This window comes from Levilactobacillus fuyuanensis (assembly GCF_003946395.1).
Taxonomy (GTDB): Bacteria; Bacillota; Bacilli; order Lactobacillales; family Lactobacillaceae; genus Levilactobacillus; species Levilactobacillus fuyuanensis.
On the sequence record NZ_RHNZ01000006.1, the window covers coordinates 115,344 to 173,014 of the forward strand.

A 57,671-nucleotide genomic window follows, 5' to 3' on the forward strand; every position below is an offset into this window, starting at 1 on the left:
CTTACCCCGAATGGAAATGTAATGCGGGTCGTAGTTGTTATCGAAGTCGATTCCCATCGAACTCTTAGGTAAATCTCTGACATGGCCGAGACTTGGAACGACCTTGTAGGTTCGTCCCAAATATTTTTCAATCGTCTTGGCTTTAGCCGGTGATTCAACGATAACTAATTTTTTTTGCGGTTTCCGCCGCTTCTTTGTACTAGCTTTCGCTTTTGACTTAGTCGGCAAATCACATTACTCCCTCGGTTGGTAGGTGGTAAAGCCCCGCTGAACGCGCTTCCTTACCCCTACTTACTTGTTTTTACGACGAACGTGGTGTTCGTAATTTTTTCACTATAATCCCACTCATGGTATTTCAAGTCAGGGTACCTTGTCAACTAAAAGTTCTTCTATTATATGTTCAGAATTCAAGATTGGCTTTGCCCCAGCGAAAATTAATTCGTTGGTGCCAACGGAATTTTTGCCATCAATCGTCCCTGGAACGGCCAGTACATTTCGATTTTCCTGCAGGGCAATATTGGCCGTAATCAGACTACCAGAATGATGGGCCGCCTCGACGACCAATACACTCTGTGCCAGACCGGCAATGATCCGATTCCGTTCGGGAAAGTGGTGCCGGGCGCCATTCGTTCCCCACGGATATTCCGACAGGACCAACTGCTGATGGGCTAACGTTGCCATGAGGTCGCGGTTAGCGGCCGGATAACATTTATCTAGTCCAGTACCAATCACCGCAATCGTCGTTCCTCTGTGTGCGAGTGCCACTTGATGTGTCATGGTATCGACGCCCTGAGCCAGGCCCGAGACCAGACACACCCGTTGTTCCACCACGGCCGGTAAAAGTAGACGCATGGCCCGAACGGCGTAATCAGTCGGCTTGCGTGACCCAACCACCGCCAATTGTGGGGCTTGCAGGCGGCGCAAGTCACCTAGAAAATATAAAGCGAGCGGCGGCGCATACGTTTCCCGTAGTTGTGGCGGATACGCGGCATCGACAATCGTTAGACAGCCACTGTGCGTCAGGTTTTCCGTCACGGTATCGTTCATGTCTCGGCTGAATAATTCGAGTTGTAGCGCATTGGCCACTACGGCGGTCAGGGACAGTTCATCGGCGAATTGAGAAACCACGGTTGGATCAACCTGGCGAATCTCGGGGTGGCCGTCCAGCCACCGCCAACAACTATTAGCAGTCCGTTGGCCGACCCCAGTCACCAAATTCAAGCGCATGAAAAAATCACGAAGTGTCAGTTGCAAGTTAACAACCTCCTAGTCTCTTTAAGACTAACTCCGTGATTGAGCGGCAATTATTTTTTGAACGGGCGAAAAAGTTTTCCGGTGAATCGGAGTCACACCCCGGTCCGCTAGTCCCGCAAGGTGTTCAGCCGTTCCGTAACCGGCATTTTTTTTGAAGCCGTAGCCCGGGTACAGCCGATCATAGGTGTCCATCAGATGATCTCGATAGACTTTGGCGACGATACTGGCCGCGGCCACACTGGCACTCTTGGCATCTCCCTTGATCAGTCGCGTTTGCGGTAAATCAACCGGAATCTGCATGGCGTCAACAATCAGGTGCTGCGGCGCGACGCCTAGGCCTAAAACGGCACGCTGCATGGCGACCCGCGTTGCCTGATAAATATTGATCTGATCGATTAAGTCACTGCTGCCAATACCAATGCTAACGGCGGTGGCCTGTGCGAGAATCAGCGGATACAGACGTTCACGTTCCTTGGGTGTCAACTGTTTGGAGTCGTTGACCAATGAAATATCGAAGCTTTGCGGCAGAATCACCGCACTCGTGACGACAGGCCCGGCCAATGGGCCCCGGCCAACTTCATCGATACCGGCGACCAGCTTGCCCATCGCCCACAGGTCGCGTTCATAGTGTAAGCGCTCTTGAAAGGCTGCCTCAGCCTCTGCTTGCTTGTTTAAGCGACGTTTGATCTGCGTCAGGAGTAATTGGGCCCCTTTGCGTGAGTCGGCCGCCAGCACGTCAAGACGGGGGTCTGTGAGACTGATAACATCTGCCAGATCCTGTTTGAGACTGGTAAGACTGGGTTGCTTAGTCATTGTGGCTGTCGCCTACCTCTGGTGCACGGTCCAGCGTGAAGCCACCAAGTTTCTTGTGGCGCGCATCCAGAATCAACCGGTCACTGGCCCGCAGGTAGTCATCACGCATACCCACTTTTTCTGTGATCTTCAAGAGCAAGTCCACGTCGCTCAGGTCGAGATCGGCCTCAGCCAGATGGTAACGGTCGATCAGGGCAGCCCGGTGGTACTTGCGGAAAAAGTTGAGGGCAAACAGAGCAACATCATCTTTAGCGTAGAGCTTTTCCTTGATAGCGCCAGTCACTGCTAACTTTTGCGCGGTCTCTTGATCCTTGAACTTGGGCCAGAGAATACCGGGGGTGTCGAGCAGTTCCAAGTGTTTGTTGGAGCGTAACCATTGCTGACTCTTGGTGACACCAGGCGTATCGCCGACCTGGGCGGCCTTACGGTTGACCAGGTGATTCAACAAGGTGGACTTGCCGACGTTGGGGACGCCGACCGTCATAGCGCGCATTGGTCGCTCCTTGAGCCCCTTTGCCTGTTCCGCTGCTAGTTTATCAGCCAGAATGCTCATAGCAATCTTAGTGATCTGCTTGGGTGTCACGTTAGCTCGCGAATCGATGGCAAACGCCGGTTGATTCTGTGAGCGATAATAGTTTAACCAGGCCGCCGTTTGCTGTGGGTCGGCCAGGTCTTTTTTCGTTAAAATAATCAAATGTGGCTTGTTCTTCGCAATCCGTGCCACTTCGGGATTACGTGAAGAAGCCGGAATACGGGCATCGACAAGCTCAAAGACGATGTCGACTAGATGGACGTTTTCTTCCATCTGCCGAATTGCTTTCGCCATATGCCCCGGGAACCATTGAATAACTGCCATAGTTTGTAACTCCTTTGATACCAAGGATTTGACGCCTCGGTGTTCTTGAATTTGCTGGAATTTGCCCAAAATTTGCCATATGGTGATTCCATATTGGGCAAACTTACGCATTACTTTTACTGATTTCTGTCGCGTACAAGTCCGGTTGTGTGTACAACCAATTGTAGTTTGTGTCTTAACATGAAGGTTTGCTTTTAGCAATTAAGAATTTCTTTGCTCTGCAATTAGCTGAGCAGCCTTGTCCGTTAATTTTCCTTTCGGGCTTGCTCGATATGCGTAATTTTTTACCCCTTCATTTGCAAGCAAATCGAAAGGTACCAGAGAATCTGAGTAACTAGCCTAGTTTACCATTTTTTAGCCATTTCAGATAGTGGTGATATTTTGGGATCGTATGAACGCTAGCTTTTTCTGTTGGGTGACTTGCATAAAAATATATCGTTCGGTTCAACATGCTTATTGGCTGGATGATTAGACCAGCCGGTTGTCGGTAAATAAACGCCCACTCAAATTAATCTGAGTGGGCGTTGGTATAAAGATGAAAGAGACGTTGAATTAGTGAGTGTTACTTAGTGCCAAGAACAGTGGCGTTCCAAACAGTTTCACTAACGGTATTTGATTCAGGAACATATGAGCCGCCAACACCGATCACATTGTATGATGGGTTAAGTAGGTTGTTACGGTGACCGTAATTGCTGTCGGCATCGTCATAAATGTAACCTAATACTTCGGCTTTACCTGCATTATATGATGAATCGATAACGACATTGATTTTGGCGTTCTTATCGTAATCAAGATCTGAGTTTAAGCCATGAGAAATCATGTTAGGAGTTGTGTTTCCGATGTTTTCAGCGTGTGCATAATTGATTCCAGCAGCCTTGGCATCAACGACAAAGGCGATTTTGCCATCGCTGGTGTAGTGAGTTGGGTTGGTTAATTGGTCAACTGACCGTTTTTGCGCGACGTTGTTCAATCCTGGGTCTTCGTTCAAGGCTGAGATACCGCGCTTAGCTCGTTCAGCATTGACAGTATCTAAGAAGCCTTTGCGGTAGTCGCTTAAATTCATTGTGAACTTCTTACCCTTAGATAAACGAGCGAAGTCGGATTCATCGTTCCAGTTTGAGCTAGCGTATGGGTTGTAGGTTGAAGTCGTCTTCAGGGACTTGTTGGAAACCTTCTTCAAGTAGCCGTTCCAGACCCAACCAGTGTGGTTAGAGCCAGTCTTGAATTTGTAGTAGACGCGCTTGTGGCCGTTAACCGTGACGTGAGATGAATAGTAGCCGGTGACGTACTTGCCGTATTCGCCTAACTTAGCACCGGTCTTGTGCTTGATCTTGCCGTTTGAGTAAATAACGGCCTTCTTGTTGGTGACCTTGTACGTGCGATCTTTGATGTTCTTGTAGTAACGGAATTTGGTGTTAGCTGAGACATTAACTGGGTTGGTGGTGACCATGACCCCGGCGCCCCCGGCAGAAGCTGCGATAATCGCGATTAGTTTAGTGATTCTTGTCATGATAAATTTCTCCTAACAGTAAATTTAATCCATCTGTTCCAATTCTTGAATAATGACAAATAATATTCCCATTGTCTATTCTTCTTCGCTAACGTGCTTTGTGCCTACCTTGTCAAAGTCAGAAGATGTTTCCTTATTTGTCGTTTTAGTCATCAAAAAAGTCGTATTCGAATCATTTGTAGGATTTGTATAGCCGGTATACATTTCGTTCAAAATCTTGACAGGTTTGTCGTAAATTAGCTGGAAACCATTAGTCATTGTGTAGTGATAATAAACAGGTACACCTATCTCTTCAGTATCATCAGTTTTCAGCGGTTTTAATTTTGCTGAATCTGTTTCTAAATCCCAACGTCGGTGTGTAATATTTTCAAAATTCACATTATTACCAGAATTATCGGTTTTGACTTTAGCATTTATCAATTTTGCTGTGGGTTTTGCATACTTGGGAGTACGTCCTAAGACTGTATCTTCATTAGCTTTCAAATAATTCAAATCATCTCGGTACTTCTGCAGAGTTTGTAATGTCACTTTATGTGTGTCACGAAAGTAGTCTGGATGTTTTTTATAATATTTATACTCGCTCTCTGTCTTTTTAAGAATATTACGTATGTATTCGGTGTTGCTTGTGTCATGTATATATTCTTTGTAATATTCTTTATCCTTTTTTTGCACGATGGTAATAACCTGCTTATCACTTTTGCCATTAATATCACGCATACTAAAATCATAATTTGGCATGTTATAAACAGTTGCTTTTCCATTCTTGGTCACTAAGATCTGTTCGATGTGCGTGTCCTTACTCAACTCGTAATCACTGTCAGCATCCGATTCGGCCATGTACCAAATTCGCTGATTGGATGACTGCGCGTCCTTGATAAAGGAAACCTTCTTCTCATTAACCTGATTAGCCCCTGATTGCCCACAAGCTGACAATGATAAAATTGCTGTACCTAATAATGCTACGCCCATCAAGCGCTTTACATAACGTTTCATATCCGAACTCTCCTCAAACATTTTATTTAACTAGATCAGTCGGCAGAAACGTAAGCTAAGCGACACCAGTCAGTACTGACAGCAATGCAAAGCACCTATTCATTATTTACGTTCTCCGTATTGATCTAATCTACAAAATAAAGCACCCCAAAATAAGGGATTATAAAATTTATTATACAACAATAGTGTAATATTTTCCTTGAATATATAAAAATAAGGTATTTTAATCCACTACAAAATTACAGAATTATCTTGTAACGTTGACAATGTTATGAAAGAGAAGATCAATCATGCAAACCGCCATAAGGCAAATAAAAAAGCCCGTTATACGGACTTTCTCGTTAAATAGACTTCGTAAATCACTTAATAGTTGCGGAGAAATCATCTGCAATCACGTCACTAGATTAAGCCAATGCCGCCAAATACATCTGCCAAGCGTCATCAAAAATCGTCATTGATGGCAGATAAGGTGCGTTCTCTTCAAGATACTTGGATAAGGAGTCAAACTCCGTATCCTGCTTGGGAAACGAGCTGTCGAGAAAGGCATTGTTAGCAAAAGTTGCGACTGGGTCGTAGCTTTCGGGATTACGTTGCGTCATTAAATATTGGTAAAACGTCTTGGGCATGAAGCGCCTCCTTAGTTAGTCTGGAATCCGAGCTTGGAAAACAAACTTACCGGCACCAGACATATCGATCTTTTTAGCGGCATACGAGAGTTTCTTCCCGTTACCGATGGCTGTCAAGTGAAGTGTGGCGGTCTGTGCTCTACTGTTCATCGCAACCCACTTAGGCAGCGGATAGTTCTTCGCAATATAGCTCATGACGAAGCTCACAGGCACAGGCAATGACCCGATGGAGAGCTTCTCGGCCTTCAACTGCACGTCTCCTGAGGATAACACGGTCGGCTTCAGGAGTAAAACAAAATTAACGTTAGCGCCTAAGACCTTCGTCGATCCCGTCAGGATGGCGTGGTCGGTCACTTGAAACGTGTACTTCACGTCTTGGCCCTTCAGAGACTTATTGACGTAGTAGTCGGCGAGCGCATTGACCTGCTTCTTATTCAGAGTGACATCGATGTTAGTGGTCTTGGTCGCTGGCGTAGCCGTTGAGGCGACCTTCGTCGTTCCCATGGCTTTGACGCCAACCGTGATCATGGCAATGACCAGGACGGCGACCAGGGCTAGGAAGCCCCACTTCCACCAATTTCGTTGGGATTTAACTTTCGGAGCTGAATGACGCTGCATAAATAATTCCTCCTTGTTTCAAACACGTTAAACTTGCCGCAAGTATGGGTTCACCCTACTTTAGCAACCACTGTTCGTGAGCCTGCATTTCCTTGAAAACGTAGCGCGTCATCAGGCGGTAGCCCTTGGCGTTCGGATGGAAATGATCTACTGGTGATAAGTAATCATTCAATTCATCACTCGCATCGCTGGCGAGAATGGTTTTCTGGAAAGTCTTCGTTGAAATCTTGCCGTTATTGACGTCCTGTGACGTACGCTTCAACTTAGCCTGCTGCGTAGCGGACTTGAATTGTCCCACCGATAACGGCCGACTAATGTCGACCATGTAGAGGTCCTTGTAGGACTTGGCTGTCTTGGTCGTTGTCGCGTTCCAACCATCGACGGCGTTCGTGATCTGGTCAATATTGGCAAAGTAGACGTAGACCGGATTGTAAATGGTATACAGGAAGATCGGTGCGGTCGGATTATACTTGCGAACCGTGTTCAGCAGACTTTTGAGCTTCTTCTGATACGTGGCCTGTGCACTGTCTAGTTGCGTATTGAGCTTCGACTGCTGGTTGATGGTGACATTCTTGGTTAGCGTCTGCAGGAGGTCGTTACCCCCGACCGTCATCACGATGGCCTGTGACTTTTCAACCTGGCGTTGCATCGTTTTACTATCGACCAAGCGTTTTTCAATCTGATCACTGCGGTCGCCAGACTTGCCATAGTTGTGCATGATGACCTTGACCTTATCGTGGTGGTGAATCTTGGTCTTAAGGCGTTGCGTGTACCCGCCCTTATCCTGTTGATCACCGACCCCTTGTGTCAATGAATCTCCCAGTGCCACGACCCGCACGACCTTCCGCCGGTTCACGGCATTGGGATGTGCGCCGTTGAGCGTGGTCCGGGCGCCCGGATGCCAGTACGTTAAGACTGCCAGCGTGACGAGCACGATCAGTAGAGCGACCCCTACGATCTTACTGAGTCCTTTTGCATTTTTCACTAAGAATCCCCCCTCGGGATAAAGAAAAAGCGGTGGCCGTGCCACCCCTTTTCTCGGTTAACACTTATTTAGTTGGATCGGTGTAGTACATCAATGCGAAGGCGCCTGGGCCCCCATGGGTGGCAATGATAGGTACCGTTTCACGCACCAGCACGTCTTTATCGGGTAAAATCTCGTGCAGATGGCCCTGAATCTTATCGATCGATTCGAAAGCTTCCACGTGAGAAATTCCGATAGATACGATGTCCGGTGTCTGTTTGATTTGTTCGTAAACTTTATCAAAGTACCGGTCGATGGTCTTCATACCGCGACCCTTGGCCCGAATCTTCAGCTCGCCGCCAGTTACTTGCAAAACAATCTTGATGTTTAACAGTGACGTCAACATACCGGCAGCCCGGCTAAGCCGACCACCCTTTAGAATGTTTTCCAAGGTGACGATGCCCATGAATAACTTGGTGTGATCACGAACGGCAACGGCACGATCCAGAATGGCCTGCTTGTCGGCACCTTCAGCGGCCAACTTGGCTGCTTCAATCACTTGAAAGGCCATCGCTTGGTCGGTATACTGCGTGTCAACGACCGTAACATCAGTCTTAGACAACTGCGCAGCCTGTTCGGCGGTGTGCACTGTGCCACTGATAGCGGCTAACATGTTGAAGCAGATGACGGAACTGCCATCTTCGCCCAACTTGTCAAAGGTTTCCACGAACTTGCCTAATGGCGGCTGGCTCGTCTTGGGTAACGTCTTAGACGTCTTCATCTTTTCAATGAATTCTTGATTGGTAATTGATTCCCGTTCAACGTAAATGGTGTCATCGATCATGACCGTCAACGGGATAATGGTAATATTGTAATCCTGGATTTGCTGGTCGGTTAGACCGGCAGAAGAATCCGCAACAATTTTAATTTTAGCCATGGGTATCCCACTCTTTCTGACCAGAGATTTTGGTTTATGCTACAATATGCGTAATGGAACATACGGTAATAGTATAGCAGAATTGTTGAAATTTTTCAGTAATTCTACTAACTCGCCGATCTGATTATCAGAATTTTCTGATAACAGTCAACGAAGGAGGAATTTGTTTGGAAAAAGAACGGAGTCGCACGTATCAAATCGTCAATGAAGTCCTTAATGCGGTGACCCACGGAATCGGTGCGGCGTTGAGCATTGCCGGACTGGTCATTCTGATTCTACAAGCACACGGCGAAGGTGGCAGTCTCCGCATGACGACGTTCCTGGTCTACGGTATCATTTTGGTCTTGTTCTACCTGGCCTCAACACTGTTTCATAGCTTGTACTTTACCCGCGCCAGCCACGTCTTTCAAATATTTGATCATTGTGCGATCTATCTGTTGATTGCGGGAACCTATACCCCATTCAGTTTGTTAGTTGTCGGGGGCAAACTCGGCTGGTGGATGTTCGGCATCATCTGGGCCATGGCCATCGCCGGTATCGTCTACAAGGCTATCTGGCTAGGAAAGTTCCAGGTTCTCTCCACTGTTATCTACGTGGTGATGGGCTGGATGTGTCTGATGGGGATCGGTCCGCTATATCGTGGTCTGGGGCCCGTTGGTTTCGTGTTACTATTCCTTGGTGGCGTTGCCTTCACCGCGGGCGCCGTGCTTTATAGTTTCAAGGGCGTCCCGTTTGGTCACGTCATCTGGCACCTCTTCGTCATGCTCGGGACGGGTCTGATGTATTTTTCAATTCTGTTCTACGCCTAGTTTGGCAATAAAATATTAACTATAAAAGACGTTGTCCACGTCCCTTCAATCGCAATTGAAGCACGGTGGCACAACGCCTTTTCGTTTACATTTTTGGAGTCTGAAGCGTCCCCACAGCAGGTGGAATTTCTGGTAGCCGGAGTGCGACCAATTTACCGCCGTTGATACTGCTCAAAGTGGTAGTCGTAAGGATTTTTATCGTTGCGAATCCCCGGCTGGGTCGCAATCAACTGGAATTTTTCATAGTCGATGGCGGGCATCCAGGTGTCGCCAGTGAAATTGGCATCAATCACCGTGCGATACAGAAAGTCCACGTCGTCTTGTAACCCGACAAACAGCTGAGCACCACCGACAACGAAAATCTTATCGTCCGAGTGCGCTGCTGCATAGGTCCGCACAGCATCCAGCGAGTCCAATACAATGACTGTATCGGGGAAATTGCCAGCTGGTTGGTGCGTCACTACGATGTTTTGCCGATTCGGTAACGGCCGACCAAAGGATTTGTACGTCCGTGCGCCCGCCACGATGGTGTTTCCCGTCGTGACCGTTTTGAAGAAGTGCATGTCGGCAGGTAGGTGCCACGGCAACTGACCGTTTTGGCCAATCACACCGTTGTGCCCTTCCGCCCAAAGAAAGATTAACATGGCTGTGCCTCCAATCTAGCTAAACGGCGACCGGCGCTTTGATGGCCGGTGCCGGATCATAACCCGTGACCTTAATGTCTGCCATTTCATAATCAAAGATGCTCGATTTGTCCGGATTTAACCACAGTTGTGGCGCTGCTTTCGGTGTTCGAGCGAGTTGCGTTGTAATCTGCTCAATATGGTTACTGTAGATGTGTGCGTCACCCAGGGTATGCACGAAGTCGCCCACTTCCAGGCCAACTTCCTTAGCAATTAGGGAGGTCAACAAGGCATAGCTCGCAATATTAAACGGCACGCCCAGGAAGATATCCCCGCTACGCTGGTAGAGCTGGCAACTCAACTTGCCATCGTTGACGTAGAACTGGAACAGGGTGTGGCAGGGTGGCAAGGCCATGGATGGTACATCGACGGGGTTCCACGCTGAGACGATCATCCGCCGGGAATCCGGATGTGTCCGCAGGGTTTCGATAACGTTCGCAATTTGGTCGATTGTCTCACCATTCTTGCCCTGCCAAGCCCGCCACTGACTGCCGTAGACCAAACCGAGGTCACCGTAGTGGTCGCCAAAGGCCTGGTCGTTGAGAACACGGTCGTCAAAGGCTTTTTTCTCCGCCTGATACTGCTGATTAAAGTCAGCATCAATCAGTGAGCGACGACCAAAGTCGGTCATGTCTGGACCGTGATAGTCAGGGCTTTCGATGAACCGCTGAAAGGCCCATTCGTCCCAGATATGATTGTGGTGTTGCAGAAGAAACCGAATATTCGTATCACCCTTTAGAAACCACAGTAATTCCGACTTAATTAAGCCGAAGGGAACTTTTTTTGTGGTCAGTAACGGGAAGCCTTCCTGCAAGTTGAACCGCATTTGGTAGCCAAATAGGCTCAACGTCCCGGTTCCCGTGCGGTCGGACTTGCGATGGCCCTCGTTTAAAACTTTCTTGGCCAAGTCTAAATAAGCATCTTCTAGCATTCTAGTCAGCTCCTATTCCGCGTACTCGCTAAGATATTCCCAACGTTCCATCTTCTCGTCGAGCTGCTTGTCGAGGCCGTCGAGTTGCGCCTGTAGGTCGGCCAGCTTATCGTAGTTAGCCCCGTTGGCGTTCATGGCCGTTTGGACCTCAGACTTCTGACTTTCAAGACCGTCAATCACGGCCTCAATGCCTTCCCACTCCTTTTGTTCGGCGTAGGTCAGCTTAACCTTCTTCTTGGGCTTAGCGGGCGCGTCATCGGCGGGTTTAGTCGTCTTTTCTTTGACCGGCTTGGTCTTGGCCTTGCTAGCCTTCTGAGCGTCATCCAGGTAAGCACTGAATTGCCCAGAATACCGATCAATTTGACCGTTACCGTCAAAGATCAGTAATCGATCGGCGACCTTGTCCAGAAAGTACCGGTCATGAGAAACCGTAATGACGGTTCCTGCAAACTGAGAAATGTAGTCTTCCAAGACGGTCAAGGTGCTGATATCCAGGTCGTTGGTCGGTTCGTCCAAGAGAAGCACGTTCGGCTGTTCCATTAGAAGTTTCAGCAGGTATAGCCGGCGTTTTTCACCACCAGAAAGCTTACGGATCAGCGTCCCGTGCATGAACCGTGGGAAGAGGAATTGTTCCAAAAGCTCAGTCACGCTGACGGAATTCCCCGCCTTGTCGGTCACGTTTTGCCCCACTTCGGAGAGGTAATTAATCATCCGTTTGTCATCTGGAATAGGTTCGATCTGCTGGGTGTAGTAAGCCATCTTGACCGTTTCCCCAATCGTGACGATCCCAGAATCCAGTGGCAGTCGTTGTGCAATCACATTGAGCAGGCTGGATTTCCCAGCGCCATTCTCCCCACTGATCCCGATGCGTTCACCGCCCTGAATCAGGTCGCTAAAATCTTTGAGGATTGTGTGGCCGCCCAAGGATAAGTTAGCATCCTTGAGTTCGATGACCTTCTTACCCAGACGCTGTTGCCCTAATGAGATCGACACGTTGCTTTGAACCTGCCGTGTACCGACGTTGCTGGCAATATCGTTGAACCGGTTGATTCGGGCCTGTTGCTTAGTTGAACGGGCCTTGGCGCCGGCCTTCATCCAAGCCAATTCCTTTTTATACAGCTGTTGTTGTTTCTGGTCGGCATCGGCTTCCTGGCTGACACGTTCCGCCTTTTCCTGTACATAAGCTTGGTAGTTACCAGGGTATTGGTAGAGCTTCCCGAAGTCGAGTTCCCAGATTTGGTTGGCAATTTGATCCAAGAAGTAGCGATCATGGGTGACGACCAGTAAGGCCCCTTTGTAGCTAGCCAAGTACTGTTGTAGCCAAGCAATGGAATCAAAATCCAAGTGGTTGGTCGGTTCGTCTAACAAGAGTAAATCTGGCGATTGAATCAACACTTGTGCCAGACCGACCCGCTTGATCTGTCCACCAGACATGGTCTTAATCGACTGTGACAGGTCGGTGACCTTCAACTGGGTCAGAATCGTCTTCACGTCGCTCTCGGCGGTCCAGGCTTCCTCTTCGTTCATCTGTGCTTCGGCGTCCAAATAACGCTGTTGGGCCTTCGCATCTTCGGGATGGTCCCCATAGGTCGCCAGTGCCGCCTCATAACGGCGAATCGTGGCGAAGACAGGCTGATCACCAGAGAATACGGCGTCCATGACTGTCAGATTTTCATCGAGATCGGGCTTCTGCGTCAGGTAGCCAATGGAATAATCCTTGGGCGTTGACAGCTCGCCGGATTGCTCGTTGCTGATGCCGGCTAAGGTGTCCAGCAGCGAGGTCTTACCGCTCCCGTTAACCCCAATCAAGCCGATCCGATCATGTTCGTTAATAATGAAATCTAAATTATCAAATAAGATTTTTTCACCGTAAGTTCGGTGTAAATTTTCTGCGCGTAAGGTTTGCATAGTCTCTTCACTCTCTTAATTAAGATTCTTAAGCAGTTGCTTGGGCCACCAAGGCGTCGTGGGTATTCGCCACGGCACCGGTCACGACCCCGTATTCTAAGTCGCCGAGAATGGCTCCCAGTTGCGGGCCCGGTTGAATGCCGGCCTGCATGAGATCCTTCCCAGTGATGGCCAATTCTTTCTTGTGTTGGATCGGTAGCGCCGCTAACTGTGCCGTCAGAGATGCCAGACGGTCCGGCGCCCCTAAAATAACGGCGACCTCGTTGGCAATTGGCATCAGATCGGCACCACACTGATAGAGTTGCCAAGCGTTCAGCGTTCCCTGCAGCAGTAGTGCGGCCGTCTTACTGGTCGTTTGGACAGCATTGATGGTTTGATTGGCCGTTTTCCAATGTTTCATAAAGGGCGTAACTGCCGCCGCTTCTAGGCCAAACTTGGTAACCAGCAGCGTCCAGGCAGCCGTCTCCGATGACGCACCGTGAACGAGTTGCGTTGTGAGTTCCTTTAAAGCCGTCTCGTGGGGGGCAAAGTCTGGACAATACTGCCACAAGCCGGTCGCCATGAGATCGGTCAGGCCGCGCTGAGGCGTCTTTCCCTGGAGCAGCTTCAACAGTTCTACCTGCGTCCGTTCCACGGCGATCTTCGTCAGGAGTTGCGCGTGGGCCGTAATGGCCGCCAACGTATCCGGTACGATCGTAAAGTCCAATTGACTAGCGAATCGGACCGCCCGCATCATCCGTAGAGCGTCTTCATGGAATCGCTCCTGGGCATCGCCCACGGCACGAATCTGTTTATTCTCCAAGTCGGTCAGCCCATCAAATAGGTCGATGACTTCCCCGTTTTCACGCATAGCTAGTGCGTTGATCGTAAAGTCACGGCGCTTGAGATCCTCGGCCAGTGAGCGGACGAAGGTCACTTGGTCAGGCCGGCGAAAGTCGGTATAGGTCGATTCGGAGCGGAACGTCGTCGTTTCGTAGCCAGTGCCATGGTCCAAAATCATCACGGTGCCGTGCTCGATACCCGTGTCGACCGTCCGCTTGAAGAGGTGCTTGATCTCATCGGGGTAGGCACTGGTGGCGATATCGACATCGTGAATGGTCTTGCCCAAGATGGTGTCCCGCACGCTGCCGCCAACAAAGTAGGCTTCATAGCCCGCCTGCTCAATCGTCTGTAAGACTGGGCGTGCGTGTTCAAATTCTTCCGGTAACTGTTCCAACTTCATGTTAAATTCACCTTTCGCCGGCCGAAATAGCCGATTGTTCTACGCGCTTAACGTGATCGGTAGCTGGGGGGGATTCCCTACCAGTCGTTATCAATCAGTCAGTGTGCTCTATATGCCAGTCTAACAGATTCCTCGAGAGAATTGAATTCAAAGTCACCGCTTCTCCGCGAGTTTGTCGCCTGTTAGCGCTTGCGCTGTGCTATGATGGAAAAGTAAAAATTTTATTTTGGTTAGGAGAGAACGTCATGACACAAGTTAAGGACGAATCTATCCGGCTGATTGACCTATTGATGATTGGGATTGGGTGTGCCACCATGGCTTTTAGCCTGGTGTTCTTCAACATCGCTAATAATTTGGCGGATGGTGGGATCTCCGGGATCACACTGATCATCCGGGCGCTATTCCATTTGGACCCAGCCTACTCAACGATTCTGATCAACGCACCCTTATTGTTGATCGGCTACCGGTTTCTAGGTCGGCAATCACTGATCTATACCATCTATGGGACGGCCATGTTAGCCCTATTCCTCTGGATCTGGCAACGGGTCCCACTCGCAATTGACCTTCACCACGACCTCTTGCTCGCGTCTCTGGCAGCCGGATTAACCGGTGGTCTGGGTTCCGGCCTCCTCTATCGGTACGGTGGGACTACTGGGGGAACCGACATCGTTGCAAGAATCATGGAGCGGTTTTACGGCGTACCCATGGGCCAAACATTGCTGTGGCTGGATGTCGTGATTCTCTTGATTTCACTGGTTTACATCGATATTCAACACATGGCCTACACCTTGATTTACTCCTACGTCTTCGCCCGGCTCGTGAATTTCACGCAAGAAGGTGCCTACGCTGCTCGGGGGATCATCATCGTTTCCGACCAGTACCAGGAAATCACGGACAGTATCATGGATGAGCTACAGCGTGGTGTGAGCTTGGTCAGCGGCGAAGGTGGCTTTTCCCATAAACCCCGGCAAATGATCTACGTGGTCGTCGCACCCAGTGAGCTTCATCGACTGCGGCAAATCATTGCCCGGCACGATTCGAAAGCCTTCGTTTCCGTCATTAACGTTAATGAGGCTTTGGGTGAAGGATTCTCCTTTGCGCGACCGAAAAAGAACTTTCTCAGCAAGTTCAAGCCTTAGTGCTGGGTTGGCAACCGCGGTTTTTGCGGTTGCTTTTTTGATAGATTATAAGTTAAAGTAATTATTGTGTGCTTGCTCAAGTAAAAAAGAATGATCCCTCGGAACCATTCCTTCTTCTCGTTTCACTTAAATATCTTGATAGCCTTCCAGCATCAATGCCATTTCAGCGTCATCCGGCACGACCTTCAGATAAGCCTGTAACAGCTTGACGACCTGGTCGCTGGCCCCTTCTTCACGATAGAAGTAGATGGCTGGCTTCAAGAAGTCCGGCTGATCCATAAAGAATGGCGCCGCCGCATCATAGTACTTCCGGGCACCGGCAAAGTCTTCTTGATGGTTCGCCGTGACCGCCAAGTTCCAATACAGCTGGGGATCGGCGTCTTCGGCCTTCACATATGGCTTAGCCAAAGCATCGTTCTCGTCCCAACGCTCTTGCTTGACGTAAAGGTTACTCAACTGGATCACCGCAGCCAGATCATCGCTGTCAAGCTCGTGGCCCTTCTTCAGGTATTTCTCGGCCAAGGCCTCATCATCCAATTTAGTAGCCACGTGAGCCGCCTGGAGCCAGAGCTTCTCGTTATACTGGTCAACACCCAACCCCTCTTGTAAGGCCGTCAGCGCCTCTGGTAATCGGTTTTCCTGCTCCAGTGCCTGACCCAGGTATGGGTAAAGTGAGGTGTAGTGTTCATCACTGTCCTTCAACTCGTTGAAGAGGTTGATAGCCTCGGTCCGTTCCTTAAGTTGCAGGTAGGTAAAGGCCGTTTCGAATTTTACGTCCGGCGTCATATCCCCGGTATGAATCTGCTTGAGGTAGCCGATAGCCTGCTCGAAGCGCCCAGCGTTGGCATACGCCACACCAAGCCGCTCCACCAAGTTAACCTTGGAGAACTCGGTCGTACCAGCCGTAATTAGGTCTAAATACAGCGGTATGGCCTTTCTGAACTCACGCATGGTATTGTAGAGCTCGGCCAAGGCAAACGTGATGACGGGCTCGTCAGGGGCCAATTTTTTGGCCGTCAACAATTTCTGCTCACTAACTTCGAAGAGTTCCTGCGTCTGGTAAAGGTCAGCTGCCACCATCAAGGCTTCCACGTAGGCTGGGGAGTCCGGGCTGACCTGGTTCAGGTAGTCCAAGGCCTCGTCGTTCTTATCTTCATCAATGGCGATGTCGGCCAGGTTCGTCCGCAATTCGTCTTCATCGGGATACTTCTTCAAAAGCTTCTCGTAGATTCGTCGTGATTGGTTCAGGAATCCCAGGGAGTAAAGCTCCTCGCCTAGGCTAAACAGGGTATCATCGTCATCGTGACGCAGTGACAAGGCATACTGCTTCTTGAAATCGTCGAGCTGTCCCTTTTCCAATTGGTCAAGTGCCGTTTGTGCGTAACTCATAACCCGCCTCCATTTAATTCACTGTTAGGTACTGCCCCGCTACGCTTGCGTTCCACGTAGGTGCAGCACAGTTTCATTCTGTTAAATTCACTAAAATTGACAACTCATTTAATTATACGCAATCCCATCAAACAAGGAAACCATAAACACTCAGTCCGCCCCAAAATTTGGATAATAAAAAACCAGTCCGACAATTGCCGACCTGGCCCTTTACCTATTAAATAATTAATTGTAATTACTTAACAGCATCCTTCAAAGCTTTACCTGGCTTGAATGCAGGTACTTTGCTTGCTGGGATTTGGATTTCTTGTCCAGTTTGTGGGTTACGGCCCTTACGAGCTGCACGTTCACGTACTTCAAAGTTACCAAAGCCGATCAATTGAACCTTTTCGCCTTTTGCTAACGTTGCTTGGACAGAATCGAATACTGCATCAACTGCAGCAGTTGCGTCCTTTTTAGTTAAACCAGTTGCAGTTGCAACGTCGCTAACCAATTGTGCTTTGTTTGCCATGTTTGAATTCACCTCCTGCAATGAAGATTAGATGAATGCCATCTAGTAGTCATTTTTGAGTGGTCCAAAAATGATGAAACAAATACGGTCAACCGCATCATTTCTTAATCAAAGATAGCACAGGAAGCCTTATATGACAAGGGATAACGCCATTTTTTAGCAATTATCCCGTAAGATTTATGATTTTTGACGAAAAATGGGTCAAAATCGGCCTTAGAGTAAGACTAAAGCGTTTTTTTTACCTACTTCCGCGCACGCTCGATCAGATGGATCGGTGTCCCCTCAAAATCGAAATGTTCTCGGATTTGGTTCTCCAAGAAACGTTCGTAAGAGAAGTGCATCATCTTGGGATCGTTAACGAAGACCACAAAAGTTGGTGGTGCAATGGCCACTTGGGTCGCGTAGTAAACACGCAGCCGTTTCCCATTGTCGGATGGTGTTGGGTTCAGGGCGATTGCGTCCATGATAACGTCATTCAAGGTAGCGGATTGGACCCGCTTGTTGTGGTTCTCGGAGACCCGCTTGATCATTTCAGGCAGTTGATCGAGTCGTTGCCCAGTCTTCGCCGACACGAAGATGATTGGAGCATAGCTCAGGTATTGGAACTCGAGACGAATCAGGTTCTTAAAGTCAGTCAGCGTGTGGTTATCCTTCTTCAGAGTATCCCACTTGTTGACCAGGATAATGATCCCGCGACCAGCCTCATGGGCGTAGCCGGCGACTCGCTTATCTTGTTCACGAATACCTTCTTCAGCGTTCATGACCATCAGAACGACGTCGGAATTGTCAATTGCGCGCATGGCCCGCATGACACTGTATTTTTCAGTGTTTTCGTAGACTTTACCACGCTTACGAATCCCGGCCGTATCGACCATGGTGAACTCGGTGCCGTCAGCGGTAAACTTCGTATCGATGGCGTCACGGGTAGTCCCAGCCACGTCAGAGACGATGACCCGGTCTTCACCCAAGATGGCGTTGACCAGAGAGGACTTCCCAACGTTTGGCCGACCAATCAGACTAAAGCGAATGGTATCGTCCTTAGGTGCACCGGTATCGTCAGGAAATTCCTTAACGACGGCATCCAGCAGGTCACCTAAGCCCAACCCATGGGCCCCGGAAACGGGGTATGGATCGCCTAAGCCTAATGAGTAGAAGTCATAAATAGACTCCCGCACTTCAGGGTTATCGGCCTTGTTGACCGCTAAGAGAACTGGCTTGTTAGCTCGGTACAAGATTTTAGCCACGTTTTCGTCAGCATCGGTGACCCCTTCAGGTGCACTCGTAATGAAGACGATGACGTCGGCTTCTTCGATGGCGATTTCCGCCTGTTGCGTAATTTGGGTGATGAATGGTTCGTCACTGAGGTCAATCCCCCCAGTATCGATCATCCGAAATTCAGTTCCCAGCCATTCGGCACGCGTATAGATTCGGTCACGCGTAACCCCTGGGGTATCTTCAACGATTGAGATTCGTTCACCGGCGATCCGGTTGAACAGGGTCGATTTACCAACATTAGGACGACCCACGATTGCGACTACGGGATAAGCCACGACAAATCCCTCCTTTTTCAAATCAATTTAATTTTTAATACGAGTTACATAGATGTTACCATCCGCCTTACCGGGTGGCAAAAATAAACTGGAACGCTAGGGCGGACGCTGAAAGCCACAAACCGGTCTTTCAGCTTGTGGTGGAACCTCCAAAACCGAGTTTCCATCACACCAATTCACTAAGCGGTACAAACCACCGCAAAGTGAATTCCCACAGCTGAGCTTACTTTTGCCACCCTCACGGCTCACATGGATGACTCACATTCATGTATTAACCATGTAAACCATGCTTCGAGCACCAACATCTGCTCACAAGAGTCATAGTCTACACGATAATCGGTTAACTGTCAAAACTGGCGGTCACTGTTTCGCCGTTGCGGGCTTATTCTCAGGCTCATTGGCGACACAGTTAAACTTACCCCTGATGACATGAAAAGGGTTCGGAGCGAAACCAACAAAGTTCCGCGCCAAACCCTTCTTCAACCAAACGTAAACGTATTAGTTGTTTTCGTTGTCTTCCATGTCCTTCTTCAGGCTGTCCCCAATGAGGTCACCTAAAGAGAAACCAGTGCTTTCTTCTGGGGCGTTAGCCGTTGAAGTTTCAGCAGAGTTCCGGTTGTTACGACGACGGTTGTTGTTGCCACCGTTGTTGTTCCGGCTCCGGTTGTTATTGTTGCTACTGTGGCTTTCGGAAGCTTCGTCACCAGATTGTGGCTTTTCTTCCAAGGCCTTGATAGACAATGCCAAACGGTGGTCATCTGGACGTACATCCAAGACCTTAACCTTGATTTCTTGACCAACCTTCAGAACGTCAGCAGGCGTTGCGATGTGTTGGTGAGAAATTTGGGAAATGTGAACTAAACCTTCAACGCCAGGGAATACTTCAACGAAGGCCCCAAAGCTAGTCAAACGCTTAACAGTACCGTCTAAGACGCTACCTTGTGGTGCCTTTTCTTCAATACCATCCCAAGGTTCTGGTAAGGTTTGCTTGATAGAAAGGGAGATCCGGTCGCGGTCAGTATCAACAGATAAGACCTTAACCTTAACTTCTTGGCCCACCTTCAAGACATCGCTAGGCTTTTCAACCCGTTCAAAGGCGATTTCTGAAACGTGAACTAATCCATCAACACCGCCAAGGTCAACGAAGGCACCAAAGTTGGTCAAACGGGCAACTTTACCTTCGACAACGTCGCCAGCAGTCAACTTAGCCATGATTTCAGCCTTTTGTGCTGCGCGTTCCTTTTCAACCAATGCACGGTGAGAAAGGATCAGACGGTTTTCGCTAGGTTCGATTTCGACAATCTTGAATTCCAGGGTTTGGCCCTTGAATTGAGATAAGTCTTCGACGAAGTGGTCAGATACCATAGATGCAGGAACGAATCCACGCACACCAGCATCAACGACTAACCCACCCTTAACCACTTGGGTAACGGGTGCAGTCAACGTATGACCTGCTTCGAATTCCTTTTGGATGTCGTCCCAAACCTTGCGGGCTTCCAAACGACGTTGTGACAGTAAGTAACTGCCGCCTTCCTTGTCAGTACCAATACGAGAAATTACGACGAGGTCCATAACGTCCCCGACTTTAATTACAGAATTAATATCATCAACTGGCTTCGTGGAAAGTTCCTTCTTTGGAACAACCCCTTCAATACCAGTATCAGCAATACCGACGATTGCTTGTTGGTCGTCATCGATCGTTAAGACTTCACCCTTAACGACGTCACCGACTTTAACGTTATCGATGCTGTTTAAAGCATCTAATAGTTCGTTATTTTCATTGTTTTGACTCGTGCCATTTTCACTCATGCGAATTTTTCCTCCTTGCGACAACTCTAAATACCATTTTAGCTGATTATGCTGTTAAAAGCTAGTAAAAAGCCCATTTCTATAGGGATTCTTTTTCTTGGATGATTTCAGCGATACGATCGGCCACTTCCTGGATGGACATGGACGTCGTATCGAGCCGAATTGCATCCGCTGCTTGGGTCAGTGGTGAGATCTTGCGCGTCGAGTCTTTACGGTCCCGTTCCTCGATCTCATACTTCAACGTTTCCAGTGGTGTATTGATACCCTTCGCCGCGTTATCCTTCAACCGACGTTGTGCCCGTTCTTCGACACTCGCCACCAAGAAAATCTTGACCTCGGCCTTTGGCAATACGGTTGACCCAATATCTCGACCATCCATGACAATACCGCCAGCATCAGCAATCTGCCGTTGGCGTTCTGTCAATTCAGCCCGAACGGCTGACTGGGCCGAAATCTGTGAAACGGCATTCGTCACGTCCGGTTGGCGAATCGCTAAGGTCACCTCGGTATCGTCGACGAAGACCTTTTGAACGGGAGTCCCGGGTTCAAAACGAATTGTGATCTGATTCAAGAGGGCCTTCACGGCGGCCTCATCGTCTAACGCCACACCCGCTTGTAAGACTTTCCAAGTAATGGCGCGGTACATGGCACCCGTATCACAGTATATGTAGTGAAAACGCTGTGCAACAATTTTCGCCACGGTACTCTTCCCAGCCGAGGCTGGGCCATCAATGGCAACCTGTAATCCTTGTTTATCCATCAAACCAAACTCCCTATAAATTGAAATTAAATCCTACTTTACACGTAACTTTTGACCAGGGTGCAATGCAGCACCTGAAGACAGGCCATTTAATTCAAGCAACTTATCAACTGAAATGCCGGCATTCGTTGCGACCCGGTAGACCCCTTGGCCGGATTCGACGGTCGCATACTTTTGACCAGCGGTGCTGCTTGAACTCGTACTGCTACTAGTTGTTGTACTACTGCTAGTGGCTGCTGAGCTGCTATGGCTGGTGGTAGCCGAAGAACTGCTAGTCGTCTTAGCCGAACTAGCAGTCGTGGTAGATGTCGTTGATTTTTTGTGGCTCGTTGAAGCAGCTTGCTTCTTCGATGATGCCTTACTTGATGATTTATGGGAGCTCTTGGCCTTCTTGGAGGACGAGCTAGACAAACTAGCCGCGACCTTCTCGGTATTTTGAGGCCGGTTGACCGCACTTTGACGGGCTAGGCCGTAGACCAACGAGGCTGCCGCAATCACGATGATAATTGCCACCAAAATGATGGTAACCATGGTATTGCTATGATTTTGTCGCCGCATTTTCGTTCGTGACAGGTTTCCCTGATCGTCGCGATCATCGGCAAACGAGGAATCCCATGGATGGGACTCCTGTTCCTTCGACGTTTGATCGTCACGCTTTTGACTCATCATCTAACCTCCCTGAAAAACTTTCAACCGTAATTGTACCACGCTGAAGATTTTTTAGGTAGCTATAATTGTTTGAAGTATCGATATGACGGCATTCTTCAAAATCTCTTAATTATTTTACCTACAGTTAATTATGGATTGTGAATTCTTGTTATAGCTAAACTAGTCATCGGCGATCTTTCAACATTTATATAGATTCTTGATATTTTTGAAGAAAGTGTCGTGCTGTCTGAATTAGACATAGCGCTTACTCAAGTTTTACTTATTATACTTCTAAAATGGGTAAATTTGCGTATCACTTAAAGAATGCGATTAGTGAGATAATCGCTCCAAAAAAGGATACAACAACTGTTAATCTATCCTTAGGATTTTGAATTAATACATTCAGAATTTTAATTAAGGCAGACACAATCATTAGCACATTTATCGATAAAGCAAATACAGCGCTCAACACCAAACTATCAATTGAGATAATGGGATCTACTTCTAACATTTCTGATGTCAGAAAGGCAAACAATCCTAACGTAAACACAAATATCAAGAAGTGAGCCAAACTAAAAACATTTCGATTTGCCACATATGCAAAAACCGTAAGTAAAAACATCATTACTCCAGTTGAAACAAAACTGACTCCAAAAGAAGTATGAATATTTTTAACTAATATTTCCTCAAAATTCCAATTTTCAATAGCTGCTATCCCGTAAAAAACCATCATTACACTAAAAGAAAGCGCTATGTAGACAAACGCAGTAACCAGTCTCGTTTCATATTTTCCTTTAAATATTCTCTTTGTTAAATCCATTTCATCATTCATCTTCTCCTTCAACCTTATTTAAACTCATAAAAAGTCTCAAAATAAGCCCTGGTGTAGCCTAGAAGAATACAATCAATCAGCAAATCTACGTTGTTTTACCATTGCTACTTTCCGCACTATGCAGATTATTTTCTTTCAACACTCTTCGAGCCCTAGAACGTTCCAGTATAGTTTTGTTCTTGTCACGTTTGATTCCGAATACAAGTTCATCTACAGCTTCGTCTTTATCATCCCAAATTTTTTCCTTTTTTAACATATTTTCATTATAAACATTAAATGTTTTCAAATCGTTCTCAGTAAAATTGAAAAATTCAAAGTCCGTATCTGCATTATCTTTGAGATTGTTAACTTTCAGTATTTCTTGATGGTACTCTTTTTTTAAATTTCTCCCCCACGTATATTTTGGAATTAATACTCTTTTTTTCCCAAAGACAAATACCACTTTACCAAATTCATCAACATTGGTTTTAAAATAGACTGTTAATTTCCGAAGTGGTCTGACCCCTTCAAAATCAAGAAGAAATTTTTCATTAACAATGCTCCCAGAGTATAGATAATCTTGTGCTTGTTTATTCGATTCAGCAATCATAAGTACATCTAGTGCTGGAATATCACCTCTAACTTGAATTAACGGATATGTTCTATAATATTTTTTAAAATCCCAAGAATTAGACTTCGAAAGCGCACGGTCTCCGGCTTGAATTGCATTTTTAAAATAGAAGTTAAACCTCGGACGCTGATTCATTCTAAATTGTGCAACTTGAATTGAAACTTGATACAATACTCCCCAGAAAGCAAGCAACGCACCGATTGCAGAGAGAAACTGAATTAAATCAGATTCTCCCAACTGGTCTAAACCAATACCACCAAGAAATATTCCGATAATAAATCCTATAGCTGTTTGAAAAATCCTCTTCATACAATAATTTGCCTCCTCAAATGAATAACGCATGCTAAAAAGTATCAGTACTCTAATAGCGTCAGTCCGAATGAGATGTGTCTTGCTAAGTCAAAAGAATATTTGCAACCATACCAGCTAGTCGAATTCTCTAAAATCTTCTTAAAATAACCGCCGTAGTCGCGCAACCCAGTCTCCATTCGGAGCTACCGGGTCAGATTTATGTGACGCCAGTAAGCCTAGTTGGTCGAGATCCAGGGGCATCCCCGCCGGTGAACAGCACCGCTCATGATGTGCCGGACTCTGCTCGTCAAACGCCGCAAGCCAATTCTGCCGCAAACAGTGCGGTTCGCGCACGTACTTCAACATCTGGGCCAGCGCCCTGTTCCGTTCTCGTTCTCGGCGACTGAACAGGCTGATGACTGCCGTCTCACTAATGCCATGCCGTTTGTAGAATGCCAATAGTGCAATCGCCGCATCATCCTCGCTGAATGCCTGTGGTCGTGCGTAGTACCGATGAATCGTCTCCGGTTCGGGTCGATTGGCCTGTCCCAGCATCAAAGGGAGCTGTTCATCCCCGCTGGCATAAAGCAGAATAGCCACACTCGGCAGACCATCCCGTCCGGCACGCCCAATCTCCTGCGCATAGCTCTCAAAGTCCGCCGGTAAATGATAATGAATGACGTAGCGGACATCATTCTTATCGATGCCCATCCCAAACGCGCTGGTCGCACAGATCACGTCGAGTTGCCCCGCCATGAACTGTTGCTGAATCTTGAAGCGGTCCTCACTACTCAGTCCCGCGTGATAGGCCGCCGCCTTCACGCCGGTCTGCTGCTGAAGCGCTAACGCCGTATCATCGGCCTGCTGCTTACTGGAAAAGTACACCACGCCCGGGCCCTGTAGCTGACCGACCAACGTCGTCAGGCGTTCCTGTTTTTCCGACTCATCAGCGACTTGTTCCACATCGAGAAAAATATTGGGCCGATCGACAGACTCCGCCACGATTTCTGGCTGACTCCGCAACTGTTTGGCGATCTCCTGTCGCGTGGTCTGGCCCGCCGTTGCCGTCAGCATCAACGTTAGTGGCTGCTGCAACTGCGTACGAATGGCTCCCAGCAGCAGATATTCCGGTCGAAAATCCGGGCCCCACTGCACGATACAGTGGGCCTCGTCAATCACCAATAGACTCAGCTGAATCTGCTTCACCTGCGCCAGCATCTGCGGTTGCGCCAACATTTCCGGTGACATGAAGAGAAACTGATATTCCCCGAGGTGGCGCATGATTACTTGCCGCTCCGTATAGCTCGTCAGCGAGTTAATCGCGGCCGCCCGTTTAAATCCCGCCATACGCATCCGATTGACCTGATCGTTCATCAGCGACAGCAGAGGGGAGATAATCAGCACACATCCCGGATGACGATACCCATACAGCTGATAGATCAACGTCTTACCAGCACCGGTCGGTAGAACGGCCAAGGTGTCCTGACCCGTCTCCAGTGCCGTAAGGGCCGCTTGCTGACCCTCTCTAAATTTTGTAAAGCCAAATACCTTTTCTAAACTTGTCGTTAAGGGCTCAAGCATCCCCCACACCTCGCTTATCACACCAAATGGCATAGAGTCGAAAATCAAAAAATGTGTAACGATCCTGAAGTTCCTGCGGTAACGCCGTATACTGCCAGGCATCGATTGGCCCCGTCAGCTGTGACGCAAACGCTGTGCGCATGGCTGGCGTCAATAACCAGTCATAGGGAAACTGCGCTAACGGTAATAGAATCGCCGCCTCCAGTAAATGCTCGCGCGCCGTCCCCGGCTTGATCTGCCGCACCGAGGCAATCTGTGCCACACTCCGTCCCTGCGACACCGCCGCTAGAGTCTGCTGTGCACTGCGCGTGACCGGCGACTGCCACAGGGAGCGAAATAGTGGGCGCAATGGATGATCAGCATCTCGGGCGTCCTGCGCGATCTGCATGACCCCGTCAAACTGCATCAACGTCACCGTCCACGCGGTCCGTTGCTGACTTAACGCCAGCTGATCTGCCGTCAGCCCCGGCTGGCCATAGCCCGTGAATAAGTCCGTGACGACACCAGCCGTGACTGGGGGTAGCTTTTCAAGGCTACTTTTTAACACATCGAACAGTTGTTCTGGCAGCTGAGAACTCTTACTTTGATGGAACCAGTTCCGCACCGCCTGACGCGTCTCCAGATCCGTCGCCAAGGGATAATAGCGCTTGGCCGAATGGGCATACTGGCTAACGACCTGCACCGCCAGTAAGAGCCGTTGGCGAGCGGCCAATAGATTCAACATCCCCCAATTGGCCCACGTCTGCGGGTGCTCGGCATGCGCTGCCTGTTCAGTGGCACCCGCTGCGGTCAAACGGATCTGATCGGGTGTCTCACCGGTCTCGGCCCATCCCCGCTTAATCAACGCCTGTGCTGGAGCGTCTAGGGCTCCCCGCAGCATTTTCTTATCCAAGGCAATCAGATAGAGTAACCGGTAGCGCAGTCCCCAGTACAGTGTCGACACCGTCTTCTTCTCCCGCAGGAGGTTCTCAATCACCCGTAAACGGCGAAACTGTTGCTGATCCAGTAAGGCTAATAAGTCCGCCGCTTCCATGGCTACGCATCCCTTCCGTAATAAGTCTGCACCTAGTTTACCATACGAAAAGGGCTGACAGTCTGCCAGCCCTCCATTTCAAGACAATTCATGATTGCATCATTTATGATAGCGTGTGCTTCCGTAGCCCGGGCGCCATTCGCCGATTCAGTAGAATGAACAGAACCCCTAGGACGATCCCCTTGATCAGGTTAAACGGAATAACCCCGAATAAGATGAGCTTATTGACGGGTAAGCCCAATGACATCCCCCACACCTTAAGATACAGGGGCGTGATCACCCACCAGTTGGCGAGGGATAACACGATTGTCAAACTCAAGGTCCCCACAATGACTGCGACTACCTGACGCTTGAACGTCCACTCGTGACGCCGTAACACGGCACTGATGGGCAGTACCAACGCGAGGTCGGCAATGAATGCCGTCAGTACCCCGATAAAGTTGACGATATCTAACCCAGTCGTGACGAAGTACAACAACTCCTTAATCGCAGCAATCGTAATCGCCCCCGCAGGACCAAAGACCCCTAACCCAATCAACACGACCAGGTCACTCAAATCAAGCTTCATGTACGGCACGATGGGAATGATGGGAATCGACACGAACATCAAGATATAGGAGACTCCGGCAAATAACGCCATCTCGACCATAGCGCGAACGCTTAACCCCTTATGACTACTTTCCATGAGACTAATTCCTCCTTGCGGCCATCTCAGTGACGCGACCCACGAAAAAAGGCCTCGCCACAGAAGAGCAAGACCTTGGAGTTTACGTCAAAATTAAGCTACGCAAAAAGCAACGTCTCATCTTCTGCATACCAGACTATACTGTCGGTTTCGGAGTTGCACCGAATCAACCGCTCGCGCGGGTCGCGGACTTTACCGCCGGTCGGGAATTACACCCTGCCCTGAAGATGAACCATAAATTTTTAGTACACCTTTAATGTACTAAACGAACCAACGTCTGTCAACGATTTACCTCAGGCTAAACCGGTCAACCGACGAAGTTCTTTGACTTCCTCCGGCTTCAGGTTACGTGCATCGCCGGGTTGGAGCCCCTTGAGCGTCAAGAAACCATATTCTTCACGCTTTAACTTCTCAACGGGACAGCCAATGGCATTCAGCATTTTCTTAACCTGATGATTCTTGCCTTCGTGAATCGTTAACGAGACAATGGCAATTTTCTTCTTCTCGTCGGTACTGATGATCTTAGCCTTGGCTGGGGCATACTTGATTTCATCGACCGTGATGCCCTGACGCAATTCGCGCAACGCATCGTTCGTTGGAATCCCCGTGACCCGAGCCACGTAGGTCTTCTCAACTTCATACTTCGGATGCGTCAACCGATTGGCGAGTTCGCCGTCGTTGGTCAACAGGATCAATCCTGAGGTATCATAGTCCAACCGACCCACTGGGTAGACCCGTTGGCTAACGTTTTCGACCAAGTCGACCACCGTCTTACGACCCTTTTCATCATTAGACGTGGAAATCACGCCCCGTGGCTTATACAGCATCACGTAAGCAGGCGCTTCGGTAGTGATTGGGACACCATCCACGAGAATCTTATCGTGCACGCCGACCTTGGTCCCCAATTCCGTCACAACGCTGCCATTGACCTTGACGCGGCCGCTCATGATTAATTTTTCTGATTGACGCCGTGAAGCCACGCCATCATGTGCTAAAACTTTTTGTAGTCGTTCCATTTACGTTTCATCTCCTGTTTCTCCTGATTGGTTCAGTTGCTGGTTAAAGGCCTGCAAGAACAAGTCGCCGCCATCCCCATCGCCTTGTTCGCTGGGATTAGCCGCAGCGGGTAACGGTGGTAATTCGGTGAGCTGCTTTAAGCCGAAATAGTCGAGGAAGTAGGCGCTGGTCCGGTAGAGCTTGGGCCGTCCCGGTTCATCGAGACGCCCGGCATCTTCTACCAGCCGGCGCAAGACCAATTTCTGCACGGTGGATGCACTCTGGACCCCACGAATCTCATCGACTTCGATCCGTGTAATCGGTTGACGATACGCAATGATCGCCAACACTTCCAGTGAAGCCGGTGAGAGGCTCGTGCTCAAGGGGTTCTCGAAGTACCGCTTGATCAAGTCGCCTGCCGCTTCCTTCGTGACTAACCGATAGGTGGTATCGTTGACCATCAACTCCAACGCCGAGTCCTGGTCAGCCGCATACTTCTGGGCCAGCCGTTCCAAAGAGGCTAGAATTGCCGGTCGCAATAATCCCGTAGCCGCCGCTAAGTCGGCGACCGTGATGCCTTCGTCACCGCTGACGAATAATAAACTTTCAATCTGTGCTAGGGGTGACATCCGTGGGATACCTACCTTTCAACCGTAAAAAATTAATCTGCAAGGGCACTAAGCGACTGACCTGCTGTAAGGCGACCTGGCGCTGCCGGGCGAGCTCTAGGACGGCCAAAAAGGTCGTGACGATCTCATCGAGCACCGGCGTCTGCCCCAGCAACTTCTCAAAGCTGACCGGACCCTTACTGTGCGCCAAGCGCGTCAGTACCGTTTGCATCTGTGCTTTAATCGTATAGTGTTCCTGCTGAATACTCTGGGTGACCGGCTTGGCCACCATAGCGCGATGAATCAGCTTGGCCAGTGCGGCCTGTAGATCAGCTGGTTCAATGCCTGGGGCCACCGACAAGGCCACCGAATCCGGCACCGCCATGGCGGGGCGGGTAAAGTGTTGTTGACGCGCCTGCGCCCGTTCCTTAAGCACCTGCGCCGCTTGCTTATAGCGCTGATACTCCAGCAACTGATTGACCAGGTCTTCCCGGGGATCACTCATGTCATCCTCATCGCTGGGTTCCAGCGTCTGGGGCTTCGGCAACAAGAGCTTGGCCTTGATGGCCATCAAGTTCGCCGCCATCACAAAGTATTCCCCAGCAATGTCGAGGCGTAGCGTCTGCATCTGATGCAGGTAATCCAGATACTGACTGGTAATGGTTGCAATGCGGATATCGTAAATATCCATCTCGTTGGTTTTAATTAGATGTAACAGTAGATCCAGTGGGCCTTCAAAATCACTGACCTGAATCAGCGGTTGCCCGGTTGCTGTGGCTTTGTCCATGGTGATACTCCCATTTTGCAATAGTCTTGGCCGTGGAGAGGGTCCCCATCAGCCGTTTGTTTGGTAGTGTCGTAGCGAGTTGATCCAACAACTGCCACGTGTTTTCAATGACATCCTTATCCGGCATCAATGTAATCAGCCGCACGATCAGGTAGTTCCCCTGAACCTGCGTCCCCACGACACCGGCAAAGTCATCGTACGCATCCTTCCACAGGTAGAGCGTCCGGTCGGTGCCGCCCTGATACCAGGCCAGTTCCCGCTGCAGCCGGTCCCAGTCCTTAAAACTCGGCATCAGGCTCAGTAAGCCCATGGCGATCTTCTGATAATCGCTACGATATTTCAATAACATGGTTTACCTCCGTTTAATCGTCTCCACACACGCTACAATTGGCTAGGCTCGGGGATGATACTGATCATAGACCGAAACCAGCCGCTTCTTAGAAATGTGCGTGTAGATCTGCGTCGTCGTAATGTCCGCGTGTCCCAAGAGTTCCTGCACCACCCGCAAGTCCGCCCCGTTCTCCAAGATATGGGTGGCAAACGAATGCCGCAGGGTGTGGGGCGTCACGTCCTTTTGAATGTCAGCTAGCGCCACGTAATGCTTAATTTTCTGCCAAATGGCCTGCCGTGACAGTCCACCGCCGTGCGCATTGAGAAAGAGATAGGGACTGGTCCGTTGTTTCAATAGGACCGGCCGGCTGTGCGCCAGATACCGGTTGATCCAGTCGGTCGCCACGTCCCCAATCGGAATAATGCGTTCCTTATCGCCTTTACCCAGCGTCTGAATCAGGCCCATCTCAAGGTGTAGGTCGGCCAGCTTCAAGTGAACCAGCTCGCTGACCCGCAGCCCAGTCGCGTACATCACTTCCAGAATGGCGCGGTCACGCAGACCGTATTTGTTCGCCGTATCCGGCGTAGCTAGTAACCGATCGACCTCGGCCACCGTCAGTACCGCCGGCAAATGTTCTGCGTGCTTGGGTGCGGCGATGTTTGCCATCGGGTTGTCGGTCAGCTGATGCGTTTGCACCAGATAGCGATAAAATTTTCGTAAAGCTGACACGGCATGAATCACAGAATTTCGCGATTTTCCACTGGCCGTCAGCGCGCTCAGGTAGTTCATGACCGTCAGTCGGTCGACTTTGAGAAAGCTTGTGAGCTGCTGTTCGGTCAGATACGCCTCAAAGTTATGGAGTTCTTGGGTGTAACTCGTCACCGAATTCTTGGCCAATCCCTGCTCCACGGTAAGGTAGTGCGCAAAGTCCAGCGTCTGATCTGCCAATTCGGTCATGAGCATACCTCCTAGTCTTGGGTCTCCTCAGTCGTGTCGGTGGCTTCAGTCGGCACTAACCAGAGTTGCCCATCGTGTTGCGTGATTTTCCGGGCCTTCAAGAGGTGCCCGATGGCCCGCTTGAATTGACCCTTGCTGATCCCAAAGTAAGCCTTGATAGCGGCTGGATCACTCTTGTCGCTGAAGTCCAAATGGCCGTCCTCACTGTGTTCCAGTGCGGCTAACAGCATCGCTGAATCGTCATCAATGGCTTCGTACGTCCGTGGACGTAGGGATAGGTTCAACGTCCCATCGTCGTGGACCCCGATAACTCGTGCATGGAGTTCTTCACCTAAGCGGGGTTCGCGTTCCCGTTCGGATGGGTGAATGAATCCTAATTCGTAATGATCGGTCATCACCCGCGTGCCGACCAGCTTCAGTTGATACGAGCGGGCAATCACGTTGGAGTTCTGCAGGATCTTCTTGGCGGGTTGGGCAATGGCGGCATAAATGTCACCGTCGGCCAGCACACCCCAAAGCCGCTGCTTGGCATCTTCACGCAAAGCAATCAGCAGGCGGTCGCCCTGTTGGGGCCACAATTCCATCATGTCTGGCAGGTCATCCAAGGAAACCACAATATCCTTGTTAGGCAAGCCAACATCGACAAAAACCCCTAACGTCCGTTGCGTCCGAACAACCGTCCCGAAGCCATAGTGATCGACTTGAACTTGTGGTGCGTCCCGTGTGATCTGCATTTCGTGATTTTCATTTTCATAGGTAAACCCTTTGAAGTTTGACCCTAATTTTAAAGGTTTCTTGATTTCTGATTTGTCCAGCCGAAAGGTCGTTCCGGCAATCTGAACGTAGTAATCATTTTCATTTTCATCGGTAACTTTTCCCGCGATGACGCGGCCTAATAGTTCTTCCATAATCTCCTCAATTCTACTGGTTTCCCAGTCAACCGTTCAAAAGTGTCTAACCTTTATTTTACACGGAAACCGCCCAACTAGCGAGAGTTATTCTTTACAAATTTACTTATGACGCCTGTCACGCCATTACCGTCACCCGTGATGTCCGAAACGACAGGTAACAATCCCCGCGTAGCAACGCTTTCGAGCAGTCTAATTCCTCCATAAGCCACAAAAAACGGACCCCCGACAGAGGGTCCGTTTTTAATAACAGGTTTATCTCGTATTAAAGCGCGTTGGAAGCACCGTGGTAAACGATACCGCGACGTGAGTCAACGGTGATCAATTCGCCATCGGAGATCTTTTCGCTGGCACCAGTAGCGCCAACGATAACAGGAATCCCCATGGAAATCCCAACAACAGCCGCGTGAGAAGTCAACCCACCGTTTTCAACGATAACGGCGCTAGACTTTTCGATAGCTGGCAAGTAGTCCTTGTCGGTGTTCTTGGCAATCAAGATACCACCTTCAACAACCTTTGCATTTGCGTCAGCAGCGGAGTTTGCGATAACGGCCTTGCCGATTACCGTGTCATCACCGACACCTTGGCCTTGAACTAACTTTGAGCCGATCAATTGGATCTTCATCAAGTTAGTCGTGCCGCGTTCGCCAACGGGAACACCGGCAGTGATTAAGATCAAGTCGCCTTCCTTGGCCAAACCAGTTTCAACGGCCTTGGCAGCAGCTAAATCAAACATTGCGTCAGTGTTAGCAGGCTTTTCGGTAACGATTGGGTATACACCCCAGTTAACCATCAAGCCACGACGAGTACGGTCGTCAAAGGTAACAGCTAAGATATCAGCATTTGGGCGGTACTTAGAAATCATCTTTGCAGTGTAGCCGGATTCCGTAGCAGCAACGATGGTCTTAACGCCCAATTCGTTAGCAACACGGGCAACGGAAGCACCAATGGATTCAGTAACGTCACCGTTATCGAAGTCCAAGTTGTCACGGCCAAATTCTGCCAAAGCATTTTCAGCCTTGATGTCAATCCGGTTCATAGTTGCAACGGATTCTACAGGGTATTCACCGTTAGCACTTTCACCAGAAAGCATGGTTGCGTCAGTACCATCAAAGACGGCGTTGGCAACGTCAGAAGCTTCGGCACGCGTAGGACGTGGGTTTTCTTGCATGGAGTCCAACATTTGGGTAGCAGTAATAACTGGCTTGCCTAAGATGTTACACTTCTTGATCAAAGCCTTTTGTACCAAAGGAACGTTTTCCGTAGGAATTTCGACACCCATGTCACCACGAGCAACCATCAAACCATCGGAAACCTTGATGATGTCATCAAAGTTGTTGATTCCTTCTTGGGATTCGATCTTAGGGAAGATTTGGACATGTTCCATGTGCTTTTCTTCGAGGAGTTCACGGATGTCCATGACATCTTGTGGCTTACGAACGAATGAAGCAGCGATGAAGTTGATTTCGTGGTCCAAACCAAAGCGAATGTCATCGGAGTCCTTTTCAGTGATCCCAGGTAAGTTGATGGAAACGCCAGGAGCGTTAACACCCTTACGGGAACCTAAGACACCATCGTTTTGAACCTTAACAACTAATTCCTTAGTTGCGTCATCTTTGGATTCAACGACAGTATCTAATAAACCATCATCGAATAAGACGTGGCCGCCTTCGTGGACATCGTCGAATAAGCCAGGGTAAGTAACAGCGATCTTTTCCTTGGTTCCTTCGAGTGAGTCATCCATGGAGATCCGGAATACGTCGCCGGTATGGAAGTCAAGCTTGCCACCCTGTTCAACAGTCGTCCGAATTTCGGCACCCTTAGTATCTAACATGATACCAACGGTCTTACCAGTAATCTTTTCAGCCTTGTGGACCTTTTCCAAACGGTCTAAATGTTCTTCATGGTCACCGTGTGAAAAGTTGAACCGGAAGATGTTGGCGCCAGATTCGATTAATTTAACAATCGTATCAACGTCAGTACTTGCAGGACCAAGGGTACTTACGATCTTGGTTTTCTTCATTAGAAAAATCTCTCCTTTAGAATTGGCCGAAGCAGTCCGCCCATCTCGTTAAAAATTGGCATGCCAAAAGTTTCGGCTCAAATTTGATTCCAAAATTATTCTATCACTTTTGAAATTTAATGTCTGCTATGTTTATCGATTTTTCGACACTTTGTACACAATTTCTCAAAGTAAGCGTTTTCCCTTGCCTGCCGGCACTGAAAACCCACAGAAATCGATTTGTTTTATAACCAATCAGTTATTGAAAAAATAATTGTCGATTTATTTTGGCCACGCAAAAATAGCAGACAATCCGAACACTTTTGAGACAAAATCTCTCTGTTCAACTAAAAAGAGGTCAGCTCGTGCTCACATCAGAACACAACACTCGCTTCTCTTAAAATCAATTTTTAAACTATTTTGACACAATATTTAGCCACAGGCAAAAACCAGTGTCTATCCAACTTCAACTGGAATCGTGAAGCCCAATTCGGCGATGTCTTGGTCAAAGGTCTTAACCGTGTCAACGGAGACTTGAAAGGCATCCTTACCAAACTTGTCCAGCTTGTTCAAGATCTTTGGGGGCACAGTGATGATGTCACAGCCGGTCTCGTTGGCTTGAATCACGTTAATTGATTCACGCGTACTAGCCCACAGAAGTTCCACATTAGCCTTCGCGTGGCAGAGCTCTGCTGACTGCTTCATCATTGGCATTGGGTCGACACCGGTGTCGGCGATCCGACCGGCGAATACGGACACGATGCCGCCAGTCTTCGGGTTCAACGCATCCACCGCTAGCTTAACCTCTTGTAACGTCGTAATAGCAGTCACGTTGACCTGGACCCCAGCATCGGAAAGCGCCGTGATCACAGCCGTGTTGTCATCTCCGCTGGCCCGAATAATCGGGACCTTAACGGCAACGTGTTTGCCCAACGCTGCGAGCACCTTAGCTTCAGCTAACATCCGTTCCGGCGTGTTGCCGAAAACTTCGAAACTGATCGATTGGTCGGGGAACGTTGCAACGGCTTCCTTGGCGAAGGCCAGGTAATCCGTGATTCCGGCAGCCTTCATCAAGCTAGGATTCGTGGTGAAGCCTTCGACGAGTCCCTTCGCCGCAACCGCCTTCATGTCGGCCAACTTGGCCCCATCGGAATAAACTTTAACGTTTAATTTCATTAAAAAATACCTCCAAAGTAGAATATCTCGTTCATTGGTATATATAATACAGAACTTGGTATAAATAGTCTAGAGGTATTTTTCAATAAATTGGTCTATCCATTTTCGTAGACAACATTGCCAGCACCCATTAGGCGCTCTAACGCTGCTTTTAAGGCCACATCTGCTCGTAACCATTGTGTCTTAGGCAACAATCGTTTTTGATCGGTCTGCGGTTGATACACGATTACTGGGACCGGTCCCGCGTTCACCGTCAGAAATTGGGCGAGTTGCTGGGCGACCGGCCGCTGGTCGTGATCCGCATCGACCCGAATGAACCAGCGATTCCCTTGCTTGGCCTGTTGCTCACCAGCCGGCTGCAAACTTTCGGCCAGATCTAGTCGGTCGGCCACAATCTGCAGTCCCCGTTGCTGTTCAACTTTGCCCCGAACGACGATGACCTGGTCCGTTTTCAACCACTCACTCACCGTACGATACTGATTAGGAAAAATGGTGATGCTGACATCAGCGGTCTCATCGCTCCCGGTGACAAAGGCCATCGGCTCGCCGCGCTTGGTCCGAATCGTCCGGATCCGCGTGACATAAACGACGACCGTAACCCGGTTGTTCTCCGCCAGGTCACTGATGGTCACGGCATGCAGTCGCTGGGCTAGCGGCCGGTACTGCTCCACCGGATGCCCCGACAGATAGGCCCCCAGCACAGCCTCTTCCTGGGTCAGCTTGGTCATGAGATCCAGGTCAGGCCGATGATCGACCTTAGGTGCCAGCGCAGCAAAGAGCTCGACGTTCCCGCCAGAGAGTTCAACACTGCTGAGAAATTCCGGCAATGCCGCAATCAATTCCGCGCGATTATAGCCGAAGTTGTCAAACGCCCCGGCATAGACCAATGCGTTCAGGAGATCGGCCTTTCGATATTTGTCGGCAATCCGTTGCAGGAACTGATGCAAATCCTGATACGGTCCATTCTCGTGACGGTCAGCCAGTAATTCCCGCAGGAAGTCGCGCCGCACACCCTTGATTGAGCTCAAGCCAAAGATAATGGCCGCGCCACGCAGGTTAAAGTACGCCGACGACTGGTTGATGTCTGGCGGTAAGATGGTGACTCCGTGGCGCTTGGCCTCGGTCAGGTAAAGCTTGGTCTTCTCTGGCACGTTGATCACCGAATTCAACAACGCTGCATAGAACGGTCCCGGATAGTGGGCCTTCAAATATGCCAGCTGAAAGGCTAGCTTGCTATAGGCCACGGCATGGGAGCGATTGAACCCATAATTAGCGAACCGGTCCATGTAAGCAAAGACCTGCTGGGCCGTCTCGGTGGCGTAGCCTAGTTGTTGGGCGCCGCTGACAAACTTCTTCTGCATGGCATCCATAGTCTGCTTCTTCTTTTTACTCATGGCCCGCCGCAACAGATCGGCTTCACCTAACGTAAAGCCCCCCATGGCGCTGGCCACTTGCATGACCTGTTCCTGGTAGACCAGAACCCCATAGGTCGGCCCCAGGATTGGTTTGAGGGCGTCGGCCGCATAGGTCACCTGCTCCTGCCCGTCCTTGCGTTTGATAAAGGTATCGATGTTTTCCATTGGGCCCGGTCGGTACAGGGCGTTGACCGCAGCGACCAGTTCAAAACTGTTGGGTTTTAATTGGCGCAGGACCCGCTTGATCCCAGAGGATTCAAACTGGAAGACCCCGTTGGTTTCCCCCTGTGCAAAGAGCTTGAGGGTCGCCGCGTCATTGAGGTCAATTGCGTTGATATCCAGGACTTGTCCCGTCTGCTTTCTGACTAACGCTAGGGCGTTGGCGAGAATGCTTAAGTTACGTAGACCCAAGAAATCCATCTTTAGTAGGCCGACCGCTTCAACAGTGTCCTTAGGGTACTGTGTCATCAACAGGCTGCCAGCCCCCGGTTGTAGGGGCACGAGATCCGTCAATGGCCCCTGGCTCAACACGATTCCGGCCGCATGGGTCGAATAATTGCGGGGTAAACCTTCCAGCTTGCAGGCGGTCTCATAGAGTAATTTATTTTTATCACTATCAGCCACCAGATTGCGTAGCTTCTGGGACTGCTTATAGGCGTCCGCCAGCGTGATGTGGAACTGGTTGGGAATCGCGGCACTCCAATCACTCATCTGATACGGCGCCATCCCCAAGGCCCGACCGACATCACGCAGAGCCGCCTTAGTGGCCAGCGTCCCAAAGGTGATGATCTGACCGACCCGGGAGTGGCCGTACTTGTCGTGCACGTACTGCAGGACCTGTTCGCGCTTATCGTCCGGAATATCCAGGTCGATATCGGGCATCTGGGCCCGTTCTTCATTCAAGAAACGTTCAAATAACAGATTATAAGTCAACGGATCGACCTCGGTGATTGCCAAGACGTAGGCGACCAACGATCCGGCCGCGGACCCCCGGCCTGGCCCCGTCTGGATGTGGGCCCGGTGCGCGAAGTTCATGACGTCCCAGACAATCAGGAAATAGTCATCAAACCCCATCCGATGAATGGTCCCTAGTTCGCGTTCTAAGCGTTGCTGGTAAGGCTGGCTATCCGCAATGCCATTTGCCGTTAAACGACGCTGCAACCCCTCTTGACACAGCTGACGCAGATAACTCTGGGAGTCCTGCTGGTCAGGCGTTGGAAATTGTGGCAGTTGGGGCTGCTGAAACTTCAGCGTCACCTCACACGCCGCGGCTACCTTTTCCGTTGCCGTGATGGCATCCGCCAAACCCGCGTGGGTAAACCGTTCCGCCTCCTCGGCGGCTGGCCGTAGCCAGTGGGTCCCCATAGTCTCCTGCGCGGCCGGTAAGTCTTCGATGACCTCGCCCGCCCCGATTGCGCGGAGAACCGTCACGGCAAAGTGGTCCTCGCGATTCAGGTATTCTACCGGTGCGAGACCCACGAGAGGAACTTGCGTCGCCGTTTGCACCTCTTGTAGCTGTTGCTGGATCGTCGCGTCCAAATCCGGACTGATTCCTACGGCAACATTATCCGGTGCCCACGCCTGTAACTGCTGGACGGTCTTCGTTGCCGCCGCAACATCCCCAATTGCCAGCAGTTTCCCCACTTCGCTATGCAGTGGCGTAATCACACTCAGATGGGTCAGATTAGCCGTCTGTTGGCTAAGATCGACCGGTGCTTCGGCGACCTGATAGGCCGTGGACAGCTGCATGAGCTGTTGGTAACCGGTGAAATCCTTGGCCAAGAAGACCAGCTCACTCGGCTGCGTTGGCTCCCCAATCGCTTGGGTGGTCAGCGTCAGTCCCAAGATTGGCTTAATGCCCGCCGCACGACAGGCGTTGTAGAAGGCCACGACCCCGTACATCACATTTTTATCGGTTAGAGCCAGCGTGGTATAGCCGCGGTCCTTGGCCGTTTGCACCAGGTCGGGGATGCGATTGGTACTCTGTAGCAAGCTGTAGGTACTCATGACCTGTAACGGGACAAACATCCTGTCCACTCCTCTCAACATTATCTTTATCGCTATTATACCAGAAAAATCGCCAAATACTCGTAAGACGAACAAATGTTCTCTGGTCAATTTAGGCACTTTCCCGCATACTCGAAAACACCCAGTAATCAGCCGTAATTGGACGTTACCATGGCAACGTCCAATTACAAAAAGACTGCACTGTTACGGCGCTCAAAGCACCGTGACAGTACAGTCATCGACTCATTTTTTATTCAATTCACTATTAACCCGCAATTAATCCGTCGCTGGAATCGTCTTCGCCTGAAGCTCGTGCGTGAAGGTCAATTGGTCATCCACCACGTCAATTGTAATCAGGCTGTTAACCGGGATATCACCGGCAATCAACTGGCGAGCCAACGGTGTTTCAACGTGCGTCGTGATGAAGCGTTGCAGTGGTCGAGCACCGTACGCCGGCAGGTACCCCTTCTGCGCGATCCAGGCCTGTGCGGCGGGCGTAATCGTAAGATCCAACTGCTGCTCGTGCAACCGGTCGGCGAGATGCCCGACCAACTTAACCACGATCTGTTGAACATCGGCCAACGTCAGTGGCGTGAACATGATGGTGTCGTCGATCCGGTTCAGAAATTCTGGCCGGAAGTGGGCTTGGAGCAATTTCGCCACCTGTTCCTGGGCTGCGGTCGTAATGTGCCCCTGGTCATCGGTTCCCTGCAATAACAGATCGGACCCCAGGTTAGACGTCATGATTAGGATCGTATTCTTGAAGTCAACGGTCCGGCCCTGACTATCGGTCAGCCGGCCATCGTCCAAGACCTGTAGCAACAGGTTAAAGACGTCGGGATGGGCCTTCTCCACTTCATCGAAGAGCACGATGGTATACGGATTACGCCGCACGGCTTCGGTCAGCTGGCCACCTTCTTCATAGCCCACATATCCTGGTGCCGCCCCGACCAACCGGGACACGGATTCCTTCTCCATGTACTCACTCATGTCGATTCGAACCATGTGATCTTCGCTATCAAATAAATTCTCGGCGAGGGCCTTGGCCAATTCGGTCTTCCCAACCCCAGTTGGTCCCAAGAACAGGAAGGACCCGAGTGGCTTGGTGGGATCTTGTAGGCCGGCTCGTGACCGCAGAACGGCATCGGCTACGGCTGAAACCGCTTGGTCTTGACCAACGACCCGGTCGTGCAGACGATCAGCCAGCTTCAGCAGCTTTTCCCGTTCGCCCTGGACCAGCTTCGTCACGGGAATTCCCGTCATCCGACTGACCACGCTAGCGATTTCGTTTTCGGTGACGGACTCGGAGACCAACCAGTCCTGTTGCTGATTCTGTTTTTCCAGGTCAGCCAATTCCTGCTCCAACTTCGGAATCGTGCCGTGCTGGAGTTCGGCAGCCTTATTCAGATCGTATTGAGCCTCGGCGTTTTCCAAATCACGCTTGGCCTTGTCCAGTTCCGTCTTCTTGGTCCCGACACTCTTGATGGCCGTCTTCTCTTGATTCCAACGGGCACTCAGCTTGTCGACCTTTTCCTTGATGTCGGCCAGTTCTTTCGTCAGCTCCTTGAGCCGTGCTTGAGAAGCCGCATCCGTTTCCTGCTTCAACGCGGTCTGTTCGACCTGCATCCGCATCATTTGCCGGCGTTCCTGATCCAATTCGGTTGGCGCGGAGTTCATTTCCACCCGGATAGAAGCCGACGCATCGTCAACCAGGTCAATCGCCTTATCGGGTAAGAACCGGTCGGTCAGATAGCGGTCAGAAAGTTTGGCGGCCGCAATCAGGGCGTTGTCGTGAATCTTAACCCCGTGGTGAATTTCAAAACGTTCACGCAATCCCCGTAAGATGGTGATGGTGTCGTCAATGCTTGGTTCGTTGACCACGACCCGTTGGAACCGCCGAGCCAACGCCTTGTCCTGTTCCAAATACTTGCGGTACTCGTCCAGCGTAGTGGCCCCAATCAGGTGAAGCTCGCCACGAGCCAGCATGGGTTTCAGCAGATTCCCGGCGTCCATGCTGCCTTCGGCCTTACCGGCACCCACGATGTTGTGGATTTCATCGATAAACATGATGATCTGCCCGTCACTCTTGGTGACCTCTTTCAGGACTGCCTTGAGCCGTTCCTCAAATTCACCTCGGTACTTGGCCCCGGCAATCAGGGACCCCATGTCCAGGGAGAAAATCGTCTTGTCCTTCAAGTTGTCTGGCACATCCCCACGAACGATCCGTTGGGCCAAGCCTTCAACGATGGCGGTCTTCCCGACACCGGCTTCCCCGATCAGCACGGGATTATTCTTGGTCTTGCGTGACAGAATCCGAATGACCGACAGGATTTCATCATCCCGGCCAATAATTGGGTCGATCTTGCCACTGCGCATAGCCTTAACGAGGTCAGTCCCGTATTTTTCGAGAGCCTTGTACTGGTCCTCCTGATTCTTAGAGGTGACACGTTCGCCGCTACGCAACTTATCAACGGCGTTACGAACCATCTGTTCCGTGATGCCCTGACTCTTGAGATAATCCGTCAGGTTCTCGCCACCCAGTTGCATCAGGGCGATCAGCACTGTATCGATGGCTAGAAAGTCGTCGCCGTACTTGTTCTTGATGGCGTCGGCCTTCTGCAGTAGGTCGCTCAGGTTATGTGAAAATTCCTGCCCGTACTGAATCCCACTGCCGGAGACCGTACTGATGCCGTCCAGTTCTCGGTCCAATTCACTGTCCATGGCGGTAATGTCCACGCCGGCATTGGCAAAGATCTCGCGACCCAGTTCCCCGGGTTGAATCAAATATTTAAAGAGGTGCGCCACCGTGACCGCTTGGTGCTTGCGGGTCATGGCAATGCGTTGCGCCTCGCTTAACGCACTGGTCAGTGCTTCAGTCATTTTTTCTGGATTCATAGATTGCATCCTCCTCGGTTAAAATTAATTTTGAATTTTTATTATATCGGTTAACAGTTGTCGCCTGCGGCTGTCAGAAATTCCGTCTGCTATGGGCACCGCCTTCAGCCAAAATACGGGCTTCCAGCTCGGTTTGAAGCCTCACAAAGCTCACGTGAGTCTCCAAACACGTCCCATGATGTAACTCCGGGAGAAAACCACCCGGACTAACATCATCGTCACAGCCGACTCCATTCCTGACCTCCTCCGGCTAGGTGAACGTTTATCCATAAATATTCACCTAGTAATGTGGCACCCATTCCTCATGATTGGCACAATAATCTTGCCTAATTAATTCGTCAGATTTCTACGCTTTCAACATTTTTTCAGTTCGAACTTTTAATTAACAACATAAAGACAATGGTTCGAATAAACGACAACTAATTGCGACATTAAAACATGAAAGAGACTAAAACCGCAGTCTATCAGCAAAATTTCAGGCTCGCTCAACTGCCACTGCTTAAAACTAGCTTAGCCGCAGGATGTCAGGGATGGAGCCAGCCGTGTCAATGGCGTTGGCTACCGTTCTTGGGTAGCCTAGGCCATCGGACGTCTTGGAGATGCACGACCTTTGCAGCTTTAAGACGAGGTGAGAGACCGCTCTTCGGCTCTCACCGGTCCTCACAGCAGGTGGAATCCCTGACAGCCGGAGGCGATAATTTTAAATCAAGTCGCGTTGAGCTGTTCAAAAAAGAGGCAACCATTAGGTTAACCTCCATTTTTCATTCATATTCTAACTGATTTTGACCAAAATTCAAAATAATTTGACCAATTTTGACTAATTAATTTAAGCCTGTTGTTCGGCGAGTTCGGCAATCTTGATAACGACGTCGGTTGCCTGTTCCATGGTTTGTTCGGAGACGTATTCGAACCGACCGTGCATGTTTTCCCCACCGGCGAACAAGTTAGGCGTTGGTAAGCCCAAGTAAGAGATCTTGGAACCATCAGTCCCCCCACGTACTGGGAAGATCAGTGGCTTGATGTTCAATTCTTCCAAGGCTTCCTTGGCCAAGTCAACGACAGTCATATCCTTCTCGATGACCTCACGCATGTTGTAGTACTGGTCCTTAATGGTAACTTGGACGCGGTCGCTACCGTATTCCTTGTTCAATTGATCGGCGACCCCTTGGAAAAGCTTCTTGCGGTCTTCGAAGATCTGACGGTCATGGTCCCGGATGATGTAGCTCAGGTGCGCACTGTCAACGGTCCCGTTCATGCTGTAAAGGTGGAAGAAACCTTCGCGTCCTTCAGTATGTTCTGGCCGATCGTGTTCTGGCAAAGCTGCGTGGAAGTCCATTGCCACTTGCGAAGCATTGACCATGACGCCCTTGGCTTCGGCCGGGTGCACGTTGGTCCCGGTAATTTCAACCTGAGCATCGGCAGCGTTAAAGGTTTCGTATTCCAATTGACCTAATGGGCCACCATCGACCGTGTAGGCAATATCCGCACCGAAGTCTTTAACATCGAAGTGGTCGGCACCGGAACCAATTTCTTCATCGGGTCCCAAACCAATTTCAATTTCACCATGCTTGATTTCAGGATGGGCCAACAGGTATTCTGCGGCGGCCATGATTTCAGCGACCCCGGACTTGTCATCGGCACCTAGTAAGGTACTGCCGTCCGTGGTGATCAAGGTGTGACCCTGATAGTTCTTCAAGTTCGGGAACACAGCTGGATCCAGCGTGTACTTGCCGGCGTCGTCCAACTTGATGACGGACTTGCCATCATAGTTTTCCACGAATTGGGGGTTAATGTTTTCACTGTTAAAGTCAGCAGTGTCAAAGTGAGAAATAAAACCGATCTTCTTCACTTGCTTATCTGTATTGGCTGGTAAGGTGGCATATACATAAGCACATTGCTTGTTGATATGCACATTGTCCAGACCGATCTCCTTCAGGTCCTTCACCAAGCCCTCAGCGAATTCAGTCAGCTGCGGCGTTGATGGGATCGTGCCAGAGTTGGGATTGGAACGCGTGTTGATCTTGACGTACTTCAGGAACCGGGGAATCAGGTTTTCATACTTTGCCAAAATAAATCACTCCTCAAATGAATTAACTACATTTTTAGTGTACCCGTTTTCACGCCTAAATAAAAGTGAAGGGGTCGGTATTTAATTGTGAGGCCACCACGGTGATCGGCCACTGGTTCTCGGCCGCCCACTGCGTAAACAGCGCCAGTAAGTGAGGCTTGCAAATGCTCTCGATATGGTGGCCGGGATCGACAACGTTTAATCCCGCCGCAATCATGTCATGTCCGGGATGATACGAGATATCCCCGGTCACGTAGACATCGGCACCCTTGGCCAACGCTGTTTGGTAGAACGGCCCGCCACTACCACCGAGAACGGCGACCCGCTTGACGGGGGCATCCGGGGTGTGACTGATCAACCGCAAGCCCTTCACGTTGAAGATGCGCTTACAGTCCTCAGCAAATTGCCGAATAGTTGTAGCCGTCGGTAAACACCCGATTCGACCCATGGTAATGGCGGGCGTCGCGGTCACGCCATTGCTGGGGACCAAGCCCTCGACATCCTGAAGATTCAGGGCGGCTGCCAACCAGTCATTCATGCCACCAGGGGCACTGTCGAGGTTGGTGTGGGCACCGTAGACCGTGATGTGATGCTGTAATAAGGTCGCATACATCTGATTCTGAGGCACCGCTAAATCCAAGTTCTTAGCGGGATGGAACATCATGGGGTGATGGGCAAAGATAAAATCGGCGCCAACTGCGATTGCCTCATCGACGACCTCAGGCCGCACGTCCAAGGTCACCATGACCTTGTGCACCTCAGCATTCAGACTCCCCAGCTGCAACCCAACCGGGTCACCGGGTTCCGCCCACGTCTTCGGGGCGAACTGCTCGAACCGTTCAACTAACTCACGCACCAACACGTTGCAAGACCTCCTCAATCTCCTTGATCTCAGCTGTCAGCTCCGCAACCTTTGCCGCGGGGACTTCCTTGGCCGACTGTACCTGCGCCAAGACCTGCTTGGTTCGGGCCAGCTCACGCCGCCACTTGGCCATAAAGATGGCGTTGTGTTCCGCCAGCAAATACGGACCGAATCGCAATTCTTCCGCATTGTACTGCTGAGGTGCATCCGCTCTGTCGGCCACCAAGATCTCGTAATCATGGCCGTCTTCGGTCACGATCTTTTCCGTGACCAGTTGGAACCCGTGAGTCATTAAAAACTGGCGGACGTTCTTCTCACCCACATTGGGTTGTAAGACCAGGCGGTTAACCCCGGTAAGACGATCGAAGTCCTGCGTGAGAATCTGGGTGATGAGGGTGCCCCCCATCCCCGCAATCGCAACGGTATCAATGTGGTCATCGACTTCAATCGCCTGAAGGCCGTTGGCGAGTCGCGCCGTAATCCGGTCGGACAGGCCCTCTTTGTTAATTTCATGTTGGGCATTTTCAAACGGGCCCTTAACGACCTCACCAGCCACACCGCCGGCAATCTTGCCGCGCTTGGCTAAATTGACTGGTAGGTACGCGTGGTCGGTCCCAATATCAGCCAACCGGCTCCCCATGGGAACGTAGTCGGCAACGGTGGCAAGGCGCACCGATAAATGGTCTGCATCCATTCGTCAAATCTTCCTTTCTAACTTCCTGATTACTCTAAGTATAAGCTAGTCCGCCCATCTTGGATAGCGTGAAAATGCGTGCGGTGCAAATGCTTAGATGTTGAATTGACAAATGTCTATTGCTAGATTAGTTCCAGCTATCAGAATTCTACTAGTTACCAGCCAGCACAAATTCGGCATTAAAACGAATTCCTGTTTATTTTTAAAAAAAGTGAGACAGATCTCGCAAATTTTACATTAGTACTAGTATAGGGCTAATTTCAAATGAGCCATCCTTTATACACAAAAGGCGCCGGACCAGCCGACGCCTAAAGACATCTATGATTTGAAATTTAAAGCTTCACGGTTCAGCTTCGCGTTGTGTGTCAAGTGTGCAGCCTGCCCGGTGACATGCTTAAAGGGCTTACCGACATGCCGCCGACCGTATTCCTGCAACGTCATCTTCTGACCATTCCGCGTGATCTTGGTGTAGTTCCAGACTTTCTCACTACTGTTATAATCCCGCAGACGATAGACCCCATGACTCAAGCGATACCCAACTTGCTTCCCCCCGTAGGCCTGACTGCCGAATTCAGTCTCGATCAGCACCGTCTTCTTCGTCGCCACCAGCTCGTTCCAATAGACAATTGTGTCGTGGCCCTTGTGTTGAACGCGATACTGCGTCCAGGTTCCCCTGAGTGACTGGGGTGTCCCCGCCGTCCACTTTGTCTGCGCGTGCGCCGTGGTTCCCCAACCAAAGCCGCCCGCGATGCCTAAAGCGATTGCCGTACTGATAACAAATTTGTTCATAAAATCCCCTCCGATGCTTATCAGTATATCCTTACATGAAATAGATAACCAGATTGCCCGTATATCATTTACACTGACAATCACTCTAAATTTCAACACTTACAACGCAAAAACACGGCCCACCGCATTGGTGAGTCGTGTCTTGGATCACTTTAAAGTAAATTATTTTCTTTGCCGACGGAAGGGACGCTTTTTCTCTTGCGCCTCATCTTCGTCGTTTTGCGCCTGCGCCATCTTAGAATATGGGTACGGGTAGGTAATCTTCATGACAGCTGGCATCACGATTGGCAGCAGGATGACCAGCAGGATAATCCCGATGATCACGGCTAACGCAATCTGAATCAGTGTCATGACGCCGGATGGAATCAAAGCGGCGAACGTTCCACTCAGGATGACCCCAGCGGAGAGGACGACCGTCCCGATAACCGTTGCGGCCCGCAGCATCTTGGTGCTGGTAGCCCCCGGTTCGTGCAGGTACTCACGGTACTTCCGCATCAGGAAGATCGAGTAATCGACCCCTAAGGAGATCAGCATGACAAACGTGAAGAACGGTGTGTTCCACGTCAGCATGTTCGTCCCCAACACTGGATCGACCAACCAGTGAACGATGGTCAAGGCCCCGGAGTAAGCGACGATCAAGATTCCTTCGATCACAATCGGTTGAACCAGCGAACGGGTAACAATCATCAAGGCGATGAAGAGCCCGGCTAACATGATGATGACCGTTCGCGTAAAGTCACTGGAAGCCATGTTATTGATATCATTGGTCTGCGACGTGTTCCCACCAAATGCTACTTCGGCATTCTTCAGACTCGTCCCAGCCAAGGCCCCGTTAACGACCTTTTCCAGCTTCGGTAGCCGCGCCATGGCCGCTGCAGAACTTGGATCATCGTTCAGGACGACCGTGATCTTGGTGATCTTCCGGTCGGGTGACATGTAGGTCTTCAGTGCTGGCTTAAACGAACTGCCGTGCAATTGCTTGGTTGGAATGTAGAAGGTCGACGACGCTGCAGATTTCTGCAGGCCCTTCAGGTAGGTATTCGCCGAACCAACCCCGGTGGAGACTTGCGTCAGCCCAGTGGATGCGGAGGTCAAGCCCTTCCGTAAGGCCGTCAATTGCTTACTCATTGCGGCCAATTTTTCAGCCATCGTCTGGTTGCCGGCAGCGACTTGGTTCGCCCCGGAGACCAGTGCGGGCATCTTACCATTAATGGTAAACATTGCGCCGGATAACTGACTCGTCGCACTAGCCAACTGACTGGATTGTGCACTAGCCGATTGCAAGGCGGTTGCCGCCCCAGGTAGCACGACGTTAGACTTCTGGGCTAACTCGGCAACGGCGCCCTGTAATTGACTCGTGGAACTCTGAAGCGATTGCAGTTGACTCGCCACAGTCTGGTCGGCAGCCCCGATTGACTTGGCATCGCCCCCGATTTGGGTCAGAGACGTGCTCAGCGTGCTCTTTAACGCACTCTGCGCGGCACTTTGCTTCTGCAAGATACCAGCCAAGACCGTCTTCTGAGCGGCAGACAATGGGACACCCTGCGCACTGAAGGCCGCAGCGACCGTGCTAGCACTCATGCTTGGCAAATTAGACGTGGCACTTTGCAATTTAGCCAATTGTGAGGCAATGTCTTGTGTGCTGGTCTTGATCGTCGTCAAGGACGTCGTGACACCGCTGGTACTGGTTGAACTAGCCGAAACCTGCGAGTTCAATTGCTGAATCGCAGCGTTTAACTGTGGTAAAGCCGCTTCCAGCTGTGCCAACTGTGCCGCCTGTTTGCCCCCAGAAGCGGAGGAAACTTGACTGTTTAACGAATTGACCCCGGTAGAGACTTGAGAAATGGCGCTCTGTAACTGCGTCGTCCCGGTGCTGACTTGCTTAGCCCCAGTGGCTAATTTGTCAGCGTCCTTAACCGCGCCATTCACGTTTTGCTTGCTCAATGAGCTGTTGGCGGATTTCAATCCCTTGTTGACCGTGTTGACACCCTTTTGGGCCTTGGCTAACCCGGTCGTGACCGAACTCATTTGATTGCGGACGTATAACTTGTTGATGGCCTTCCCACCCGGTTGAGTGACGGAAGCAACCGTCTTAACGCCGTCAGTCTGTTGGAGCTGCTTGGTCAAGCGGTCAACGATCAGTAGCGTCTTCTCATTATCCATCTTGTTCTTACTCTGAATGTAGATTGTGGTTGGTTCCGCGGTTCCTTCGGAGAAGTGTTTCTGAACAACCTTGAACCCTTGCTTGGCCGGCACGTTATCGCCAATTTCTACCAAGTTATCGTAGTTCAACGCGCCATGTGAGGTCAGGGCGAGTGGAATAAACACGATTCCCGTCACAATCAGCGTAATCACTGGACGGATCATAGCATGTTTAGCCATCCCGTGCCAGAGGCGACTGTCACCTTCACCCTGGAACTTCTTGATTGGCCAGAACATGTGAGGCCCACAGATTGCCATGAAGAATGGGTTCAGCGTCAGAAGCACGGCCAGTAAGACCACGACCCCAACGGCGATGCCGACCGCTGAACGGTACAGTGAGAAGTTGGCAAAGCCCAGCACACTCATCCCGATTAAGACAGACAGACCGGAATATAGAACCGTTCGACCACCGACCCGAGTGGCTTCCTTCGTGGCGGTGTACCTATCCTTACCGCTGGCCAGCCGTTCTCGGAACTCGTTATACAGGAGGATGTTATAGTCAGTCCCAATCCCGAATAACACGATGACGATGAAGACTTCCGTAAAGTTGGAAAATGGGAAGTTGAAGCGGTCAACCAGATTAGCCACCACAGAAATGGAAGTAATCACGGAGACAGCCACTGTTAGCAGTGAGAATAACGGCGTGACTGGCGACCGGAAGACCAGCCACAGGACCAAGAAGATAAAGATGGCGGCAATGATTTCCGTCTTCTGCACCCCAGCTTGTGTGGCATCGGAGAAGTCTTGATTCAGGACGTCCGCCCCGGTCACGTAAGTCTTCACGTCACTCGTCTTCGACAGTTTTGTAATCTGATCACGAATATGCGTGACCGAATGGCTGGAAGATTTATGCACATTTAGTTGTAAGAGTTGCGTACTCTTATCCTTTGAGATCAGTTGGGAAGCGGCGGTTGAGCTGTCACTGGCCGCGGTGATCGACCGAATCTCATACTTACTCTTATTGTTTTTGATTCGGTTGATGGTCTTATTGATATGGTCATTCTGCGAGCTGGTCAGCTTCGCATTACCATTGTTGAAAACGACGACAACCGCCGTAGTGCCACGTTGCGAACGGCCCCACTGATCTTGCATCTTAGTTGCTCGCGTACTTTGGTAACTGCTAGGGACGGTGATCTGTCCCTTATCCGCCACCAATTTACTCATGTTTGGAATCGTCACGATAGCTAAGATCACGATGATCAGCCACCCAATGACGTTCCAGATGTAGTGTTTATTCATCCAGCGCACGGTGAAACCTCCTTGACGATTGAAATATTTTTAAGCGTTGCGGCCAACAAGCGGCCCAACACGATTGCTCAATTTTTGTAAATCTTCTATTCTGCTGCTTAACGCGTAAGCCACTTGGTCCAATCCAGTTGGAGGGGTTGGTCCCCAGTGGTCGGTAGGACATCACCGATGGATAGTGTCGCAAGTTGTTGCCGGAATTCCTCCTCAGCTTGGGCGAACACGGCCAGGACGTTGGCGACCGGCCGGGTATCTTTGAAATCTTCAAGCTGATACGTTTCCATGAAAGCTACCTTCTGATTCAAACCGAACACCTTGGAAACTACCCCCGTTCCTTGAACGAATGGGTCAGTTCCTTCGATCGCATTGAAAACATCCAACAAGGTGATTTTCAATGGATCTTTCATCAAAACAATGCCGCCATCACGCCCTGAAACTGTTTTAACAATCTTTGCAACCGCTAATTTTTGCACGATTTTTTTTAAATAGCTGGTCGAAATTTCTAACCGTTCCGCCACCAGACGACTATGTAGAGGTATCTTTCGGTCTTGAATTCCGAGTAAAGCAACAATGCACAAGGCCTGCTCCAAACTTGGCTTTGACTTCACAAATGTGCCTCCTTTCCCTTATCTCCCTTAGTTTTTAAACGAGATACATCATATCCCCTTTAAAACACTTTTTCAAGGCTTTTGACCCAATAAATTAACCTCATAATAACAAGTCTTCACTGTAAACGGTTTCAATCGTCTGATGACACTATACTATAAACGAGTATCGATGGAAACTAATTTTATTCGCTAATTTATGAGTGAGTATGCGGCGATGGTGCAATGAGAATAAGCTTATTCAAATGATTATTATTTTCCATACTTTCTCATGCTTTCCGGTTATGTTTCAGTCTATTTTCAAAGTATCGTCTAAAAATGTAACTAAATATTTTAGGACGACCATTCGCCTATCTTTTTACAAAAAAAGAGAATTTAGCAGAACCTTTCCATTAATGTCTTTTATGACAAGATTTCTGCAATTGGTTTTTTGAACACACTCCGATCAATTCCCTTTTTTCAATAAAAAAAGTCCCTCAGAGCTTCAGACAATCTGTCTAAAGTCCTGAGGGACCATCGTAGTGTTAAGTTAAATTATTCCAAGAAATCCTTCAGTTGCTTGCTCCGTGATGGGTGGCGCAACTTCCGTAAAGCCTTGGCTTCGATCTGACGAATCCGTTCACGGGTAACCCCGAAGACCTTGCCGACTTCTTCCAAAGTCCGCGTCCGGCCATCGTCTAACCCGAACCGTAACCGCAGTACGTTTTCTTCCCGATCAGTCAAGGTGTCCAGGACACTTTCCAACTGTTCCTTCAGAAGTTCGTAAGCGGCGTGATCGGCAGGACTCGTGGCGTCTTGGTCTTCGATGAAGTCACCTAAGTGAGAGTCATCTTCCTCACCAATAGGCGTTTCCAAGGAAACGGGTTCTTGCGCGATCTTCAAGATCTCACGAACCTTTTCCGTTGGCATGTCCATTTCAGCCCCAATTTCTTCTGGCGTTGGTTCCCGCCCTAAGTCTTGGAGTAATTGCCGTTGAATCCGAATCAACTTGTTGATTGTTTCGACCATGTGCACAGGAATCCGAATGGTCCGTGCTTGGTCAGCGATTGCCCGTGTAATCGCCTGACGAATCCACCAAGTGGCGTACGTCGAGAACTTGAACCCTTTACGGTAGTCGAACTTTTCGACGGCCTTCATCAGACCCATGTTTCCTTCTTGGATCAAGTCCAGGAATTGCATCCCCCGACCCACGTAACGCTTAGCGATGGAAACCACCAACCGCAAGTTAGCTTCGGCCAACTCTTGCTTAGCTTCTTCTTCGCCCTTTTCAATCCGTAAGGCTAAGGCAACTTCTTGGTCAGCCGTTAACAGGTTGACCCGACCGATTTCCTTCAGGTACATCCGGACTGGGTCATTGATCTTGACCCCGGTTGTTGTGCCGGCATCCTTTAATTCCTTCTTTGAAACGGCCTTTTGGGCTTTGACGGCCCGTGGGTCTGGCTCACCCTTAGCATCAACCACACTGATCCCAGAATCGGAGATCGTTTCGAGTAACTTGTCCATCTGCTTAGCATCCAACGTATAAGGTGTAGCGACCTTGTCAGCCAGGTCATCATACGTGATGTGCCCAACCTTCTTGTTGTTTTTAATCAAAGCGCGCACCGTTTTGTTGTATGCTTTTTGATCAAACATTGGTTGATCCGTGGTCTTTTTTGCCATTAAAATACCCCCTAGATTAAACTTGTTTGTTCGCCTGGCGCTGTCGTTCCAACTGCACAATCTCAACGACGAGTTGGCGTTGTTGGTCGGCATCGCCTAGTCGCGAAGCTTCCGCCAGCTGATTTTTCTTCTGCCGGAGCTTCGCCTCGACCGGCGCCTCATCCATAATCACCGCTAAATAGTCATCGATCTCCCGCGGGGTTACCGCCGCGGCCATATTAGGTGTTGTCTCGAGATCGATCACAAGCTGTTGCAGGCGGTCTTCTTGAATGAAGTCCGTGAACTGCGCGGTTTGATACACTTGATGCGTTTGAAAATAGCCCTGGGCCAAGGTATAAATAATTTGATAGTCGTCATGCACGAAACTGAAGTCGGCAACGCTGGTTACTTTTGCCCAGACGTTCCGGTCGTGCAAGCAACGGTAGAGCAGATTGCGTTCCGCCCGTTCCAAGCGATTCAGCGGTCGCTGCTGTTGATGCACAGTGACCGGTGGCGCGTTGGTCGGTGCAGGCGCTGGCGTGGTTGGCCGTTGACGTTCTTGCTGGGCCGCGGTATCGCGTTGGACCTGTTTGAGTTGCGCCGCCAGTGCCGCCTTGTCGATGTGAAACTCGCTGGCCAGTTGATTCAGGTACATGTCCAGTTCGACCGGCTCATTGACCTGCGCCAAGAGTGGCATGATCTGATTCACGTATTCCAACCGTTCACTGTCCGTCTCCAATGCCCGGTTCCGCCGCAAGAAGCGCATTTGAAAGCGCAGCGGCGGTTCCTTAGCGGAGACCAACATTTGCCGGAACGCCTCGTCACCGTGAGCCTTACGGTATTCATCGGGATCTTGGCCCTCGGGCAGCTGAATCACGCTGAGTTGCAGGTGACTGTGCTCGCCCAATAACCGTAATGCCCGGTCGATGGCCCGTTGTCCGGGTTCATCTCCATCGTAACACACGTTGAGCTTATCCGTGGTCCGCTCAATGGCGTAGATCTGCTCGGTCGTTAGGCTCGTTCCCATGGAAGCAATCCCATTGTTGACGCCCGCTTGGGTCGCCGAGATGACATCCATGTAGCCTTCAAACAAGGTGACTTCTCCAGCCTGCCGAATCGCTGGTCGTGCCAAATCGAAGTTAAACAACAGCTTACTTTTATTAAATAATGTGGTTTCAGGGCTGTTTAAATACTTCGGTTGGTCGTCGGCCTTCTTGAGCAGTCGGCCAGAAAAGGCGGCTACGTGCCCACTCGCATTTCGCAAGGGGAACATGACCCGCTCGGTGAAGCGGTCACGCAACTCACCCTGTGCATTTTCGATGAACAGTCCGGACTGCCGAAGTAACTGGTAGTCGCTCTGTCGCTGATCAAAGAATGGTTTGAGTAGGCGCTGGCCCGGGGCAAACCCCAACTGATAAGTTTCAATCGTCTCATCGGTCAGACCCCGGTCATGCAGATAATCCAATGCCGGCTGCCCCATCTCGGTGTTAACCAGGATGTGGTGATACAGCTTGGCAGCCTGCTCATGCAGATCGAGCAGTTGGCCCGTCTTGGAATCCACGGCGGGACCCGCGGCATCTTGCCGATACTCACTGTCGAGATCAACGTGACTAAAATCAGCCACCTTGACCACGGCTTCGGGGAAGGTCACATGTTCCAGCTCCATCAGGAACTTGAAAACATTGCCCCCTCGGCCACAGCTAAAGCAGTGAAAAATCTGCTTATCCTCCGAAACGGAAAACGAGGGTGTCCGTTCCTCATGGAAGGGACATAAACCAAATAAATTCTTACCGGATTTCTTCAGTTGCACGTACTGGCCGACAACGTCCGCAATATTTGTGGCCGTCCGAACCGTCTCAATCACGTCTTCGGGTATCTTCGCCAACCAATCACTCCCTTACGTGTTCCCGTTTGCTCACCATAGCCTTGAAAAGTCGCACCCCGGAAACCCGAAAAGTGCGACTCTTTAATTAGAAATCGTGCGCAAAAATACACTATATATGATACCACCTATGGGGGCGTTGTCAACTTTTATAGCTCACCCGGATCTTTTAAAAACCTTATTTCCAATTTACACCTTCCCCGCTCAGGATAAAAGTTAAACGACTTACTAACCTCATTGGAAGGCTAAAGATTCCACAAGTCTTTCGGCGAATCACCCTGTTCTGGCACCCAGTAGCTGACCGACAATGCCTAAACCTACCAGAATTCGCCCCTGGTTAATCAACAAGCGTTGAACGAGCGGAGAGTTTCTCCTACTCATGTGAAAAACATGAACTTCTTGCGGTGGCACATACGCCAACATTAGGCCCGCCACGGTGCAAATCAGACCGGCTCGCCCCGACGGACTGGCCAATGCAGCGGCATCTAGCGCTTGCGGCAATAGGAGTAAAATACCCGCGTAGATGGTAAAGACGGCATTCAGATCTAACAACAAGTTATCCCGTCTGTCCCACGCCGTCTGCTTGAGAACTAAGGCCAGCAATACCAGACTTAATGCCAGCAGCGTAAAAACAATCAACACCTGTAGCGACCGATTCGGTTGGATCGACCGCCAGCTAACATTTAACACTTGAAGAATCCAGGCTAGACACACCAATAACCGGCCCAGATTGGCGTAAACGGCTAGCTTTCGTTGCGAGTAATTAGGCAGCATTAACCCTCCCCCTTTTCTCAACGACTGTACCCCCTGTATAATCGCACATTTTTCAAGTTCTAGCGACCAGAATACCCCCCGTTTGTTCACGAATGGTGGACAAGAAAAAGCCAGCTCCAATTAATCGGAGCTGGCTTCAAAATTACTTCTATTAAAAACGGTTATTTAACGATCAACTGGTCCAAGTCACCCAGGCCCATGGCTAAGTTCGCCAACTTGCTGAGTTCCGTCAGACGGTTGTTCTTAACGGCTTCGTTCTTATCCATCACCATCGTGGCTTCGAAGTAAGCGGCAATCGTTGGTTGGATGTCAGCTAAGGCAGCGTACAGGTCGTTCAGACCCTTGTCGGCTGCGGCAGCAACTTCGGCAACACCTTGGTCCAAGGCACCTTCGCTGTCATTTTCAAACAACTTGGCGTCAACCGTGGCATCGGCCAATTCGGCTGGGGCCTTTTGAGCCAAACGGATAACCCGCGTCAAGGACTCGATAACGTCCTTGAAGTTGTCATCGTTGGCGTGACTAGCCAAGATATCGGCGGCCGTGAAGAGCCGTAAGACATCGCTACTGCTTCCGTTGGTCACGGCATCGATGATATCGTGACGTTGCTTAGCGGAACGCAAGATCTTCCGAATCCGGTCCTTGATGAAATCAACGACGGCTTGGATTTGGCTAGCTTGGTCCAGATCTGGGGCAACCTTAGCATCCGTTTCGGCAGCGATGAAATCACTAGCCAATTCGGCAACAGGTAAGGCCCAGTTCTGGTCCTTAGCAATCCGCACGATCCCGGTAGCCTGACGCCGCAAAGCGTAAGGGTCATTGGAACCACTAGGAATCATCCCGGCAGCGAAGAACGTCAGGATGCTATCGAACTTGTCGGCTAGGGCCAAAACGGCACCGGGAACAGATTCTGGCAACGCGCCATCGGCTGAGATTGGTTCGTAGTGTTCGCGAATAGCTTGGGCAACGGCAGGATCTTCGCCGCCAAGTAAGGCGTACTTTTCACCCATGACCCCTTGCAGCTCGGCGAATTCACCGACCATACCGGTAACCAGGTCAAACTTGTAGATTTCGCTGGCACGCAGAGCAGCCTTAGTCTGAGCATCGTTTAAGTTCAGGTGCTTAGCCAAGACGGCAACGATGGCCTTTACCCGGTCCATCTTCTCTGCCATGGTACTGATCTTATCGTGGAAGCTAACGGTCTTCAGACGGTCAACGAAGTCGGCAATCGTCTTCTTCTGGTCTTCCGTGTAGAAAAACATGGCGTCTTCCAAACGGGCGGTCAGAACTTTTTCGTTTCCGGCAACCACGTTTTGCAGATCATGATCGGTTCCGTTTCGAACGGAGATGAAGACTGGCAAGAGCTTGCCGTTGGCGTCACGAGCGTAGAAGAACCGTTGGTGGTCCCGCATGGACGTAATCAGGACTTCATCTGGAATCGTCAGGTACTTGTCGTCGAAGCTCCCGGCAAAGGCAGTTGGCCATTCAACCAGGTTGTTAACTTCTTCCAACAAACCAGCATCAACGTCGACCGTCCAGTCGTTGTCAGCGGCCAGCTTGTCGATCTGTTGCTTGATCAATTGCTTACGCTTGTCGGCATCGGCAATCACGAATTGACTGGTTAAGTTTTCTTCGTAATCGGCGGCCGTGGCCAAGTCAATTTCTTTACCTAAGAAGCGGTGACCGCGCGTGCTACGCCCAGTCGTCACGTCCAGAATGCTAAATGGAATCACTTGGTCATCGAGTAAGGCAACCATCCAGCGAATTGGCCGGATGTATTGGAAGTGGTGAGTGCTCCACTTCATCATGGTTGGGAAGGTCATGGCCATGATGATGTCGCGCAGACCAGCCAGTACGGAAGCAACGGGTTCACCGGCAATAAACTTGTCGACGTAGACGTATTCCGTTCCCTTAATTTCCTTAAAGGTAATGTCGTCAGGCGTCAGACCTTGGCCACGGGTAAACCCGATAGCGGCCTTGCTCCAGTTACCATCGGCATCTTGGGCGATCTTCTTAGCGGGACCCTTAACGGATTCGCTAATATCTTCTTGCTTGTCAGCTAAGCCGCTGATCAGGACGGCCAACCGGCGAGGCGTGGAGAATGGCTTGATGTCATCGTAATCCACGCGTTGTTCCTTTAAGTAGTCTGCCGTGCGCTTAACCAGTTGCTTGATAGCTGGTGTGACCACGTGGGCGGGCATTTCTTCCAAACCAATTTCAAGTAAAAATGTGTGTGCCATTATTTGGCCTCCTCATCAGCTAATAGTTTTTCCCGTAACTTGTCATCCTTGACCAACGGGAATCCACGCTTCTTCCGTTCAGCAACGAAGGCCCGCGCCACGGCACGTGCCATGTTCCGAATCCGAGAAAGGTAGCCGGCCCGTTCCGTCACGGAAACGGCACCACGAGCGTCTAACAGGTTGAAGGTGTGGCTACACTTTAAGATGTAGTCGTAGGCCGGGTGAACCAGGCCATTGGCAATCTGCTTCTTGGCTTCGGCTTCAAATTCGTCGAAGTGGCGGAGCAACATGTCTTGGTCACTTTCTTCAAAGCTGTACTTAGAGTGTTCGTATTCTGGTTCCTTGAAGATGTCGCCGTACTTAACGCCATCGGCCCATTCCAGGTCAAAGACGGAGTTGACATCTTGAACGTAGGAAGCCAGACGTTCCAAACCGTAAGTAACTTCAGAGGTCACGGGATCAACTTCCATTCCCCCAACAACTTGGAAGTAGGTGAACTGGGTGATTTCCATCCCGTCCAACCAGACTTCCCAACCAACACCGGCACAACCCATGGATGGGTTTTCCCAGTTATCCTCAACGAAACGAATATCATGTTCCAAAGGATCGATACCCAATTCACGCAAACTGTTCAAGTAAAGTTCCTGGATGTTGTCGGGTGAAGGCTTCATGACCACTTGGAATTGATGATGTTGGTACAACCGGTTGGGGTTTTCCCCGTAACGACCATCTGCTGGTCGACGAGAAGGTTCAACGTAAGCGGCATTCCAAGGTTCTGGACCGATTGCGCGTAAGAACGTGTAGGGACTCATGGTACCGGCCCCTTTTTCAGTATCGTAAGCTTGCATCAGCATGCAACCTTGTGCAGACCAATACTGTTGTAACTTTAAAATGATTGCTTGCATGGACAGTTTTTCTGTCATGGGTGCAGTTCCTCCTTGTGTGGTTGCCAGCTTGTCTTGACCCAACGAAATTCAAGTCGACGACAAACTGATCAACCGATTAAACAAATAAGCGCGCAAAAAAATCCCTACGAGAATTCACTAAGGCAAATTCACGTAGGGACGAATTTTAATTTCGCGGTTCCACCCTACTTCTAGTCAATGACTAGCAGCTTACTTGGAAACGACTCCGAATGTGCCAACTCACGCTGGATTGGATTCGGCTTCCACTACCCCGAACTCGCTAAACCAATGACACCATGACTCTCATTCATCATAATCGACTTATTTAACTGTGTTTCATGATAGCCGTCTGGCCCGGGGATGTCAATGTGTTTCGTACATTTATTACCGGGTTTTATGTTTATTTAAGCTGGCCTCTTCTTTCGCTAGATGTGCCTCCAGATCGAGATATTCACGAATATACTTGAATGGAAATGGAATCACCGTATAGCGATTGAAGCGAACGAAATCAACCTGTAAGAGGGATTCAAAAGCTTGAAAGATTGCCTGGATATCTGCCTTAGGCCGAGAGCTGTTCAGAACTTCAATTTGCTTGAGGGGAATAGCCCGTGCTTGTTTTCCCTTAATCAACTGATGATTGCCCACAAAATAATAGTGCCGTCCCTGCAACTCCAGCAGGCCCATCCCATACGTGCCGGCCCAGTAGGCATCAAACCGTTTTTGACG

The 57,671-nt window shown here is 50.0% G+C and carries 49 protein-coding genes and 1 riboswitch (2 of these 50 cut by a window edge); of the genes, 2 read left to right on the plus strand and 47 right to left on the minus strand.

Annotation, left to right across the window (positions count from 1 at the left end; translation table 11 throughout):
• The 10 genes from topA to EKM73_RS04465 form a co-directional block, all read right to left on the minus strand.
• Positions 1–228 carry the beginning of a type I DNA topoisomerase gene (gene topA, locus EKM73_RS04420; RefSeq protein WP_125700772.1) on the minus strand. It extends 1,884 nt beyond the left edge of the window, so only the first 228 of its 2,112 coding nucleotides appear in the window; it begins with the start codon at positions 226–228; its stop codon lies beyond the left edge, outside the window.
• 132 nt (positions 229–360) lie between these two features.
• The gene (gene dprA / locus EKM73_RS04425; protein WP_125700773.1) at positions 361–1,254 is read right to left on the minus strand and encodes a DNA-processing protein DprA; all 894 of its coding nucleotides are present in this window, start codon (positions 1,252–1,254) and stop codon (positions 361–363) included.
• Between the two features lie 27 nt (positions 1,255–1,281).
• Entirely contained in the window at positions 1,282–2,067 is a 786-nt protein-coding gene (locus tag EKM73_RS04430; protein ID WP_125700774.1) for a ribonuclease HII, read from the minus strand.
• On the minus strand, positions 2,060–2,923 hold the full coding sequence (gene ylqF / locus EKM73_RS04435; protein WP_125700775.1) for a ribosome biogenesis GTPase YlqF: 864 nt from the start codon (positions 2,921–2,923) through the stop codon (positions 2,060–2,062). The genes EKM73_RS04430 and ylqF overlap by 8 nt, the downstream gene beginning before the upstream one ends.
• 562 nt (positions 2,924–3,485) lie before the next feature.
• Positions 3,486–4,433 (minus strand): CAP domain-containing protein, encoded by a 948-nt coding sequence (locus tag EKM73_RS04440; protein WP_125700776.1) that lies wholly within the window; start codon positions 4,431–4,433, stop codon positions 3,486–3,488.
• Positions 4,434–4,508: 75 nt separating this feature from the next.
• Positions 4,509–5,426 carry a hypothetical protein gene (locus EKM73_RS04445; RefSeq protein ID WP_125700777.1) on the minus strand — a complete coding sequence of 306 codons (918 nt, stop codon included), beginning with the start codon at positions 5,424–5,426 and terminating at the stop codon, positions 4,509–4,511.
• A 404-nt stretch (positions 5,427–5,830) separates the two neighbouring features.
• Complete coding sequence (locus EKM73_RS04450) at positions 5,831–6,052, minus strand: YozE family protein (RefSeq protein WP_125700778.1); 222 nt, start codon at positions 6,050–6,052, stop codon at positions 5,831–5,833.
• Between the two features lie 15 nt (positions 6,053–6,067).
• Positions 6,068–6,670 carry a YpmS family protein gene (locus tag EKM73_RS04455; protein WP_125700779.1) on the minus strand — a complete coding sequence of 201 codons (603 nt, stop codon included), beginning with the start codon at positions 6,668–6,670 and terminating at the stop codon, positions 6,068–6,070.
• A gap of 55 nt (positions 6,671–6,725) precedes the next feature.
• The gene (locus EKM73_RS04460) at positions 6,726–7,655 is read right to left on the minus strand and encodes a GDSL-type esterase/lipase family protein (protein WP_125700780.1); all 930 of its coding nucleotides are present in this window, start codon (positions 7,653–7,655) and stop codon (positions 6,726–6,728) included.
• A 64-nt stretch (positions 7,656–7,719) separates the two neighbouring features.
• Positions 7,720–8,571: a DegV family protein gene (locus EKM73_RS04465; protein WP_125700781.1), complete on the minus strand. Its 852-nt coding sequence runs from the start codon at positions 8,569–8,571 to the stop codon at positions 7,720–7,722.
• A 167-nt stretch (positions 8,572–8,738) separates the two neighbouring features.
• Between EKM73_RS04465 and trhA the strand changes: the two genes are divergently transcribed.
• The gene (gene trhA / locus EKM73_RS04470; protein WP_125700782.1) at positions 8,739–9,380 is read left to right on the plus strand and encodes a PAQR family membrane homeostasis protein TrhA; all 642 of its coding nucleotides are present in this window, start codon (positions 8,739–8,741) and stop codon (positions 9,378–9,380) included.
• A gap of 152 nt (positions 9,381–9,532) precedes the next feature.
• On the opposite strand, the gene EKM73_RS04475 is transcribed toward trhA, so the two are convergent.
• Genes EKM73_RS04475 through EKM73_RS04490 form a run of 4 tightly spaced genes read right to left on the minus strand, consistent with a single transcriptional unit; the run spans position 9,533 to position 14,124 of the window.
• A complete protein-coding gene (locus tag EKM73_RS04475; RefSeq protein WP_125700783.1) occupies positions 9,533–10,024 on the minus strand; it encodes a dihydrofolate reductase in 492 nt (163 codons plus the stop codon).
• 19 nt (positions 10,025–10,043) lie between these two features.
• Complete coding sequence (locus EKM73_RS04480; protein ID WP_125700784.1) at positions 10,044–10,994, minus strand: thymidylate synthase; 951 nt, start codon at positions 10,992–10,994, stop codon at positions 10,044–10,046.
• A gap of 12 nt (positions 10,995–11,006) precedes the next feature.
• The gene (locus tag EKM73_RS04485; RefSeq protein ID WP_125700785.1) at positions 11,007–12,902 is read right to left on the minus strand and encodes an ABC-F family ATP-binding cassette domain-containing protein; all 1,896 of its coding nucleotides are present in this window, start codon (positions 12,900–12,902) and stop codon (positions 11,007–11,009) included.
• A 28-nt stretch (positions 12,903–12,930) separates the two neighbouring features.
• Positions 12,931–14,124 (minus strand): CCA tRNA nucleotidyltransferase, encoded by a 1,194-nt coding sequence (locus tag EKM73_RS04490; RefSeq protein ID WP_125700786.1) that lies wholly within the window; start codon positions 14,122–14,124, stop codon positions 12,931–12,933.
• A gap of 245 nt (positions 14,125–14,369) precedes the next feature.
• Between EKM73_RS04490 and EKM73_RS04495 the strand changes: the two genes are divergently transcribed.
• Positions 14,370–15,263: a YitT family protein gene (locus EKM73_RS04495; protein ID WP_125700787.1), complete on the plus strand. Its 894-nt coding sequence runs from the start codon at positions 14,370–14,372 to the stop codon at positions 15,261–15,263.
• A gap of 126 nt (positions 15,264–15,389) precedes the next feature.
• Here the strand turns inward: EKM73_RS04495 and EKM73_RS04500 are convergent, their stop codons facing one another.
• The 33 genes from EKM73_RS04500 to EKM73_RS04660 all read right to left on the minus strand — a co-directional run.
• Positions 15,390–16,652, minus strand: a complete 1,263-nt coding sequence (locus EKM73_RS04500; protein ID WP_125700788.1) for a tetratricopeptide repeat protein — start codon at positions 16,650–16,652, stop codon at positions 15,390–15,392.
• Positions 16,653–16,887: 235 nt separating this feature from the next.
• Positions 16,888–17,163, minus strand: a complete 276-nt coding sequence (locus tag EKM73_RS04505; protein ID WP_011667553.1) for an HU family DNA-binding protein — start codon at positions 17,161–17,163, stop codon at positions 16,888–16,890.
• 242 nt (positions 17,164–17,405) lie between these two features.
• Positions 17,406–18,713, minus strand: a complete 1,308-nt coding sequence (der, locus tag EKM73_RS04510) for a ribosome biogenesis GTPase Der (RefSeq protein WP_125700789.1) — start codon at positions 18,711–18,713, stop codon at positions 17,406–17,408.
• Positions 18,714–19,211: 498 nt separating this feature from the next.
• On the minus strand, positions 19,212–20,522 hold the full coding sequence (rpsA, locus tag EKM73_RS04515) for a 30S ribosomal protein S1 (protein WP_125700790.1): 1,311 nt from the start codon (positions 20,520–20,522) through the stop codon (positions 19,212–19,214).
• A 79-nt stretch (positions 20,523–20,601) separates the two neighbouring features.
• On the minus strand, positions 20,602–21,282 hold the full coding sequence (gene cmk, locus EKM73_RS04520) for a (d)CMP kinase (RefSeq protein WP_125700791.1): 681 nt from the start codon (positions 21,280–21,282) through the stop codon (positions 20,602–20,604).
• Between the two features lie 33 nt (positions 21,283–21,315).
• A complete protein-coding gene (locus EKM73_RS04525) occupies positions 21,316–21,948 on the minus strand; it encodes a LysM peptidoglycan-binding domain-containing protein (protein WP_125700792.1) in 633 nt (210 codons plus the stop codon).
• A gap of 295 nt (positions 21,949–22,243) precedes the next feature.
• A complete protein-coding gene (locus EKM73_RS04530) occupies positions 22,244–22,762 on the minus strand; it encodes a hypothetical protein (protein WP_125700793.1) in 519 nt (172 codons plus the stop codon).
• Between the two features lie 85 nt (positions 22,763–22,847).
• Complete coding sequence (locus tag EKM73_RS04535; protein WP_125700794.1) at positions 22,848–23,681, minus strand: hypothetical protein; 834 nt, start codon at positions 23,679–23,681, stop codon at positions 22,848–22,850.
• A 141-nt stretch (positions 23,682–23,822) separates the two neighbouring features.
• Positions 23,823–25,244, minus strand: a complete 1,422-nt coding sequence (locus tag EKM73_RS04540) for a RecQ family ATP-dependent DNA helicase (protein ID WP_125700795.1) — start codon at positions 25,242–25,244, stop codon at positions 23,823–23,825.
• Positions 25,237–26,277, minus strand: coding sequence for a helix-turn-helix domain-containing protein (locus tag EKM73_RS04545; protein WP_125700796.1), 1,041 nt, complete (start codon positions 26,275–26,277; stop codon positions 25,237–25,239). Before EKM73_RS04545 ends, EKM73_RS04540 begins: the two co-directional genes overlap by 8 nt.
• 103 nt (positions 26,278–26,380) lie before the next feature.
• Positions 26,381–26,962, minus strand: a complete 582-nt coding sequence (locus EKM73_RS04550; protein WP_125700797.1) for an ECF transporter S component — start codon at positions 26,960–26,962, stop codon at positions 26,381–26,383.
• 115 nt (positions 26,963–27,077) lie between these two features.
• Positions 27,078–27,195, minus strand: a riboswitch (FMN riboswitch).
• A 60-nt stretch (positions 27,196–27,255) separates the two neighbouring features.
• The gene (locus EKM73_RS04555; protein ID WP_125700798.1) at positions 27,256–27,978 is read right to left on the minus strand and encodes a pseudouridine synthase; all 723 of its coding nucleotides are present in this window, start codon (positions 27,976–27,978) and stop codon (positions 27,256–27,258) included.
• Complete coding sequence (gene scpB, locus EKM73_RS04560; protein ID WP_125700799.1) at positions 27,979–28,587, minus strand: SMC-Scp complex subunit ScpB; 609 nt, start codon at positions 28,585–28,587, stop codon at positions 27,979–27,981.
• Positions 28,565–29,353 carry a segregation and condensation protein A gene (locus tag EKM73_RS04565; RefSeq protein WP_125700800.1) on the minus strand — a complete coding sequence of 263 codons (789 nt, stop codon included), beginning with the start codon at positions 29,351–29,353 and terminating at the stop codon, positions 28,565–28,567. The genes scpB and EKM73_RS04565 overlap by 23 nt, the downstream gene beginning before the upstream one ends.
• On the minus strand, positions 29,307–29,702 hold the full coding sequence (locus tag EKM73_RS04570) for an N-acetyltransferase (protein ID WP_125700801.1): 396 nt from the start codon (positions 29,700–29,702) through the stop codon (positions 29,307–29,309). The genes EKM73_RS04565 and EKM73_RS04570 overlap by 47 nt, the downstream gene beginning before the upstream one ends.
• Before the next feature lie 42 nt (positions 29,703–29,744).
• On the minus strand, positions 29,745–30,641 hold the full coding sequence (xerD, locus tag EKM73_RS04575) for a site-specific tyrosine recombinase XerD (protein ID WP_125700802.1): 897 nt from the start codon (positions 30,639–30,641) through the stop codon (positions 29,745–29,747).
• A gap of 11 nt (positions 30,642–30,652) precedes the next feature.
• Entirely contained in the window at positions 30,653–31,549 is an 897-nt protein-coding gene (locus tag EKM73_RS04580) for a CvfB family protein (protein WP_125700803.1), read from the minus strand.
• Positions 31,550–31,814: 265 nt separating this feature from the next.
• Positions 31,815–33,572, minus strand: coding sequence for a pyruvate kinase (pyk, locus tag EKM73_RS04585; protein WP_125700804.1), 1,758 nt, complete (start codon positions 33,570–33,572; stop codon positions 31,815–31,817).
• Between the two features lie 435 nt (positions 33,573–34,007).
• A complete protein-coding gene (locus tag EKM73_RS04590) occupies positions 34,008–34,727 on the minus strand; it encodes a transaldolase (protein ID WP_125700805.1) in 720 nt (239 codons plus the stop codon).
• A 95-nt stretch (positions 34,728–34,822) separates the two neighbouring features.
• Complete coding sequence (gene dnaE / locus EKM73_RS04595; RefSeq protein ID WP_125700806.1) at positions 34,823–38,170, minus strand: DNA polymerase III subunit alpha; 3,348 nt, start codon at positions 38,168–38,170, stop codon at positions 34,823–34,825.
• Positions 38,171–38,425: 255 nt separating this feature from the next.
• A complete protein-coding gene (gene clpB, locus EKM73_RS04600; protein WP_125700807.1) occupies positions 38,426–41,044 on the minus strand; it encodes an ATP-dependent chaperone ClpB in 2,619 nt (872 codons plus the stop codon).
• Between the two features lie 826 nt (positions 41,045–41,870).
• A complete protein-coding gene (gene pepT / locus EKM73_RS04605; RefSeq protein WP_125700808.1) occupies positions 41,871–43,112 on the minus strand; it encodes a peptidase T in 1,242 nt (413 codons plus the stop codon).
• A 55-nt stretch (positions 43,113–43,167) separates the two neighbouring features.
• On the minus strand, positions 43,168–43,974 hold the full coding sequence (locus EKM73_RS04610; RefSeq protein ID WP_125700809.1) for a Nif3-like dinuclear metal center hexameric protein: 807 nt from the start codon (positions 43,972–43,974) through the stop codon (positions 43,168–43,170).
• Positions 43,961–44,668, minus strand: coding sequence for a tRNA (adenine(22)-N(1))-methyltransferase (locus EKM73_RS04615; RefSeq protein WP_125700810.1), 708 nt, complete (start codon positions 44,666–44,668; stop codon positions 43,961–43,963). The genes EKM73_RS04610 and EKM73_RS04615 overlap by 14 nt, the downstream gene beginning before the upstream one ends.
• Before the next feature lie 318 nt (positions 44,669–44,986).
• The gene (locus EKM73_RS04620) at positions 44,987–45,457 is read right to left on the minus strand and encodes a hypothetical protein (RefSeq protein ID WP_125700811.1); all 471 of its coding nucleotides are present in this window, start codon (positions 45,455–45,457) and stop codon (positions 44,987–44,989) included.
• A 162-nt stretch (positions 45,458–45,619) separates the two neighbouring features.
• Positions 45,620–48,898 carry an MMPL family transporter gene (locus EKM73_RS04625; RefSeq protein WP_225421284.1) on the minus strand — a complete coding sequence of 1,093 codons (3,279 nt, stop codon included), beginning with the start codon at positions 48,896–48,898 and terminating at the stop codon, positions 45,620–45,622.
• Between the two features lie 107 nt (positions 48,899–49,005).
• Positions 49,006–49,512 carry an RrF2 family transcriptional regulator gene (locus EKM73_RS04630; RefSeq protein ID WP_125700813.1) on the minus strand — a complete coding sequence of 169 codons (507 nt, stop codon included), beginning with the start codon at positions 49,510–49,512 and terminating at the stop codon, positions 49,006–49,008.
• 531 nt (positions 49,513–50,043) lie between these two features.
• Positions 50,044–51,174, minus strand: coding sequence for an RNA polymerase sigma factor RpoD (rpoD, locus tag EKM73_RS04635; protein WP_373879000.1), 1,131 nt, complete (start codon positions 51,172–51,174; stop codon positions 50,044–50,046).
• A gap of 10 nt (positions 51,175–51,184) precedes the next feature.
• A complete protein-coding gene (gene dnaG, locus EKM73_RS04640; protein ID WP_125700814.1) occupies positions 51,185–53,032 on the minus strand; it encodes a DNA primase in 1,848 nt (615 codons plus the stop codon).
• A 270-nt stretch (positions 53,033–53,302) separates the two neighbouring features.
• Positions 53,303–53,803 carry a hypothetical protein gene (locus tag EKM73_RS04645; RefSeq protein WP_164508863.1) on the minus strand — a complete coding sequence of 167 codons (501 nt, stop codon included), beginning with the start codon at positions 53,801–53,803 and terminating at the stop codon, positions 53,303–53,305.
• A gap of 161 nt (positions 53,804–53,964) precedes the next feature.
• A complete protein-coding gene (glyS, locus tag EKM73_RS04650) occupies positions 53,965–56,040 on the minus strand; it encodes a glycine--tRNA ligase subunit beta (RefSeq protein ID WP_125700816.1) in 2,076 nt (691 codons plus the stop codon).
• Positions 56,040–56,963, minus strand: a complete 924-nt coding sequence (gene glyQ, locus EKM73_RS04655; protein WP_020088685.1) for a glycine--tRNA ligase subunit alpha — start codon at positions 56,961–56,963, stop codon at positions 56,040–56,042. The genes glyS and glyQ overlap by 1 nt, the downstream gene beginning before the upstream one ends.
• Before the next feature lie 366 nt (positions 56,964–57,329).
• A protein-coding gene (locus EKM73_RS04660) for a hypothetical protein (protein WP_125700817.1) crosses the window boundary here: on the minus strand, positions 57,330–57,671 show its final stretch. Its footprint extends 1,512 nt past the window's final position; 342 of the gene's 1,854 nt are visible here — the last part of the coding sequence; its start codon lies off the right edge, out of view — the gene reads right to left on this strand; it ends in the stop codon at positions 57,330–57,332.

Bases quoted from the DNA above. Each gene is read 5' to 3' on its own strand.
- EKM73_RS04430 (WP_125700774.1), bottom strand. From the start codon at position 2,067: ATGACTAAGCAACCCAGTCTTACCAGTCTCAAACAGGATCTGGCAGAT.
- ylqF (WP_125700775.1), bottom strand. From the start codon at position 2,923: ATGGCAGTTATTCAATGGTTCCCGGGGCATATGGCGAAAGCAATTCGG.
- EKM73_RS04440 (WP_125700776.1), bottom strand. From the start codon at position 4,433: ATGACAAGAATCACTAAACTAATCGCGATTATCGCAGCTTCTGCCGGG.
- EKM73_RS04445 (WP_125700777.1), bottom strand. From the start codon at position 5,426: ATGAAACGTTATGTAAAGCGCTTGATGGGCGTAGCATTATTAGGTACA.
- EKM73_RS04450 (WP_125700778.1), bottom strand. From the start codon at position 6,052: ATGCCCAAGACGTTTTACCAATATTTAATGACGCAACGTAATCCCGAA.
- EKM73_RS04455 (WP_125700779.1), bottom strand. From the start codon at position 6,670: ATGCAGCGTCATTCAGCTCCGAAAGTTAAATCCCAACGAAATTGGTGG.
- EKM73_RS04465 (WP_125700781.1), bottom strand. From the start codon at position 8,571: ATGGCTAAAATTAAAATTGTTGCGGATTCTTCTGCCGGTCTAACCGAC.
- EKM73_RS04475 (WP_125700783.1), bottom strand. From the start codon at position 10,024: ATGTTAATCTTTCTTTGGGCGGAAGGGCACAACGGTGTGATTGGCCAA.
- EKM73_RS04480 (WP_125700784.1), bottom strand. From the start codon at position 10,994: ATGCTAGAAGATGCTTATTTAGACTTGGCCAAGAAAGTTTTAAACGAG.
- EKM73_RS04485 (WP_125700785.1), bottom strand. From the start codon at position 12,902: ATGCAAACCTTACGCGCAGAAAATTTACACCGAACTTACGGTGAAAAA.
- EKM73_RS04490 (WP_125700786.1), bottom strand. From the start codon at position 14,124: ATGAAGTTGGAACAGTTACCGGAAGAATTTGAACACGCACGCCCAGTC.
- EKM73_RS04495 (WP_125700787.1), top strand. From the start codon at position 14,370: ATGACACAAGTTAAGGACGAATCTATCCGGCTGATTGACCTATTGATG.
- EKM73_RS04500 (WP_125700788.1), bottom strand. From the start codon at position 16,652: ATGAGTTACGCACAAACGGCACTTGACCAATTGGAAAAGGGACAGCTC.
- EKM73_RS04505 (WP_011667553.1), bottom strand. From the start codon at position 17,163: ATGGCAAACAAAGCACAATTGGTTAGCGACGTTGCAACTGCAACTGGT.
- rpsA (WP_125700790.1), bottom strand. From the start codon at position 20,522: ATGAGTGAAAATGGCACGAGTCAAAACAATGAAAATAACGAACTATTA.
- cmk (WP_125700791.1), bottom strand. From the start codon at position 21,282: ATGGATAAACAAGGATTACAGGTTGCCATTGATGGCCCAGCCTCGGCT.
- EKM73_RS04525 (WP_125700792.1), bottom strand. From the start codon at position 21,948: ATGAGTCAAAAGCGTGACGATCAAACGTCGAAGGAACAGGAGTCCCAT.
- EKM73_RS04530 (WP_125700793.1), bottom strand. From the start codon at position 22,762: ATGAATGATGAAATGGATTTAACAAAGAGAATATTTAAAGGAAAATAT.
- EKM73_RS04535 (WP_125700794.1), bottom strand. From the start codon at position 23,681: ATGAAGAGGATTTTTCAAACAGCTATAGGATTTATTATCGGAATATTT.
- EKM73_RS04540 (WP_125700795.1), bottom strand. From the start codon at position 25,244: ATGCTTGAGCCCTTAACGACAAGTTTAGAAAAGGTATTTGGCTTTACA.
- EKM73_RS04545 (WP_125700796.1), bottom strand. From the start codon at position 26,277: ATGGAAGCGGCGGACTTATTAGCCTTACTGGATCAGCAACAGTTTCGC.
- EKM73_RS04550 (WP_125700797.1), bottom strand. From the start codon at position 26,962: ATGGAAAGTAGTCATAAGGGGTTAAGCGTTCGCGCTATGGTCGAGATG.
- EKM73_RS04555 (WP_125700798.1), bottom strand. From the start codon at position 27,978: ATGGAACGACTACAAAAAGTTTTAGCACATGATGGCGTGGCTTCACGG.
- scpB (WP_125700799.1), bottom strand. From the start codon at position 28,587: ATGTCACCCCTAGCACAGATTGAAAGTTTATTATTCGTCAGCGGTGAC.
- EKM73_RS04565 (WP_125700800.1), bottom strand. From the start codon at position 29,353: ATGGACAAAGCCACAGCAACCGGGCAACCGCTGATTCAGGTCAGTGAT.
- EKM73_RS04570 (WP_125700801.1), bottom strand. From the start codon at position 29,702: ATGTTATTGAAATATCGTAGCGATTATCAGAAGATCGCCATGGGCTTA.
- xerD (WP_125700802.1), bottom strand. From the start codon at position 30,641: ATGACCGAATTGGCAGATCAGACGCTGGACTTTGCGCACTACCTTACC.
- EKM73_RS04580 (WP_125700803.1), bottom strand. From the start codon at position 31,549: ATGGAAGAACTATTAGGCCGCGTCATCGCGGGAAAAGTTACCGATGAA.
- pyk (WP_125700804.1), bottom strand. From the start codon at position 33,572: ATGAAGAAAACCAAGATCGTAAGTACCCTTGGTCCTGCAAGTACTGAC.
- EKM73_RS04590 (WP_125700805.1), bottom strand. From the start codon at position 34,727: ATGAAATTAAACGTTAAAGTTTATTCCGATGGGGCCAAGTTGGCCGAC.
- dnaE (WP_125700806.1), bottom strand. From the start codon at position 38,170: ATGTTTGTCCCGTTACAGGTCATGAGTACCTACAGCTTGCTACAGAGT.
- clpB (WP_125700807.1), bottom strand. From the start codon at position 41,044: ATGAATCCAGAAAAAATGACTGAAGCACTGACCAGTGCGTTAAGCGAG.
- EKM73_RS04615 (WP_125700810.1), bottom strand. From the start codon at position 44,668: ATGGATGCAGACCATTTATCGGTGCGCCTTGCCACCGTTGCCGACTAC.
- EKM73_RS04620 (WP_125700811.1), bottom strand. From the start codon at position 45,457: ATGAACAAATTTGTTATCAGTACGGCAATCGCTTTAGGCATCGCGGGC.
- EKM73_RS04625 (WP_225421284.1), bottom strand. From the start codon at position 48,898: ATGAATAAACACTACATCTGGAACGTCATTGGGTGGCTGATCATCGTG.
- EKM73_RS04645 (WP_164508863.1), bottom strand. From the start codon at position 53,803: ATGCTGCCTAATTACTCGCAACGAAAGCTAGCCGTTTACGCCAATCTG.
- glyS (WP_125700816.1), bottom strand. From the start codon at position 56,040: ATGGCACACACATTTTTACTTGAAATTGGTTTGGAAGAAATGCCCGCC.
- glyQ (WP_020088685.1), bottom strand. From the start codon at position 56,963: ATGACAGAAAAACTGTCCATGCAAGCAATCATTTTAAAGTTACAACAG.